Annotated in this window: 52 protein-coding genes and 1 pseudogene (2 of these 53 running past the window's edge); 30 read left to right on the plus strand and 23 right to left on the minus strand. The window is 72.6% G+C overall.

From position 1 onward, the window contains the following. The 3 genes in view from G9272_RS39705 to G9272_RS39715 are tightly spaced (at most 28 nt apart) and all read left to right on the plus strand, a layout consistent with a single transcriptional unit that may run on beyond the window. Positions 1–207: the end of an alpha/beta fold hydrolase gene (locus G9272_RS39705; protein WP_171401050.1), read on the plus strand. The gene continues 1,095 nt to the left of window position 1, outside the view; only the last 207 of its 1,302 coding nucleotides appear in the window; its start codon lies beyond the left edge, outside the window; it ends in the stop codon at positions 205–207. A 28-nt stretch (positions 208–235) separates the two neighbouring features. Beyond that, positions 236–979, plus strand: coding sequence for a PIG-L deacetylase family protein (locus G9272_RS39710; RefSeq protein WP_171401051.1), 744 nt, complete (start codon positions 236–238; stop codon positions 977–979). Between the two features lie 26 nt (positions 980–1,005). Continuing rightward, positions 1,006–1,836 carry a pentapeptide repeat-containing protein gene (locus tag G9272_RS39715; protein ID WP_171401052.1) on the plus strand — a complete coding sequence of 277 codons (831 nt, stop codon included), beginning with the start codon at positions 1,006–1,008 and terminating at the stop codon, positions 1,834–1,836. Here the strand turns inward: G9272_RS39715 and G9272_RS39720 are convergent. After that, positions 1,798–3,363 (minus strand): cytochrome P450, encoded by a 1,566-nt coding sequence (locus G9272_RS39720; RefSeq protein ID WP_171401053.1) that lies wholly within the window; start codon positions 3,361–3,363, stop codon positions 1,798–1,800. The two genes, G9272_RS39715 and G9272_RS39720, sit on opposite strands and share 39 nt — an antisense overlap. A 107-nt stretch (positions 3,364–3,470) precedes the next feature. On the opposite strand from G9272_RS39720, the gene G9272_RS39725 reads away from it, so the two are divergent. Further along, positions 3,471–4,085, plus strand: a complete 615-nt coding sequence (locus tag G9272_RS39725) for a TetR/AcrR family transcriptional regulator (protein WP_171401054.1) — start codon at positions 3,471–3,473, stop codon at positions 4,083–4,085. A gap of 134 nt (positions 4,086–4,219) precedes the next feature. Further along, positions 4,220–4,945, plus strand: coding sequence for a DUF2470 domain-containing protein (locus G9272_RS39730; protein WP_171401055.1), 726 nt, complete (start codon positions 4,220–4,222; stop codon positions 4,943–4,945). On the opposite strand, the gene G9272_RS39735 is transcribed toward G9272_RS39730, so the two are convergent. After that, on the minus strand, positions 4,913–6,100 hold the full coding sequence (locus G9272_RS39735; RefSeq protein ID WP_171402370.1) for a lactonase family protein: 1,188 nt from the start codon (positions 6,098–6,100) through the stop codon (positions 4,913–4,915). The two genes, G9272_RS39730 and G9272_RS39735, sit on opposite strands and share 33 nt — an antisense overlap. Positions 6,101–6,384: 284 nt before the next feature. Beyond that, positions 6,385–7,641, minus strand: coding sequence for an FUSC family protein (locus tag G9272_RS39740; protein WP_171401056.1), 1,257 nt, complete (start codon positions 7,639–7,641; stop codon positions 6,385–6,387). 181 nt (positions 7,642–7,822) lie between these two features. Between G9272_RS39740 and G9272_RS39745 the strand changes: the two genes are divergently transcribed. Next, positions 7,823–8,470, plus strand: coding sequence for a TIGR03086 family metal-binding protein (locus G9272_RS39745; RefSeq protein WP_171401057.1), 648 nt, complete (start codon positions 7,823–7,825; stop codon positions 8,468–8,470). Positions 8,471–8,511: 41 nt separating this feature from the next. Here the strand turns inward: G9272_RS39745 and G9272_RS39750 are convergent, their stop codons facing one another. Next, positions 8,512–9,153, minus strand: coding sequence for a PAS domain-containing protein (locus tag G9272_RS39750; protein WP_171401058.1), 642 nt, complete (start codon positions 9,151–9,153; stop codon positions 8,512–8,514). Next, complete coding sequence (locus G9272_RS39755) at positions 9,146–9,745, minus strand: HD domain-containing protein (RefSeq protein WP_171401059.1); 600 nt, start codon at positions 9,743–9,745, stop codon at positions 9,146–9,148. Before G9272_RS39755 ends, G9272_RS39750 begins: the two co-directional genes overlap by 8 nt. Positions 9,746–9,899: 154 nt before the next feature. Between G9272_RS39755 and G9272_RS39760 the strand changes: the two genes are divergently transcribed. The 5 genes from G9272_RS39760 to G9272_RS39780 all read left to right on the plus strand — a co-directional run bounded on the left by G9272_RS39760 (position 9,900) and on the right by G9272_RS39780 (position 16,899). Next, positions 9,900–13,094, plus strand: coding sequence for a cytochrome P450 (locus G9272_RS39760; RefSeq protein WP_171401060.1), 3,195 nt, complete (start codon positions 9,900–9,902; stop codon positions 13,092–13,094). Positions 13,095–13,116: 22 nt separating this feature from the next. Continuing rightward, a complete protein-coding gene (locus G9272_RS39765; protein ID WP_171401061.1) occupies positions 13,117–14,079 on the plus strand; it encodes a phosphotransferase family protein in 963 nt (320 codons plus the stop codon). Between the two features lie 91 nt (positions 14,080–14,170). Continuing rightward, the gene (locus G9272_RS39770; RefSeq protein WP_171401062.1) at positions 14,171–15,463 is read left to right on the plus strand and encodes an ROK family transcriptional regulator; all 1,293 of its coding nucleotides are present in this window, start codon (positions 14,171–14,173) and stop codon (positions 15,461–15,463) included. Positions 15,464–15,663: 200 nt separating this feature from the next. Further along, on the plus strand, positions 15,664–15,930 hold the full coding sequence (locus G9272_RS39775) for a hypothetical protein (RefSeq protein WP_171401063.1): 267 nt from the start codon (positions 15,664–15,666) through the stop codon (positions 15,928–15,930). A 135-nt stretch (positions 15,931–16,065) separates the two neighbouring features. Then, positions 16,066–16,899, plus strand: coding sequence for an alpha/beta fold hydrolase (locus tag G9272_RS39780; RefSeq protein WP_171401064.1), 834 nt, complete (start codon positions 16,066–16,068; stop codon positions 16,897–16,899). Between the two features lie 12 nt (positions 16,900–16,911). On the opposite strand, the gene G9272_RS39785 is transcribed toward G9272_RS39780, so the two are convergent. From G9272_RS39785 to G9272_RS39795, 3 genes are all read right to left on the minus strand, one after another. Then, positions 16,912–17,874 carry an SDR family NAD(P)-dependent oxidoreductase gene (locus G9272_RS39785; protein ID WP_171401065.1) on the minus strand — a complete coding sequence of 321 codons (963 nt, stop codon included), beginning with the start codon at positions 17,872–17,874 and terminating at the stop codon, positions 16,912–16,914. Positions 17,875–18,241: 367 nt separating this feature from the next. After that, positions 18,242–18,898 carry an HAD family hydrolase gene (locus G9272_RS39790; RefSeq protein WP_171401066.1) on the minus strand — a complete coding sequence of 219 codons (657 nt, stop codon included), beginning with the start codon at positions 18,896–18,898 and terminating at the stop codon, positions 18,242–18,244. A 36-nt stretch (positions 18,899–18,934) separates the two neighbouring features. Next, entirely contained in the window at positions 18,935–19,975 is a 1,041-nt protein-coding gene (locus tag G9272_RS39795) for a PHP domain-containing protein (RefSeq protein ID WP_171401067.1), read from the minus strand. 96 nt (positions 19,976–20,071) lie between these two features. Between G9272_RS39795 and G9272_RS39800 the strand changes: the two genes are divergently transcribed. Then, complete coding sequence (locus G9272_RS39800) at positions 20,072–20,308, plus strand: hypothetical protein (RefSeq protein ID WP_171401068.1); 237 nt, start codon at positions 20,072–20,074, stop codon at positions 20,306–20,308. Between the two features lie 6 nt (positions 20,309–20,314). On the opposite strand, the gene G9272_RS39805 is transcribed toward G9272_RS39800, so the two are convergent. Further along, entirely contained in the window at positions 20,315–20,791 is a 477-nt protein-coding gene (locus G9272_RS39805; protein ID WP_057604057.1) for a VanZ family protein, read from the minus strand. 394 nt (positions 20,792–21,185) lie between these two features. Further along, positions 21,186–21,866, minus strand: coding sequence for a DUF4230 domain-containing protein (locus G9272_RS39810; RefSeq protein ID WP_171401069.1), 681 nt, complete (start codon positions 21,864–21,866; stop codon positions 21,186–21,188). Positions 21,867–22,294: 428 nt separating this feature from the next. Here G9272_RS39810 and G9272_RS39815 point away from each other — a divergent pair, with 428 nt between their 5' ends. Continuing rightward, positions 22,295–23,248, plus strand: coding sequence for a ribose-phosphate diphosphokinase (locus tag G9272_RS39815; protein WP_171401070.1), 954 nt, complete (start codon positions 22,295–22,297; stop codon positions 23,246–23,248). An 85-nt stretch (positions 23,249–23,333) separates the two neighbouring features. On the opposite strand, the gene G9272_RS39820 is transcribed toward G9272_RS39815, so the two are convergent. Continuing rightward, entirely contained in the window at positions 23,334–23,741 is a 408-nt protein-coding gene (locus G9272_RS39820) for an anti-sigma factor antagonist (protein WP_171401071.1), read from the minus strand. A 187-nt stretch (positions 23,742–23,928) separates the two neighbouring features. Next, positions 23,929–24,393: a MarR family winged helix-turn-helix transcriptional regulator gene (locus tag G9272_RS39825; RefSeq protein ID WP_171401072.1), complete on the minus strand. Its 465-nt coding sequence runs from the start codon at positions 24,391–24,393 to the stop codon at positions 23,929–23,931. A gap of 104 nt (positions 24,394–24,497) precedes the next feature. Here G9272_RS39825 and G9272_RS39830 point away from each other — a divergent pair, with 104 nt between their 5' ends. Next, positions 24,498–25,952, plus strand: coding sequence for an aldehyde dehydrogenase family protein (locus G9272_RS39830; protein WP_171401073.1), 1,455 nt, complete (start codon positions 24,498–24,500; stop codon positions 25,950–25,952). Between the two features lie 30 nt (positions 25,953–25,982). After that, a complete protein-coding gene (locus G9272_RS39835) occupies positions 25,983–27,089 on the plus strand; it encodes an NAD(P)-dependent alcohol dehydrogenase (RefSeq protein WP_171401074.1) in 1,107 nt (368 codons plus the stop codon). 7 nt (positions 27,090–27,096) lie between these two features. Here G9272_RS39835 and G9272_RS39840 read toward each other — a convergent pair whose 3' ends face one another. Continuing rightward, a complete protein-coding gene (locus tag G9272_RS39840; protein WP_171401075.1) occupies positions 27,097–28,065 on the minus strand; it encodes an NADP-dependent oxidoreductase in 969 nt (322 codons plus the stop codon). A 71-nt stretch (positions 28,066–28,136) separates the two neighbouring features. Between G9272_RS39840 and G9272_RS39845 the strand changes: the two genes are divergently transcribed. After that, positions 28,137–29,093 (plus strand): GlxA family transcriptional regulator, encoded by a 957-nt coding sequence (locus G9272_RS39845; protein WP_171401076.1) that lies wholly within the window; start codon positions 28,137–28,139, stop codon positions 29,091–29,093. 72 nt (positions 29,094–29,165) lie between these two features. Then, on the plus strand, positions 29,166–30,020 hold the full coding sequence (locus G9272_RS39850; protein ID WP_171401077.1) for a hypothetical protein: 855 nt from the start codon (positions 29,166–29,168) through the stop codon (positions 30,018–30,020). 7 nt (positions 30,021–30,027) lie between these two features. Here G9272_RS39850 and G9272_RS39855 read toward each other — a convergent pair whose 3' ends face one another. Continuing rightward, positions 30,028–30,591: a TetR/AcrR family transcriptional regulator gene (locus G9272_RS39855; protein WP_171401078.1), complete on the minus strand. Its 564-nt coding sequence runs from the start codon at positions 30,589–30,591 to the stop codon at positions 30,028–30,030. Next, positions 30,588–30,950: a DUF1304 domain-containing protein gene (locus tag G9272_RS39860; protein ID WP_171401079.1), complete on the minus strand. Its 363-nt coding sequence runs from the start codon at positions 30,948–30,950 to the stop codon at positions 30,588–30,590. Before G9272_RS39860 ends, G9272_RS39855 begins: the two co-directional genes overlap by 4 nt. A 135-nt stretch (positions 30,951–31,085) precedes the next feature. Between G9272_RS39860 and G9272_RS39865 the strand changes: the two genes are divergently transcribed. Next, a complete protein-coding gene (locus G9272_RS39865) occupies positions 31,086–31,550 on the plus strand; it encodes a pyridoxamine 5'-phosphate oxidase family protein (protein ID WP_171401080.1) in 465 nt (154 codons plus the stop codon). 75 nt (positions 31,551–31,625) lie between these two features. Further along, positions 31,626–32,018, plus strand: coding sequence for a VOC family protein (locus tag G9272_RS39870; protein ID WP_054241084.1), 393 nt, complete (start codon positions 31,626–31,628; stop codon positions 32,016–32,018). Positions 32,019–32,165: 147 nt separating this feature from the next. Here G9272_RS39870 and G9272_RS39875 read toward each other — a convergent pair whose 3' ends face one another. Further along, the gene (locus tag G9272_RS39875) at positions 32,166–32,462 is read right to left on the minus strand and encodes a DUF4235 domain-containing protein (RefSeq protein ID WP_171401081.1); all 297 of its coding nucleotides are present in this window, start codon (positions 32,460–32,462) and stop codon (positions 32,166–32,168) included. A gap of 58 nt (positions 32,463–32,520) precedes the next feature. Then, positions 32,521–33,540 carry a glutathione S-transferase family protein gene (locus G9272_RS39880; RefSeq protein WP_171401082.1) on the minus strand — a complete coding sequence of 340 codons (1,020 nt, stop codon included), beginning with the start codon at positions 33,538–33,540 and terminating at the stop codon, positions 32,521–32,523. A 276-nt stretch (positions 33,541–33,816) separates the two neighbouring features. Between G9272_RS39880 and G9272_RS39885 the strand changes: the two genes are divergently transcribed. Then, positions 33,817–34,734, plus strand: a complete 918-nt coding sequence (locus G9272_RS39885) for a cation diffusion facilitator family transporter (RefSeq protein ID WP_253268276.1) — start codon at positions 33,817–33,819, stop codon at positions 34,732–34,734. A 142-nt stretch (positions 34,735–34,876) separates the two neighbouring features. On the opposite strand, the gene G9272_RS39890 is transcribed toward G9272_RS39885, so the two are convergent. Beyond that, on the minus strand, positions 34,877–35,326 hold the full coding sequence (locus G9272_RS39890) for a nitroreductase family deazaflavin-dependent oxidoreductase (RefSeq protein WP_171401084.1): 450 nt from the start codon (positions 35,324–35,326) through the stop codon (positions 34,877–34,879). Positions 35,327–35,434: 108 nt separating this feature from the next. Further along, positions 35,435–36,058: a LysE family transporter gene (locus tag G9272_RS39895; protein WP_171401085.1), complete on the minus strand. Its 624-nt coding sequence runs from the start codon at positions 36,056–36,058 to the stop codon at positions 35,435–35,437. A gap of 330 nt (positions 36,059–36,388) precedes the next feature. Here G9272_RS39895 and G9272_RS39900 point away from each other — a divergent pair. The 4 genes and pseudogenes from G9272_RS39900 to G9272_RS39915 all read left to right on the plus strand — a co-directional run bounded on the left by G9272_RS39900 (position 36,389) and on the right by G9272_RS39915 (position 41,882). Continuing rightward, positions 36,389–37,341, plus strand: a pseudogene (locus G9272_RS39900) (cytochrome P450). A gap of 10 nt (positions 37,342–37,351) precedes the next feature. Next, the gene (locus G9272_RS39905; RefSeq protein ID WP_171401086.1) at positions 37,352–37,555 is read left to right on the plus strand and encodes a ferredoxin; all 204 of its coding nucleotides are present in this window, start codon (positions 37,352–37,354) and stop codon (positions 37,553–37,555) included. A 286-nt stretch (positions 37,556–37,841) separates the two neighbouring features. Continuing rightward, the gene (locus G9272_RS39910; protein WP_171401087.1) at positions 37,842–39,815 is read left to right on the plus strand and encodes a M20/M25/M40 family metallo-hydrolase; all 1,974 of its coding nucleotides are present in this window, start codon (positions 37,842–37,844) and stop codon (positions 39,813–39,815) included. A gap of 51 nt (positions 39,816–39,866) precedes the next feature. Continuing rightward, positions 39,867–41,882 carry a M36 family metallopeptidase gene (locus G9272_RS39915; RefSeq protein WP_171401088.1) on the plus strand — a complete coding sequence of 672 codons (2,016 nt, stop codon included), beginning with the start codon at positions 39,867–39,869 and terminating at the stop codon, positions 41,880–41,882. 2 nt (positions 41,883–41,884) lie between these two features. Here G9272_RS39915 and G9272_RS39920 read toward each other — a convergent pair whose 3' ends face one another. Further along, positions 41,885–42,430, minus strand: a complete 546-nt coding sequence (locus G9272_RS39920; RefSeq protein WP_171401089.1) for a TetR/AcrR family transcriptional regulator — start codon at positions 42,428–42,430, stop codon at positions 41,885–41,887. A 110-nt stretch (positions 42,431–42,540) separates the two neighbouring features. Here G9272_RS39920 and G9272_RS39925 point away from each other — a divergent pair, with 110 nt between their 5' ends. The 3 genes from G9272_RS39925 to G9272_RS39935 all read left to right on the plus strand — a co-directional run bounded on the left by G9272_RS39925 (position 42,541) and on the right by G9272_RS39935 (position 44,568). Continuing rightward, positions 42,541–43,002, plus strand: a complete 462-nt coding sequence (locus G9272_RS39925; RefSeq protein ID WP_171401090.1) for a nuclear transport factor 2 family protein — start codon at positions 42,541–42,543, stop codon at positions 43,000–43,002. Between the two features lie 9 nt (positions 43,003–43,011). Next, positions 43,012–43,527, plus strand: coding sequence for a flavoprotein (locus G9272_RS39930; protein ID WP_171401091.1), 516 nt, complete (start codon positions 43,012–43,014; stop codon positions 43,525–43,527). Between the two features lie 72 nt (positions 43,528–43,599). Continuing rightward, positions 43,600–44,568, plus strand: coding sequence for an aldo/keto reductase (locus tag G9272_RS39935; protein ID WP_171401092.1), 969 nt, complete (start codon positions 43,600–43,602; stop codon positions 44,566–44,568). Between the two features lie 82 nt (positions 44,569–44,650). Here the strand turns inward: G9272_RS39935 and G9272_RS39940 are convergent, their stop codons facing one another. After that, the gene (locus tag G9272_RS39940) at positions 44,651–45,475 is read right to left on the minus strand and encodes a phytanoyl-CoA dioxygenase family protein (RefSeq protein ID WP_171401093.1); all 825 of its coding nucleotides are present in this window, start codon (positions 45,473–45,475) and stop codon (positions 44,651–44,653) included. Positions 45,476–45,544: 69 nt separating this feature from the next. Here G9272_RS39940 and G9272_RS39945 point away from each other — a divergent pair, with 69 nt between their 5' ends. Together G9272_RS39945 and G9272_RS39950 are read left to right on the plus strand one after the other, a co-directional pair. Then, positions 45,545–46,504 carry a helix-turn-helix domain-containing protein gene (locus tag G9272_RS39945; protein WP_253268079.1) on the plus strand — a complete coding sequence of 320 codons (960 nt, stop codon included), beginning with the start codon at positions 45,545–45,547 and terminating at the stop codon, positions 46,502–46,504. 303 nt (positions 46,505–46,807) lie between these two features. Beyond that, complete coding sequence (locus G9272_RS39950) at positions 46,808–48,781, plus strand: RICIN domain-containing protein (RefSeq protein ID WP_171401094.1); 1,974 nt, start codon at positions 46,808–46,810, stop codon at positions 48,779–48,781. A gap of 9 nt (positions 48,782–48,790) precedes the next feature. On the opposite strand, the gene G9272_RS39955 is transcribed toward G9272_RS39950, so the two are convergent. Next, complete coding sequence (locus tag G9272_RS39955) at positions 48,791–50,086, minus strand: SLC13 family permease (RefSeq protein WP_171402373.1); 1,296 nt, start codon at positions 50,084–50,086, stop codon at positions 48,791–48,793. Positions 50,087–50,157: 71 nt separating this feature from the next. After that, positions 50,158–52,527, minus strand: coding sequence for a SpoIIE family protein phosphatase (locus tag G9272_RS39960; protein WP_171401095.1), 2,370 nt, complete (start codon positions 52,525–52,527; stop codon positions 50,158–50,160). A 300-nt stretch (positions 52,528–52,827) separates the two neighbouring features. Here G9272_RS39960 and G9272_RS39965 point away from each other — a divergent pair, with 300 nt between their 5' ends. After that, positions 52,828–55,767, plus strand: partial view of a glycoside hydrolase family 2 TIM barrel-domain containing protein gene (locus G9272_RS39965; protein ID WP_171401096.1) — the 5' portion only. 147 nt of this gene lie beyond the right edge of the window; only the first 2,940 of its 3,087 coding nucleotides appear in the window; it begins with the start codon at positions 52,828–52,830; its stop codon lies beyond the right edge, outside the window.

Raw genomic sequence — 55,767 nt, forward strand, 5'->3', positions numbered from 1 at the left:
GCGCGTCTCGCCGCCAACGAGGTCCCGGTCGCGGCGGCGATCTACCACGACGACCTGTACGTCGACACCGCCCACTCCCTGCGCACCGCCCGCGCCATCCGCGGCCTGCGCACCTGGGTCACCGACGAGTTCGAACACGACGGCGTCCGGGCCGGCGGCCCCCGCGTCCTGGACCGGCTGCTCGCCCTCGCCCGTGACGAGGCGTGACCCCTTCGTCACCGGTTAGTCTGCGGGCATGACCGAGCCGACGATCACCCAGCTCCAGCCCATGCCCGAGGACTGGCGGCGCGCCCTGGCCGTGGTGGCGCACCCGGACGACCTCGAGTACGGGTGCTCCGCGGCCGTCGCCGCCTGGACCGACGGCGGCCGCGAGGTCGCCTATGTGCTGGCGACGCGGGGCGAGGCGGGCATCGACACCATCGCGCCCGCCGAGTGCGGTCCGCTGCGCGAGCGGGAGCAGCGGGCCAGTGCCGCCGTGGTGGGCGTGTCGACGGTCGAGTTCCTGGACCACCGGGACGGCGTCGTCGAGTACGGTCCCGGCCTGCGCCGGGACATCGCCGCCGCGATCCGCCGGCACCGCCCCGAACTGGTGATCACCCTCAACCACCGCGACACCTGGGGCGGGGTCGCCTGGAACACCCCCGACCATGTCGCGGTCGGCCGCGCCACCCTCGACGCGGCCGGGGACGCGGGGAACCGCTGGATCTTCCCGGAACTTCGAGACCAGGGCCTGGAGCCCTGGAACGGCGTGCGCTGGGTCGCGGTGGCCGGCTCCGCGACGCCCACCCACGCCGTGGACGCGTCGGCGGGACTGGAGCGGGCGGTGGGCTCGCTGCTCGAACACCGCGCCTACATCGAGGCGCTGACCGACGAGGAGCCGGAGAGCTATGTACGGGGATTCCTGACCGGGGTGGCGAAGTCGGTGGGCGAACGGTTCGGCGGCCGGCCGGCCGTGGCGTTCGAGCTGTTCAACCGCTAGTGCGGCAGGTCAGTAGGCTGAACGGCATGCAAGACAAGACGGTGGACCGGACCGGACTGCGCGGCGACTGCGAGAACTGTTTCGGCCTGTGCTGCGTGGCGCTGCCCTTCGCCCGCTCCGCGGACTTCGCGATCGACAAGCCCGCGGGCAGGGAGTGCCCCAACCTCGGTGAGGACCATCGCTGCGGGATCCACGCGCGACTGCGGCAGAGCGGCTTCACCGGCTGCACGGTCTACGACTGTTTCGGCGCCGGACAGAAGGTCTCGCAGCTCACCTTCGGCGGCCGGGACCGGCGTACGGCCGCGCCCGAGGAAGCCCGCCGGATGTCCGAGGTGTTCCCGGTCGTCCGGCAGCTCCACGAACTCCTCTGGTATCTCACCGAGGCGCTCGGCCTCCCCGCCGCCCGCCCGATCCACGGCGAGCTGCGCCGGAGCCTGGCGAAGACCGAGGAACTCACCCGGCTGTCCCCGGACGAGCTGATCGCCCTCGACGTCCCGGCGCACCGTCAGGACGTCAACGCGCTGCTGCTGAAGACCAGCGAGCTGGCCCGGGCGGGTATCCCCGGGCGCAAGAAGGAACGCCGGGGCGCCGACCTGATGGGCGCCCGTCTCCGGGGCGCCGACCTGCGGGGCGCGAACCTGCGCGGCGCCTGTCTGATCGCCGCCGACCTCACCGGCGCGGATCTGCGCGGGGCGGATCTGATCGGCGCGGATCTGCGCGACACCGGCCTCGCCGACGCCGATCTGACCGGCGCGTTCTTCCTGACCCAACCGCAGCTGAACGCGGCCCGGGGGAGCGCGGGCACCAGGCTGCCGGAGTCAGTCACCCGCCCCGCGCACTGGACAGCGCGGCTCTGAGGGCGCCGTCGCCGCGCGCTCCTCGCCGACCGGCCCACCGGACGGCGTCGGCGCCTGCGCCGGTGTGCGGCGGACCAGGTGCATCCGCAGTCCCTCCGGCATCAGCGTCAGCCGTTCCGTGACCCGCAGCCGGTACGCCGGGTCCGGCCGCAGCTCGTAGCGGCGCAGCAGCAGCCCGAGCACCAGCGTCGCCTCGTGCAGCGCGAACTGCCGTCCGATGCAGGCCCGCGCCCCGGTACCGAACGGTTTGAAGGTGTGCGGGGCACGCGCGCGTACGGCCGCCGCGTCGAAGCGGTCCGGGTCGAACCGGTCGGCGTCCGGCCCCCACGCCTCGGGGTCCCGGTGCAGCATGGCCGTCAGGATCAGCGCCCACGCGCCCCGCCGCATCGGGTGTTCCCCGCCCAGCACGGTGTCCGCCCGGGCCTCGCGCGCGAACGCGGGCGCAGTCGGCCACAGCCGCAGCGCCTCGTCGAGGACCCGGCGGACGTATCGCAGCTTCGCGACCTGCTCGTACCCCGGCACGGCGGCGTCCCCCCACACCCGGTCCACCTCGGCGCGGGCGCGGGCCGCGATCTCGGGATGGCGGGACAGATAGTGCAGGGCGAAGGAGAGCGCGCCCGAGGTGGTCTCGTGGCCGGCGACCAGGAAGGTGACGACCTGACGGCGTACGTTCTGCGCCGACAGCCGTTCGCCCGTCGTGGGATGGGCGGTGTCGAGCATCCGGTCCAGCAGGTCGCCGTCCCCGCCGCCGCCGTCGCGGCGGGCCCGCACCAGCTCGTCGACCGTGCGGTTCAGATAGGCGATGTCGGCCTCGTTGCGGCGCGTGGCCCGCCGCAGCAGGGCGGGGGAGGGCACGGTGTTGAGGCGCTGCGCGTAGCTGAGGGTGCCCACCATCGCCGTCACGAAGGGGTGCGGCCGGGCGCGTTCGAAGGACGCGAAGTCGTGCCCGAAGCCGGTGCGGGCGATCGTCTCCAGGGTCAGCTTGGTCATGTCACCGGGCACGTCCACCGCCCGGCCCGCGGCCAGTTCCCGGTCCCAGTGGCCGGTGAGCCGGTCCGCCACGTCCAGCATCATCGGGTGGTAGGCCGCCATCGCCTCCCGGCTGAACCCCGGGGCCAGGACGTCGTGGGCCAGCTGCCAGTTCGGCTCGTGGTTGTACGCCGTGAACAGGGCGTCCCCGACGACGGGCCGCAGATTGGCGATGCCCAGCCCCACATGCTTGGCGAACCGTGTCTCGTCCGCCATGTCGGCGGCCAGTCCGGAGCCCCAGACGAACACGAACTCCCGGCCGAACGCCTTTCGGCGGAAGATCGGCCCCAGCTGCCCGGCGTACCGCAGGGAGTCCTGGAGGGGCGTGCGCCGGCTCGCGCCCAGAACGTCGCCGAGCAGGGGGAGCCGGCGCGGCGGATGCGGTATGCGCTCGAGCTCGGGCCACCCGAGCTCCGCGCTGCGGAACCCCTTCGGCAGGGGGTCCCCCGTCGTTTCCGTCGAGGCCGGTCCACCCGTCGTCCCCGTCGTCTCCGCCATGACGCGATCTCCCTTGATGCAGCGGCAGGTTGAGCATGTTGTACGTGGGTTCAATAGCGGGCTCAGTCTGGTGCCGCTGTTGAACCGGCGTCAAGTAAAGTGCGGGGATGGCCGCGAACCAGGGTGAGCGCACCCGGCGCCGACTCAGCACCGAGGAGCGCAGGGAGCAGCTCCTGTCGGTCGGCGCGCGGCTGTTCTCGGAGAGCCCGTACGACGACGTGTGGATCGAGCAGGTCGCCGAGATCGCCGGGGTCTCCCGTGGGCTGCTGTACCACTACTTCCCCACCAAGCGGGACTTCTTCGCGGCGGTCGTGGAGCGCGAGAGCGAGCGGATGCTGCGTATGACGGCGGCGGTTCCCGGCATCCCGGTCCGCGAACAGCTGGCGTCCGGCCTCGACACCTACCTGGCGTACGTGGCGGCCCACGCCCACGGCTATCGGGCGTTCCACCGTGCCGACGCCTCCGGCGACCAGGCCGTGCGCCGGGTCTACCGGCGGGCGCTCGCGGCACAGGAGCGGCAGATCCTGGCGGCGCTCGGCGCCGACCCGGAGTTCGGCCCGGTCTTCGAGGGACGCCCCGACGTCCGGCTGGCGGTGCGCGGCTGGCTGGCGTTCACGACGGCGGTCTGCCTGGAGTGGCTGCGGGGGTCGGACCTGTCACGGGAACAGGTGGGGGAGTTGTGCGCGCGGGCGCTGCTGGGGGTCATCGCAGGCCCGGCGTGATCATGGACGTGACGGCCGCGTCCTCGCTCCCGAGGTCCGGCGGCCGACGCCCGGGTCCGGCATGGTGCGGTCGTGGTTGGCGAACACCCGGATCTCCGATAGGTTAGGCAAGGCTTACCTAAGGAGGATTTGGGATGGGTGACAGCCTGAGCTGGGCGGCCGTGCCTGCCGCTGCCGAACGGGCCCGTTCGGTACTCGCGGCCTCATGGTCCTGCGCGGTGACCGCGGACGGCGGGCGCGAGGAGTTCGTCGGTGCGCACACCGTCGACGAAGACGGCCGGGTGATCCTGCACGTGCCCGAGGACAGCGCCCTGCTCACGGCCGCGATCTGCGCGCCGCGCGGCGAGCCGTCCGCCGTGCTGGAGTTCGCGGACGTGGCGCCCGTTCCGGTACGAGGCCGTATCCGTGCCCGGCTCTGGCTGGCCGGCTGGTTCACCCCCGAGGAGGGCCACCTCGCCTTCCACGCCACCCGCGTCGTGCTCAAAGAGTCCACCGGCGCGGTCGTCGTCGACCTCGAGGAGTTCGCCGGCGCCGAGCCCGACCCGCTCGCCACAGCCGAGGCGCAGCTGCTCACGCATCTCGCCGACGCCCACCCGGACGCGGTGGAGCGGCTCACCCGGCTCGTCCGGCGGGACAGCCTGCACGGCGCCGTCCGGGTCCAGCCGCTCGCCGTCGACCGGCACGGACTGACGCTGCGCGTCGAGCGCGCCCGCGCCCACGGCGACGTACGCCTGCCCTTCCACGCGCCCGCCGACGACGTCGGCCAGCTCACCGAGCGCATGCACGTCCTGCTCACCCAGGCGGCCGCCGCCGCCTGTCCCCGAGCCCTACAGCGGCAGCGCACAGACGGCGACGGGTGACGCGAACGGCTCGCCCGCGAGGCGCAGTTCACCGTCGGTGCCGTCCACCCGGAAGACGCTGACCGTGCCGGAGCGCTGGTTGGCCGCGAACAGCAGGCCGCCGTCGGGCGAGAGGGCGATCTGCCGGGGGAAGTCGCCTTCCACCGGCACCGTGCCGAGCAGCCGCAGCCGGGACCCGTCCGCCTCCACCGCGTAGCGGGCGAGGGTGTTGTCGCCGCGGTTGGCGAGGAAGGCGTACGCGCCGTCCGGTGTAACCGCCAGCTGCGCCGGGTAGTTGGTGTCCGCCTTCGAACCCGTGGACTGCGGCCTCCCGATCGTCAGCCGGCCGCTCGACGGCTCGTACGCGCAGACCGCGACCGTGTCGTCCGCCTCGTCGGCGAGATAGGCGTACCGGCCACCGGGATGGAACGTGAGGTGGCGCGGACCGGCGCCCGCCCGGGTGTGCGCCTGCGCGACCTCCGTGAGCGTCCCGGCCTGCTGGTCCAGGCGGTAGCTGTACACCGTGTCCGTGCCGAAGTCGACGGCGAGGACATGGCCGCCGTCCGGAGCCGTGATGAACTGGTGCGCGTGCGGCCCCTGTTGGCCCGACCGGGGCGCCGGACGGCTGTGCGTCACCCGGTCGGTGCGCTCGCCGAGCGCCCCCGAGGCGTCGATCGGGTGCACGGCCACGCTGCCCGAGCCGTAGTCGGCGCTCAGCAGCCACCGCCCGCCCGGATGGACCGACAGGTGGCAGGTGTGCGCCCCGCCCGTCGGCCGGCTGCCCAGCACCTTCCCGTCGGACAGCCGCACGGCGGTCACCGCGCCCCGCTCGCGTTCGTTGACCGCGTACAGCGTTCCGCCGTCCGGGTGCACCGCGAGATACGAGGGGTCCTGGACACCGGTGATCGTCTCCCGGCCGGTGATCCGCCCCGAGGCGGGGTCGTACGAGGCGACCCCGATGCCCTTCCCGCCGCCCTGGGCGGAGGTGTAGGTGCCCAGGTAGAGGGGGCGGGGACCGGAGGAACTCCGCGAGGGCTCCGGGGCGGCGGACGTCGACGACGAGGGCTGCCCGGGCGGCGCGGCCTGCGGTGCTTCCCGGGACTCCGCCGGGCCACCGTTGTCGCCGTCGCTGCCGCACCCGGCGAGGGCCGACGCGGCGGCCGCGCCGCCGAGCATCCCGACGAAGCGGCGCCTGCTCCAGCCTCCGCCGAGCTCTCGGCTTCGCCCGGGCCGGGAGGAACCCCAGCGCGCCGCTTCCGTCCCACTGCCCATGCCCGCACCTCAGGTCGTCGTACGCCTCCGCCGTGACAGCCACCTTGACCCGGACGGGCCGTCGAACGCAAAAGCGGACCCCTCGGCGCAGCGGACGGACGGGTGCGCCGAGGATCGGGCGGGCGGCCAGGCGGTTGCCACGGGTCCAGGTCACCGGACGGCGCCCCACGACCCCGTCCGGGGTCGACTCACGAAGAACGCCGGCCGAACCCCGTACGGTTCCGCCACAGCTCGTCCTGCACGCCCAGGCGCTCGCGCAGCCGGTTCAGCCGTGGCATCCGGTCCCGCTGCTCACGGCTGTTGCGGTCCAGTTCCTCCAGGAGACGGCGGGAGCGGTGCTCGGTGTCGAGCTCGTCGATGATGCGGGTGGCCTCGGTCAGCACCGCGCCGTGCAGCTGCCACTGGCGGGCGTCGTGCTGGAGCTGCTCCAGCAGCAGCTGGGCGAGCTTGTCGCGGGTGGCCGCGGCCTGCCGCAGCTCGGCGGTGAGCCGCTCCTCGGCGGCGTCCGCGTTGGGGCTGACACTCGTGGTCACCAGCACCGCGAAGCTGACCACCGCGTCGGCGATCTCGGACAGCAGCCGCTCCACGACCTCGCCGATCCCGGCCGGGAACAGCGGCTCCGGCTCACGCACCTTGGCGAGATCGGTGAGGGTCCGGGCGAGCACCCGCAGCACGACCGTGCAGATCTCCAGCGTGTCCAGACCGGTGCGCAGCACCACCCGGTGCAGCAGCCCCTCGCGTACGCGTGGATTGAACCGCAGGCTGTCCTCGGCCTGCCGCAGGGCCGCGTCCACCCGGACGATGTCGTGGTCCAGGCGGCGCGCCTCGTGCAGCCGGGCGGCCGCCTGCTCCACCGGGGTGCGGTCCGAGGCCTCCTCGCCGATGCGCAGCATCAGCTGGCGCAGCCGACGGGCCAGCCCCTCGATCGACTCGCCCGCCTCCTCCACCCACACCGGTGGCGGCAGCAGCAGATTGCAGCCGAGCCCGACGAACGCGCCGATCAGCGTCTCCACCACACGCGCCCACGCCGTGTCCCCGACGGTGGTCACGCCCAGCACCAGCATGGCGCTGATCGCCACTTCGGGGACGTACTCGTCCACCCGCACCAGATGCCCCACCCCCAGCGAGGCCACGATCAGCAGCGCGAGGCTCCACCAGGTCAGGCCCACCAGAAGGCTGAAGGCGATGGCCACGAGCACACCGGCCACCACGGCGTTCACCCGGCGGATCCCGTTGGTGAGCGTCGCGTACAGGGTGACCTGGACGACGAGCAGCGCGGTCAGCGGCGCGGTGAGGGGCAGCGCCTCGGGGCTCAGGCGCAGCGCGATGACATAGGCGATCGTCGCCGCTGTGGCGGCCCGCAGTGCCTGGACGACGACGGGTTCCCGGTGGCGCTGCACCAATCGCACGAGCGGTGCCGCTCGCTCACGTACTTCTTCTTGCATCGACAGTCCAGTTCCCCTTCCCCCGCGGCCTCGAACGTTTCTTCACCACCTCGCGACACGCGACGGGCGACCGGCTGCCTCGATCGGCCGTATTGAGGACCGTAACTGTCCGCAAGCGAGCCTAGATTGTTCTCATCAGCCGGGGAAGACGCCGGCTACGTGAAACGGAGGGGGAAGCTCCATGGTGGACAAGGCAGCCGGGGCGGAAGAGGCGGTCACGGCCGACCGGGCCGACGGGGTGGGCACGCCGGGCATCGAGGTCCTCACGGGGGCGCACGCCTACCTGCGGGAGGTGGTCGCGGCGGTCGGCGACGAGCAGTGGGGCGCGGCGACGCCGTGCGACGCGTGGACGGTACGCCAGGTGCTCAACCACGCCCGCATCGACCAGCAGGGCTACGGCCTCGCGCTCACCGGCGGCCGGCCCGACAGCGACCCGTTCCACCCGGCCGACGCGCTCGACGGCGACCCGGCGGCCGAGCTGGCGAAGGTGCTGGACGCGGTGGCCGAGGCGTACGCCGGGCTGCCCGCGGACACCGAGCAGGTGCCGACCCCGCTGGGCCCGCTGCCGCTGCCCCTCGCCATCGGCGCCGCCGCGATGGACGCGGCCGTGCACGCCTGGGACATCGCCGTGGCCACCGGCCAGGACCGCCCCCTGCCGGCCGGGACGGCCGAAGGGATCGGGCCGACGGCGGAACACCTCGTGGACCATCTGCGCGACTCGTTCAAGGTCTTCGCCCCGGCGCGGGAGACCCCGGACGGCCACGACCGGTCGGCGACCCTGCTGGCCTTCCTCGGCCGCGACCCGCGCTGGTCCCCGCGCGCGTCCTGAGGGGGACGACGCGACGGGCGGCCTTGCGCCTGCGCGTCGGCCTACGTGTCGCCGGCCGGCGCGGGCGGCCACGCCTCTGCCGCCAGCACTCCCAGCGCATAGGCGCGGGCGACCAGTTCCGTACGGTTGGCCGCGCCCCAGCGTGTGGACAGGCGCCGCAGGTGATAGGTCACGCCGTCCCGGGTGAGGCCGGTCTCGCGGGCGGCGCGGGCCGTCGTGGCGCCCCCGGCGAGCAGTGCGAGGATCCGCGCCTCGACCGGCGTGACGCGGACCGGGGGCGCCTCGGGGCGCGGTGCGCGTTCGCCGAGGACGCGCAGCATCACCAGCAGCGCGGGAGTCGCCTCGACGCTGTCGCTCACCGGGTCCGCCGTCAGCTCCCCGTACCGCTCCACGGCTCCGGACGGCTGCCAGCACACCGACACCTGGTAGCGCGAGCGGTGCCGCAGCCGCAGCGCCTCGGCGATCCGCTCCACCTGGGTCGCCTCCTGCGGCCGGAACAGCTCCAGCACCTCCCGCCCGCGCAGCCGCCCCGGACTCGTCCCGCACTCCGCCGCCATGGCCGGATTGGCCAGCAGGACGGCGCCGTACACATCGCACACCGCGACCGGCACCGACACCCGGTCGAAGAGCAGCAGTGCGCGATTGCGCCACACCACGGCGTCCCGCTCGGCCCGCTCACCCATGGACGGGATGCGCCGCCTGCCAGGCCAGCCGCAGGTCCGCGCCCTCACCGAGGCCGGTGAGGAACTCGTCGAGGTCCAGGAACTCCTGCCAGACGGGCCGTCCGCCCGCTCGCGACAGCTCGGCCACCACCAGGTCCTCCAGGTCGGCCACCCGCTTGTTCTTCCACACCTTGTCGGCCAGGCTCACCAGCAGATCCTCCACGGCCACGCCCGGCGTCCCCCAGGAGGCGTGCGTCCCGGCGAACCGCGCCGCCTCGGGGCGCACCCCGTGGGCCAGCAGCAGCTCCCGTCCGGCCGCCTCGTGCCGGGCGCCGGGGCCGGACAGCTCATCGGGGTGCAGGGTCTTGCCGATGTCGTGCGTGGCCGCACCGAACAGCACCGCCTCCCGGTCCACGGCCAGCGCCGGGCAGTGCCGTCCGACCCAGTCGACGAGCCGGGCCGCGACGTCGTGGACGGCCCGCAGATGAGCGACCAGCCGGGGCGGCGCACCGACCTCGTCGAGGAGCGCCGCCACCTCCCTGGGCAGCGGTCGCAGCGCAGGGTCCGAGGTCTCGTCCAGGGCGATGGACAGCACGGTCGGGATGAAGGTCATCGGCCCAGCCTAATAACCGTCGCAGGGCACCTCCGCAACCCCTCACGTGCCCTTTCCGCTGCACGAACATGTAGTCCGGCGGCACGGCCCCGGCAACCGGGTGGACCACGCTGGAGTGCGGTACGTCCGTTCAGCGAAAGGCAGTTGTCGCGCCATGCCCCCCACCGCGCTGCGCCCGCACACCACCGACACCCCTACCGACCTCCCCCTCGTCGACATCACCGCCACCGGCCCAGGCCGGACCCCCATCCAGCAGGCCATGGAACTGATGCGGGAGCACGGGCCGCTGTTCGTGCGGCGGTTGCACGGGCGGGACACGCTCTTCGTCGCCGACCTCGACCTGGTCACCGACCTCGCCGACGAGCGGCGCTTCGGCAAGCACGTCGGGCCCGCCCTGGAGAACGTCCGCGAGTTCGCCTCCGACGGTCTGTTCACCGCCTACGACGACGAGCCCAACTGGGCGAAGGCGCACGACATCCTCATGCCGGCCTTCGCGCTCGGCTCGATGCGCTCCTACCACCCGGCGATGCTGAAGGTGGCCCGCAGGCTCATCGACACCTGGGACCGCGCCGCCCGCGCCGGGCAGCCCGTGAACGTGCCCGACGACATGACCCGGATGACCCTCGACACCATCGGACTCGCCGGATTCGGCTACGACTTCGGGTCCTTCGAACGGGACGAGCCGCACCCGTTCGTCGAGTCGATGGTCCGCTGCCTGGAATGGAGCATGACCCGGCTCGCCCGCGTCCCGGGCGAGGACCACACCGCCGCCGACGCGGCCTTCAAGGCCGACGCCGACCACCTCGCCCAGGTCGTCGACGACGTCATCGCCGCCCGCACCTCCGGCACCGGCGGGGGTGCCGGCGACGACGACCTCCTCGGGCTGATGCTCACCGCCCGGCATCCCGCCGACGGCACCACGCTCGACACCACCAACATCCGCAACCAGGTCATCACCTTCCTGATCGCGGGCCACGAGACCACCTCGGGCGCGATGTCGTTCGCGCTGTACCACCTCGCCAAACACCCCACCGCGCTCCGGCTCGTCCAGCGCGAGGCCGACGCCCTGTGGGGCGACACGCCGGACCCCGAGCCGACGTACGACGAGGTCGGCCGGCTGACCTACACCCGGCAGGTGCTCAACGAGGCGCTGCGGCTGTGGCCCACGGCGGCCGCGTTCAGCCGGCAGGCGCTGGCGGACACCCTGCTCGGCGGACGCGTTCCGCTGAAGGCGGGACAGTCCGTGGTCGTCCTCGCGCCGATGCTGCACCGGCAGCCCGTCTGGGGCGACAACCCCGAGCTGTTCGACCCCTCCCGCTTCACTCCCGAGGCGGAGGCGGCCCGTTCCGTGCACGCCTTCAAGCCGTTCGGAACCGGTGAACGCGCCTGTATCGGACGGCAGTTCGCCCTCCACGAGGCGACCATGCTGCTGGCGATGCTCGTCCACCGCTACCGGCCGCACGACCACGCCGACTACCGGCTCGCGGTGAAGGAGACCCTCACGCTCAAGCCCGAGGGCCTCACCCTCACCCTCTCTCCGCGCACCCCCGCCGACCGGGTCCACCCGGATCTGCCGGGCGCCGTCCGGACCGAAACCGCGCCGACGGTCGACGCGAGCGCCCTTCCCGCTCGCGTCCGACCCGGCACCTCCGCCCTCTTCCTGCACGGCAGCAACTACGGCACCTGCCGCGAGTTCGCCGACCGACTCGCCGACGAGGCGGCGGAGATCGGCTGCACCACCCGGGTGGCGCCACTGGACGCCTACGCGGACGGCCTGCCCACCGACCGCCCCGTCGTCATCACCGCCGCCTCCTACAACGGCCGCCCCACCGACGACGCCACCGCGTTCGCCGCCCGGCTCGAGGAGACCCACGACCTCTCCGGCGTGACGTACGCCGTCCTCGGCGTCGGTGACCGCAACTGGGCCGCCACCTACCAGCACGTCCCGACCCGCGTCGACGAGCGCCTCGCCGACCTCGGCGCCACCCGGCTCACCGACCGCACGGCCGCCGACGCCTCCGGTGATCTGACCGGCGCCGTACGGGGGTTCACCGACCGGCTGCGCACCGCACTGCTGGAGCGGTACGGCGACCCCGACGGCGTCGAGTCCGCCGCCGCGCCCGCCGACCGGTCCCCGGCCGCCTACGAGGTCCGTACCCTGACCGGCGGTCCGCTCGACGCCCTCGCCGCACGGCACGGGCTGGTGCCGATGAAGGTCACCGAGGCGTACGACCTCACCGCTCCCGGCCACCCCCGCCGCAAGCGGTTCCTCCGCCTCGCCCTGCCCGAGGGGACCACCTACCGCACGGCCGACCACCTCACCGTGCTCCCGGCGAACTACGGCGCGCTCGTCGAACGCGCCGCCACGGCACTCGGCGTCGACCTCGACACCGTCCTGGACATCCGTGCCACCCGCCCGAGCCGCGCCGGACTCGCCGTGGATCGGCCCATGACGGTGCGTCAACTGCTCACCCACCACGTCGAGGTGCAGGAGCGCCCGAGCGCGTCCCAGCTCTCCCTCCTGGCCGCCGCCAACCCCTGCCCGCCCGAACGCGCGGCCCTCGCCGCCCTCCCCGACGGGGACCCGCGCACCCTCGTCGAGGTGATCGAGGACCATCCGGCACTGCGCGGCGCCCTGGACTGGCCGCGGCTCCTCGACCTCCTCACCCCGCTGCGCCCCCGCCACTACTCGATCTCCTCCTCGCCCGCGGTCGACCCGGGACACGCGGACCTGATGGTCTCGCTGCTGGAGGCGCCCGCGCGCTCGGGCCGGGGTCGCTACCGGGGCACCGGCTCCGGGTATCTCGCCGGTCTCACGGCGGGCGACACGGTGTACGCCCGTGTCCAGTCGTGCCGTGAGGCCTTCCGTATCGACGACACGGCACCCGTGGTGATGGTGGCGGCCGGCACCGGTCTCGCCCCGTTCCGGGGCGCCGTCGCCGACCGCACGGCAGCCCTCGCCTCGGGGGCCCGACTCCCGCCCGCGCTCTGCTACTTCGGCTGCGACGCCGCCGACGCGGACTTCCTGCACGCACGGGAGCTGGGCGCCGCCGAGGCCGCCGGAGCGGTCTCGCTGCGCCCCGCCTTCAGCGCGGCTCCCGAGAACGGGGCGATGTTCGTCCAGCACCGCATCGCCGCCGAGTCCGACGAGGTGTGGCGGCTGCTGGCCGCCGGAGCCCGCGTGTACGTGTGCGGTGACGGTTCACGGATGGCGCCGGGAGTCCGGGAGGCGTTCCGTACCCTGTACCGGGACCGCACACCCGGCGCCGGTGACACGGCCGCCGAGGCGTGGCTCGACGGGCTGATCGCGGACGGCCGCTATGTGGAGGACGTCTACGCGGCCGGGTGACCGGCAGGAGGGAGCGGGCGGGGTGACGGATTCCTGGGAGCGTGCCCGGAGCGTCCTGGAGGCGGCGGGCATCCCGCCCGACCGGCTGGCCCACGTGGGGCCGCTCGGCGGCGGCACGTACAACACCGTCGAGGAGCTGCGCCTGACGGACGGCGGCCACTACGTACTGAAGGTCGCGCCCACGGCGCCGGGCCTGAGCCACGAGATCCGACTGCTGTCCGCAGAGGCGGAGTTCTGTCGCGGGGCGGCCCGGGCCGAAGTGCCGGCACCGCGGGTGGTGGCCCTCGACGGGCAGTGGCTGCTGATGACGGTGTGCCCGGGCGACCCCTGGAACGGATCCCTGGAGCCCGCCGAACAGGCCGAGCTGCGCAGGGAGTTGGGCGGTCAGGTCGCCCGGCTGCACCGGGTGACCGGGCCGGGCTTCGGCTACCCTTCCGGCGTCTTCGGCCCGCTCGCCCCCGACTGGCGCACGGCGTTCACGGCGATGTTCGACGCCCTCCTCGCCGACGCCCGCAGCCACGGCGCCTGGCTGCCCCGCCCCGTCGACGAGGTGGCCGCCGTCGCGCGGGCCGCGTACGACGCCCTCGACGAGGTGACCGTCGCCCGCCTCGTCCACTTCGACCTGTGGCCGGGCAACATCCTGGTCGACCGCGCCGGCGCAAAGCCCGGGATCGGGGGCCTCATCGACGGCGAGCGCATGTTCTGGGGCGACCCCCTCGCGGACTTCGTCTCGTTGGCGCTGCTCGGGGACATCAAGAAGGACGAGCCGTTCCTGGAGGGCTATCGCGGGGCCGGAGGGCACGCCGCGTTCGACCCGTCCGCCCGGCTGCGTCTGGCCCTGTACCGGGCCTACCTCTACCTGATCATGCTCATCGAGACGATCCCGCGGGCGTACGGCGCGGATCACGACCGCTGGCTGCGCGAGACGGTCGCCCCGGAGCTCCTCGCGGCACTGGACGAGATCGAGTCCGCGGGCGTCTCTTAGCTCACATCGTGAACTAAGGGTTGGAGGAATGTCGCGTGCCGCCGCCCGCAGGGGTATGTTGCAGGTCGGGCAGGGTGCGAAGGGGAGCGACATGACGGGGCGGAACGGGCGCACGGTACGCGATCTGAGGCGGGCCAACCGTACGGCTGTGCTTCAGCGGCTCTACTTCGACGGACCCCTCAGCCGCTTCGAGCTCGGCCCGACCACCGGCCTGAGCTCCGGCTCGGTCAGCAATGTCGTCGCCGACCTGGTCGCCGACGGGCTGGTCGAGGAGGCCGGCAGCGTCGACTCCGACGGCGGCCGCCCCCGCATCCTGCTGCGCGTCGTCCCGGCCAGCGGTCACCTGATCGGCGTGGACGTCGGCGAGACCCGGGTGCGGATCGAGCTGTTCGACCTGACCCTCACCGAACTCGCGCGGGTGGAAAGGCCGTTGGAGCAGCGGCGGTACGAGGTCGACGGGATCGTCGGGCACATCCGGGACGGCGTCGCCGAGGTGCTGGGCGCCGCCGGCATCGTCCCGGAACAACTCCTCGGGGTCGGCATCGGCGTCCCCGGCATCATCGAGCACACCCCAGAACAGGGCGCCGTCGTGCACGGCCAGACGATCGGCTGGGACGCCGTCCCGCTGGAGGCGCTGCTGCGCGAGGGATCCCTCCTCCCCGAGACCGTGCCGTACTTCATCGACAACGGCGCCAAGACCCTCGGCCAGGCCGAGATGTGGTTCGGCGGCGGACGCGGTGCGCACAACGCGGTCGTCGTCCTCTTCGGCTCGGGTGTCGGCGCCTGTCTCGTCACGCCCGAGGTGGAGCACGGCCGGGCCGTCGAGTGGGGGCATCTGACCGTAAGGGTGCGGGGCCGCCGCTGCCGGTGCGGCGCCCTCGGCTGTCTGGAGGCGTATGCCGGCGCCGAGGCGCTGCTGGAACGCTGGCGGGAGCAGGGGGGTCGGCCGCCGGAGGGCATGGACGAGGAGACCGCGCTGACGGCGATGCTCAGCGCCGCCTACCCCCTGGGGGACGCGGAGGCCCCCGACCCCGTGGCGCTCGAGGTCCTGGAGGAGACGGCCGAGTACCTGGGCGCCGGCCTCTCCGACCTGATCAATCTCTTCCAGCCCGAGCGCATCCTCATCGGCGGCTGGGCCGGACTCCAGCTCGGCGCCCGCTTCCTGCCCGCCGTACGCCGCCACGCGACCGCGTACGCGTTGCGTCACCCCGCGCAGAAGGTCACCGTCGAGCTCGGGCGGCTCGGCCCCGACGCGGTCACCGTCGGCGCGGCGATCCTCCCGCTCGCCGACTTCTTCGCCCGTGGCGGCCGACGCCCCGAGCCCACCCCCGCCGGCCCGGCTCCCGCCTGGCGCACGGTGCTGGAGGATCGCGCCCCGCGCTGAGTCCGCGCCGGCCGGGCCTCGCGTCGAGTCCGCGCCGCTGCCCGGACCGGTCTCCGCACGACCGCCTCCGCCCCCGCACACCCGACCGTGCCGTCACGTTTCGCTGATCACCGTGGAGGTACTCGCCTCCTCGCCCGGACGATCGCCGCCCGGGAAAGTCGCCCGCGCCCGGCGCGGCGCGACGGTGAAGGGAGGACGTCGTGGCCGCACAGCGCCCCGAAGGCCCCGGCGAGAACGGCACGCCGATCCCGCGCGACCCGCCGGACCAGCAGGCCGACGGGCGAGCGGACCCCTGGGACCTCGACGACCCCGAGCCGCCCGGCCGGTCCGACCGGTCCGGCGGGCCCGCGGAGAACACCCCGGACGACGTTCCCGACACCGACGAGGCGGGCACCGGTCGACAGGACGCCCCCCGCGCGGGCAGCGGTCAGTCCGACCACCCCGTACCCGACGAGCCGTCCGACTGAGGAACCCGCGGCGACGACTTGACGAGCGGCGGACGCGGTCATGACCCGGGAGGTAATCGACGCCCCCGGTTCGGGCCGCAAGCATGGACGACGCACCCGGCCACCGCGTCCCCCAGCACGTCAGGAGAACGATCCATGCCGTACTTCACGAGTCCCGTCGACGGCACACGGCTGCACTACGTCGACTACGGGCCCGCCGACGGGCCCGTGATCGTCTTCGTGAACAGCCTGTACTTCGGGACCGAGATGTGGGAGTACCAGATGCTGCCGCTGGCCCAGGAGGGCCATCGCTGCGTGAGCTTCGACCGGCGCGGCCACGGGCGCTCCGACGACGTGTGGGGCGGCTTCGACCTGGACAGCCTCGCAGACGACGTGCAGGGCCTGCTCGACCATCTCGACCTGAGCGAGGTCACGCTCGTGGGGCACTCCCTCGGCACCGCCGAGATCGTCCGCTGCCTGGCCCGGCACGGCGTCGACCGCGTGACCCGGGTGGCGTTGATCGCGGGCATGGCGCCCGGTCCGGCCCGCTCGGCGAACCACCCCGAGGGAGTCGACCCGGAGCTCATACGGGCGGGCACCGAGGCCTTCCGGCGCGACCGCTCCGCCTTCTTCGCCGACGGCGCGCACGCCTTCTTCGCCCTGGACCGGCCGGGCAACGACCTGTCCGAGGCGTACGTCGAGGCCATGATCCGGCGCTGCCATGGCTCCACGGCACGGGCCGCCGTCGCCCTCGGCGAGCTGATCGCCGAACTCGACGTCGCCCCCGAACTGGCCGCGCTCGACCTGCCGGTGCTCGTCGTCCACGGCACCCACGACACCTCCGGGCCCATCGAGCTGACCGGCCGCCGCGCCGCGCGCCTCGCCCCGAACGCCACCCTCGAGGTGTACGAGAACGCCGGCCACGGCCTCTTCGCCACCCACGCCGACCGTCTCACCGCGGATCTGCGGAAGTTCGCGGCCGGGGGCTGACCCGGCGTCCGGCTACGCGAACGCGTTCACCCCGGTCAGCCGCGCCGACAGCTCCCACAGCCGAGCCGCCTGCTCGGGGTCCGTCGCCCAGTCCTTGACGCCGACCCGCTCGCCGTCCGCCGGGGCGGGCTCGGCGATGTCGCAGTCCTCGAGGTAGACGCCGCCCATACCGGCCAGCTGCGGCGAGGTCGCCGCCCACACCTGGGTGGCCGCGCCCTGCTCCGGGGTCTTGAAGCCCTCCGGGTCGAGCACGTTGCCGTCCTCGTCGATCCAGCCGCGGTCCACCATCTCCTGCTTCGGCAGATGCCGCTGGAGGGGCGTGATGATGCCACCGGGGTGCAGGGAGAAGGCGCGGACGCCCCGGTCCCGGGCCAGCCTGTCGAGGTGGCCGGCGAACAGCACGTTCGCGGTCTTGGCCTGTCCGTACGCCTCCCACTTGTCGTAGCCGTCGCGCCAGTGGACGTCGTCCCAGCGCATCCCCGAGAAGTGGTGGCCGCGCGAGGACACGGAGACGATCCGGGCGCCGCCGGGCTCGATCGCCGGCCAGAGCCGGTTGACGAGGGCGAAGTGGCCGAGGTGGTTCGTGGCGAACTGGGCCTCCCAGCCCGGGCCGACCCGGGTCTCCGGGCAGGCCATGATCCCGGCGCTGTCGATGAGCAGGTCGATGGTCCGGCCGGAGGCGAGGAACCGGTCGGCGAAGGCGCGCACGCTCTCCAGGTCGCCGAGGTCGAGGGCGTCCGTCTCGACGCTGTCGAGGCCGGCGAGGTTCTCGCGGGCGGTGTCGGGGCGGCGCGCGGGCACGACGACATGGGCGCCGGCCTTGGCCAACGCGCGGGTGGTCTCCAGTCCGAGGCCCGAGTATCCGCCGGTGACGACGGCCAGCTTCCCGGACAGGTCGATGCCCCGCAGGACGTCGTCGGCGGTGCTCGTGGCGCCGAAGCCCGAGCCGATCTTGTGCTGTGCGGTGTCGCTCATGTCTGGAACGCTACGGATTGGAGTGCACTCGAAGTCAAGTGCTCAGGTGCGAGCGCCTGAGCCGTGCGCGTCCGGGCCGTGCGGGTCCGGGCCGTGCGGACAGAGGAAAGCCCCGACCGGACGGGGGAATCACGGTCGGGGCGGTCTGAGTGTGGGCGCGGATGGCGGTCGCCTCTCGGCGAAAGGCTCCACAGGGCTTCAGCCGAACGATCGTCCCTGTGGGCAGAAGGTGAGGCCCGGGGACACTGTCCCATCCGCACCCACGAATGATTCAACGGAGAACTTCCTATGGGTGTTCCCGGGTCCGCGGCCACGCGCGGTGATGCGTGTCACCCGCCCCGAGGGGGCCCGCGCGGATCACCGGCCCTCAGGCCAGCGGGCTGTCCGACAGGGACGCCAGGAGCTCGGCGGGGTCGGCGTACACCGCTTCCGCGCCCGCCTCCAGCAGGTCGGCGCGGGGGATGCCGCCGCACAGGACACCCACGCAGCGCACCCCGGCCCGGCGGCCGGCCCGCATGTCCCACACGGTGTCCCCGACGAACACCGCCCCTTCGGCGGGCGCCCCGGCCAGCTCCAGCGCGTGTTCCACGGGTTCCGGAGCGGGCTTGCCCTCCTCGACGTCGTCCGCGCTCGCGGTCGCGGCGATGACGTCGTCGGCGTCGATGGCGCGCCGCAGGGCGGACAGCTCGGCCCCGCTCGCGGAGGTGGCGAGCACGACCGTCCAGCCGTCGTCGTGCAGCCTCCGCAGCAGCGGACCGGCGTCCCGCAGCGCCGGCAGCCGGTCGAAGTACTGCCCGTAGAGAGCCTTGTGGGCGGCGCCGATCCGGGCGTCCTCGTCCTCGTCCCGGTCGTCGCCGAGCAGATGGGCGATGAGATCGTCGGATCCCAGCCCGACCGCCCGGTGCACGGCGTGCATCGGGACCCGGTGGCCCGCCTGCCGGAAGGCCTCCCACCAGGTGGTGACGTGCAGGTGGTTGGTGTCGACCAGGGTGCCGTCGACGTCGAACACGGCGGCGCGTGTCATCACGGGTCCTTTCTCTCGAGCCCCCCGGGTACCACCTCAGGCACTCGTCACGCCCGCCGGCACCCGCCCCTCCCGCGTCCAGGCCAGCAGGTCCGCCACCGGCCAGGCGGTCACGATCCGTTCTTCCGGCACCCCGCACTCCTCGGCCCGCGCACAGCCGAGGATCTGCCAGTCCAGCTGGCCGGGCGCGTGCGCGTCGGTGTCGACCGAGAACAGCGCGCCCGCCTCCACGGCCCGGCGCAGCAGCGGGCGCGGCGGGTCGAGCCGCTCGGGCCGGCTGTTGATCTCGACGGCCGTACCGGACTCGGCGCACGCGGCGAACACCGCGTCCGCGTCGAACTCCGACTCCGGCCGTCCCCGCCCGGTCACCAGCCGCCCGGTGCAGTGGCCGAGGATGTCGGCATGCGGGTCGCGCACGGCGTTCACCATCCGGCGCGTCATCGCACGGGACTCCATGCGCAGCTTGGAGTGCACGGACACGACCACCACGTCGAGCCGCTCCAGCAGCTCCGGTTCCTGGTCCAGCGACCCGTCGTCGAGGATGTCGCACTCGATGCCGGTCAGCAGCCGGAACGGTGCCCAGGTCGCGTTGAGCTCCTCGACCACCTCCAGCTGCCGGCGCAGCCGCTCGGGCGAGAGCCCGCGGGCCACCGTCAGACGGGGTGAGTGGTCGGTCAGCACGGCCCACTCGTGGCCGAGCGCGGCCGCCGCCCGGCCCATCTCGTCGATGGGGCTGCCGCCGTCCGACCAGTCGGAGTGGACATGGCAGTCGCCGCGCAACAGTGCCCGCAGCCGGGCCCCCGCCCCGTCCGTGAGCGGCCGGCCGGCCTCGCCCTCCAGCTTCTCCAGATAGGACGGCACCTGCCCGGCGAGCGCCTCACGCACCACCTGGGCGGTCTTGGGGCCCACGCCCTTCAGCGACTCCAGCGTCCCGTCGGCCGCCCGCTGCGCGACCTCCGCCGCGGGCAGCGGGGTCAGCACACGGGCCGCGGTGCGGAAGGCGCGGACCCGGTAGGTCGGCGCCAGGGACCGCTCCAGCAGGAAGGCGATCCGGTCCAGGGCTTCGACGGGATCCATCGCCACCTCCTGGCTCCAGAGTTCCCCACCCGCGCGCGGACCGCACCAGGAAATCGGAGGATCCGTACCGGCAGGTTCCGTTTTATCCTCTATGTCATGACCGAAATCGCGAGCCTCCGCATCTCCCACCCTCGGATCATGGTGCTCGGGGTACAGCCGGGCCTGTCACCGTTCCGCATCGTGGAAATAGACTCCGAAGTGGTCGGTGAGGCGAGGGACGTGACCGACGTCCTCGAGATCGCCGCCGCGTACGGCATCACGGTTCACGACCTCGACGACCCCGATGTCGTGCGATGGGTGGGCGGGGGCAAATACACCTGGACTCCGCGCTGACGGCGGTCAGGCTCCCTCGCGGGCGCCCCGTCGCAGGTGCCGTTCCCGTGCGTGCACCGCGCGGCTCATCCGGCGGCCCACGAGCAGGTAACCGATCAGGGCGCCCGTGGTGTTGAGGATGACGTCGTCGATGTCGAAGGCGCGTCCGGTCACCACCGCGCCCTGGGCGAACTCCACCATCAGCATGACGGTCGCGGTGAGCAGCAGTACGCGCAGCAGCCCGCGCGCCCTGGGCGCGACCACCGGTACCAGCACGCCGAAGGGCACGCCGAGCAGTATGTTCCCGCCGATCTGCTTCACCGCGTCACGGAGTTCGGGCTGGTCCAGGTAGGCGCGCAGGGAGTCGCCCGGACGCAGGTTGGAGTGCACCAGTGCCGCCGAGGCGGGTGACGGCTCCAGTGTGAGCCGGGCGAGCACGACGGCGAACGCCACCATGAACGCGAAGGCGAACAGCATCGCCAGCAGCCGGAGCGGGAGCGGCAACGGCCGTCGCTCGGCGCGCGCCGCCTTCTTCGACGAACCAGGCTTGGGGCGGGACTTCGGGCGGGACTTCGGGCCGGATTCCGGGCGGGATTCCGGGCGGGATTCCGGGCCGGATTTCGAGCGGAACCTGAAGGGGGAACTGCGCTTCGGGCCCGACTTCCCGGCCCCGTTCTTCGACGGGGCGGGCTCCTCCGTCCTGGTGGCGCGTGGGCGGAACACGGCAAGCGGACGTAGAGCTGCACGGGCCATTCGGTCCTCCAGTCTTCAACTTCCCTGCGTGGTAGCGCGATTACCCCCGAACGGCCGAGGGATGCGGTCCGTCGAGCGGGAGCGGCCGGCCGGGGGCCGTGGGCAAGGCCGCGCCGCCCCCGGTCCGGGCACCCTGCGTAGCTGGTCAGGTGTGGTACGTCACCTTCACCTCCGTGAAGCCGAGAGAGCGCAGCAGTCCCTGGAGCATGTCGGTGGTGTTGGTCTCGGCGCGCGCGATCAGTTCGCTCTCCTTCGCCGCCTCGCCGATGTGTTTGACGGCCAGTTTCTGCACGGCCTGCTCACCGCTCGGGTTGTCCGAGAAGAGGTCACCGAGGCGGTCGAACAGTCCGCGCTGCTTGGAGACCGCGTAGGAGCGGTCGGGGTCGAGCGCCGGTTTGCCGAGCAGGGCGTGCGGCAGCCGGAGCGTGGCCGAGGTGCGGTCGTCGTCGACGGTCACGTCCTTGTCGCCGACCTTGCCGAGGTCGACATAGGCGTCCACGGTGCCCGCCCCGACGTACAGGGTGCGGGTGCCGCGGATCGCGTCGGGGAGGTACTTGGCGTCCTTCTCCAGGTCGACGACGACCTGGAAGTTGCCGGAGGCGGCGTCGTACCGGCTCATGTCCTGGATGGATTCCAGCAGGGCGGGGCCCGAGCGGTCATGGGTCTCGGTGCCGAAGAAGTCGCGCAGTCCCGGCAGCAGGCTCAGCCGGATCCCGGCGAACATCACGACGAGTACGACCACGACGGCGGTGAGCACCTTGGCCCAGCCGGGCATGCGCCGGGGGAGGCGTGTGGTGGGCTTCTCGGGCTTGGTGTCAGTCGTCATGCGACGGCCCTCCTTCCTGCTGTCCGGATGCCCGTCAATTGCCCTGTCAGACCGCGCTGTTGACAACCTGTGACAGTGGCGGCACGGATGACCGGCCGCCCGGGTGAGCGGGCCGGAGCCTGCCGCGAGGTCGCCCCGGGACGCCGGGTGACGGCCCCGACCTGCCGACTCGGTGGCCGGTCGGCCGTGGCGACGACGTCCGCCGCCGCGACCGGCGCGGTTCCGGCCGCTCCACCCGGTTGGCCGCTCGGAGCGGTCCGAGGCCCAGCGGCGGACGGTGACCTGTTTCCCCGGGGTCCGGGGGGCTCCTGGTGACTTCGAGTGACGCGGGGGGACTCCCGCGCACTCCTGAGGGTGGGCAGAACGGACCCGGTCCGTAGCATGAGAGCTCCCCGCCCCAGCCGGACATGATCAGCGAGGAGCCGATCGTGCGAGACATCTCCGTGTTCAGCGGCAGTGCCCACCCCGAGCTGGCCGCCGAGGTCTGTGCCCACCTCGGCGTGCCCCTGAGCCCCACCCGACTCAGCAGGTTCGCCAACGACTGCCTGGAGGTCCAGCTTCAGGCGAACTGCCGGGAACGGGATGTCTTCCTGGTCCAGCCCCTGGTCCGGCCCGTGCAGGAGCACCTCGTCGAGCTGCTGCTGATGTGCGACGCGGCCCGCGGGGCGTCGGCGGGCCGGATCACCGTCGTCATGCCGCACTATTCCTACGCCCGCTCCGACAAGAAGGACGCGCCCCGCATCTCCCTGGGCGGACGCCTGGTCGCGGACCTGATGGCGGCGGCCGGCGTCCACCGGGTCCTCACCATGACCCTGCACTCTCCCCAGGTGCACGGCTTCTTCTCGATGCCCGTGGACCATCTGCACGCCCACCGGGAACTGGCCGCCCACTTCCGCCGCTACGACCTCACCCGCACCACCGTGGTCTCGCCCGACCTCGGCAACGCCAAGGAGGCCGCCGCCTTCGCCCGGATGATCGGCGCCCAGGTGGCGGCCGGCGCCAAGCAGCGGTACGCCGACGACCGGGTCAGTATCAGCGCCGTGATCGGCGAGGTGGCCGGGCGGGACGTCATCGTCCTCGACGACGAGATCGCCAAGGGCAGCACGGTCCTGGAACTACTCGACCGGCTGAGGGAGTTGGAGCCGAGGTCGATACGGGTGGCGTGCACGCACGGCCTGTTCGCGGACGGTGCCCTCAAGCGGCTCAGCGAGCAGAGCGACGTGCTGGAGATCGTGTGCACCAACACCGTGCCGGTGCCCGCAGAGGAGCACACCGACAAGCTGCGGATCCTGTCCATCGCGCCCGCCCTCGCGGAGGCCGTGCGCCGTATTCACAACGGTGAGTCCGTCAGCGCCCTGTTCGACGCGGCGCGCGGCCAGTAGCCAGGAACCGGGACCGGGGCTGGGGCCGGGGCTGAGAGTGGGACTGGGGACTGCGGTGGCACTGGGAGGAGCGCTTCGAGCGCCGTCATAACGTGCCGGAGGTGGCCTCGGGCTGTTCCAGGGCCGCGTCCAGCGTCGTGGCGGGCGGCAGCAGCCGGTACAGCCCCGTGGCCCGCAGGATCCGCAGGGTGAGCCGATGGGTGCAGACGAGGTGCAGATGCCCGCCCTGGTCGAGGACGCGGCCGCGGGCCCGATACAGCAGGCGCAGCCCGGAGCAGTCGAAGAACTCGATCCGGCTCAGGTCGATCACGATCCGGGGCGCCGGGCCACCGGTCGCGTCGTCGAGGTGCGGGGTGATCTCGGTCGCGGCGACGATGTCGATCTCGCCGCGGAACTCCAGCACCGTGTACCCCCGGTCCTCGCGGACGCGCAGATGCGGGGTGTCCGCTGCGGGTTTCTCCAGCACGACGACATCGCCTCCAACCCGCTCCACCGGTCGGGAGCCTCCAACGGCCGGGGAGCAGACAGCAGTTCCCCGCCCCAGCAAGTTACCCCCGATCGAGTGAATTCCAGCATGTTCGATTGACATATGTCTTCGAAATGCAACCGACTCTGCGGGAGTTTTTTCGCGCCGTGAGCGAAGGGGGTGCGCCGAGTCCTGCGACAGGGTGCGCCGAGTCCTACGACAGTGCGTGCCATGCCTTGGAGAGCGCGATGCGCAACTGCTCCGCCTGGTGTGCGGTGAGCTCCCGCACCATGCGCTCCTCCAGCTCCCGCACCGGCCCGGCGTGCCGGTCGAGCAGCTCGCGCCCCTCCGCGGTGAGCAGGATCAGCAGCTCGCGCCGGTTGCGCGGATTGCGTTCGCGGCGGATGAGGCCGCGCGTCTCCAGGGAGCGCACCAGGTCGGCGATGGACTGGGCCGTCACGAAGGAGTCCCTGGCCAGCTGGGCGGCGGACAGGCCGTCGTGCCGCTCCAGCACGGTGAGCGCCGTGTACTGGAGGGCCGTGATCCCCGACGGCTTGACCAGCTCGTCCAGGTGGGATCGCACGACCAGCTCCACCTGCTTCACCATGTAGAGCAGGGACGGGGGTGCCTTGTGGGGCTGAGGTGCGGAAGCTGCCTTGGTTGTCTGGGTGCCGGCCATGAGTCCGAGCGTAGACCATTGACAGGAAACCTGTCTGTAATGAGACTGCGGACCAACAGGAATCCTGTTTGTTGAAATCTTGGCGACGATGCTGAGGAGTGGTGATGACCACCTTCGAGATCGACCCCGGTCGGCTGTTCATCGGGGGGCAGTGGCGCGAGGCCGCGGACGGAGCGCGGACCGAGGTGGTCGACCCGTCCCGGGGCACGGTCGTCACCACCGTCGCGGAGGCGGGCGCCGCCGACGTCGACGCAGCCGTACGGGCCGCGCGCGCGGCCTTCGACGCCGGGCAGTGGTCCGGACTGAGCGGCCGGGAGCGCGGCCGCGTCCTGCTCCGGGTGGCGGAGCTGATCCGGGCGGAGGCCGACGAGATCGCCCGGCTGGAGAGCCTGGACGTCGGCAAGCCGATCACCCTGGCGCACGCGGTCGACGTCACGAACGCGGCCAACGACTACGAGTACTTCGCCTCCCTCGCCTTCTCCCTGGACGGGGCGACCCGCGACACCCCGATGAACGCCCTCGCCTACACCAAGCGGGGCCCGGTCGGTGTGGTCGCCGCGATCACCCCGTTCAACTTCCCGCTGATCCTGGCCGGTTCGAAGATCGCCCCGGCGCTCGCCGCAGGCAACACGGTCGTCCACAAGCCCGCCGACGAGACCCCGCTCAGCGCCCTGTACATGGCGGGACTGTTCCAGCGGGCCGGCGTCCCCGACGGGGTGGTCAACGTCGTCACCGGCGCCGGCCCGGTCGCCGGCGAGGCGCTGCTGCGGCACCCCGGCGTGGACAAGATCGCGTTCACCGGCTCCACCGCGATCGGCCGGCACGCCGCGAGCGTCGCCGGCGAGAACCTCAAGCCGGTCACCATGGAACTCGGCGGCAACGCGGCGCACATCGTCTTCGAGGACGCCGACCTGGAGAAGGCCGTCGGCGCGGTCATCAAGGGCTTCGTCTTCAACACCGGCCAGTTCTGCATGGGCGGCCCGCGTCTGCTGGTGGCCCGCCCGGTCTACAGCACCCTGCTGAACATCCTCGCCGAGGCGGTCCCCGGGGTGCCGGTCGGTGACCCCCGGCAGGTGGAGACCGTCGTCGGCCCGATGGCCGGGGAGAAGCACCTGCGCAAGGTCGAGGAGTACGTCGAGCTGGCCCGCAAGGAGGGTGCCCGCATCGTCTGCGGCGGCGAGCGGCTCGACCTCGACGGCGGCTACTACTACAAGCCCACCGTGATCGCCGACCTCGCGAACGACTCCCGGGTCGTCCAGGAGGAGATCTTCGGACCGGTCCTCACCGTCCAGCCCTTCGACGACGAGGACGAGGCCGTCACGCTGGCCAACTCCACGCCGTACGGCCTGGCTTCGGGCGTCCAGACCGGCAACCTGGCCCGCGCCCACCGCGTCGCCGACCGCCTCCAGGCCGGCATCGTCTGGGTCAACGACTGGGCGATGCTCGACCCGGCCGTCCCCTTCGGCGGCGTCAAGGACTCCGGCTTCGGCCGCGAGTACGGCCCCGAGGCGCTCAACGCGTACACCAAGGTCAAGTCCGTCGTCGTCTCGCTCGACTGAACGCGCCGCGAAACACAGGGAGTTCAACCGATGTCCATCACCACACGCGCCGCCGTCGTCGAGTCCGGCGGAGCCCCCTTCACCCTGTCCGACGTCGTCCTCGACGACCCCGCCCCGCACGAGGCGGTCGTCCGTCTGGTGGCGGCCGGGCTGTGTCACACCGACCTCGGTGTGGCGAGCGGCGGGCTGCCCTTCCCGCTGCCCGGAGTCCTCGGCCACGAGGGCGCGGGCGTCGTGGAGTCGGTCGGCTCGGCCGTCACCGGGGTGGCACCCGGCGACCATGTCGTGCTGTCCTTCACCTCCTGCGGCGACTGCCGCAACTGTCACGGCGGCCATCCCGCCTACTGCGCCACCTGGCTGCCGCTGAACCTCATCGGCGGCCGCCGCGCCGACGGCACCAGCACCATCAGCCGGGACGGCGAGCCCCTCGGCGGCCACTTCTTCGGCCAGTCCTCCTTCGTCGAGCGGGCCCTGGTCGACGAGCGCAGCCTCGTCAAGGTCGACCCCGCCGTGCCCCTGGCGTCGATCGCCCCGCTGGGCTGTGGCGTCCAGACCGGTGTCGGCGCCGTCTGGAACGTGCTGAAGCCGGCGACCGGCAGCACGATCGTCGTCCTCGGCGCGGGCGCCGTCGGCCTGTCGGCGGTCATGGCGGCCGCCCTCACCCCGGCCACCACGATCATCGCGGTCGACCGGGTCGCCGAACGCCTTCAGCTGGCCAAGGAGTTGGGCGCCACGCACACCGTCGACGCGAGCGGGACCCCGCTGGGCGAGGCGGTCGCGGAGATCACCGGCGGACAGGGTGCCGACGGCATCGTGGAGACCACGGGCAACACGGCCGTGCTGCGCCAGGGCGTCGACGCGCTCGCCGCCCGCGGCACCCTCGTCGTCGTGGGCGCACCGCCCTTCGGCAGTGAGGTCGCCCTGGACGTCAACGGGCTGCTGGGCGGCAAGCGGGTCGTCGGCCTCACCCTCGGCGACAGCGAGACGCAGTCCTTCATCCCCGCCCTGGTCGAACTGGTCAAGGCGGGGCGGCTCCCGCTGGACCGCCTGATCGCCACCTATCCGTTCGCGGACATCGACCAGGCGGTGCAGGACATGACCGCGGGCAGGACCATCAAGCCCGTGCTGCTGTTCTGACGGCTCGTCAGGCTCGTCCGGTTCGTCGGTCGACCGTCAGGACCAGCTTCCCGGTGGTCCGGCCGGTGTCGCCGAGCGTGTGAGCCTCGGCGGCATCGGCCAGCGGGAAGGTCCCCGCGATCGTGGCGCGCAGCTTGCCCGTCTCGACCAGTTCGGCGATCGTCCGCATCCCGGCCCGGTCGGCGTCCACGAGCATCCGCACCGCCCGGACGCCGAGCCGCTCCGCCTCCTCGTGGAACTCGATCGACCCCACCGGCAGGATCGACACCACGATCCCGCCCGGTCGCAGCACGCGCAGGGACCGCACGGAGGTGTCCCCACCCAGCGTGTCGAGGACCACGTCGACGTCCTTCACGGCCTCCGTGACGTCGTTCTCCCGGTAGTCGATCACCTCGTCGACGCCCAGCTCCCGCAGGAAGTCGTGCTTGCCCGCGCTGGCCGTACCGATCACATACGCGCCGCGCGCCTTGGCGATCTGCACGGCGACATGGCCCACGCCGCCCGCGGCCGCGTGGATCAGTACCCGCTGCCCGGCCTCGAGGCCGGCGTTCTCCACCAGGGCCTGCCAGGCGGTCAGCGAGACCAGCGGCAGCGCGGCCGCCTGGACGTGGTCGATCCCGGCCGGCTTGTGCCACAGGGCACGGACCGGGGCGACGGCGTACTCGGCGTGCGAGCCGTGGCCGAAGGGGTACGGCAGCATGCCGAAGACCTCGTCGCCCGGCGCGAAGGCGGCCACGCCGATGCCGACCGCCTCGACGGTCCCGGAGAGGTCCCAGCCCAGGACGAAGGGCGGCTCGCCCAGGAGCCCGCCCGTCGCGCGGTGCTTCCAGTCGGTCGGGTTGACGCCGGCGGCGCGCACCCGGACCAGTACCTCGTTCGGACGCGGCGCGGGCCGCTCCACTTCCACTTCCTTCAAGACCTCGGGGCCTCCGAGGATGTCCTGGCCGACGACGCGCATGGTGTTCACAGTGCTCATGGTGAACCAGCCTGCCGGGCCGCGCCCGACCGGGAAATGGCAAGATTGCCAAGCTTCGATAGGATCGTGCCATGCAGGCACAGCAGCGCAGGCACCGGGTGGTCGTCCTCGCCCTCGACGGCGTCTATCCCTTCGAGCTCGGCATCCCCAGCCGGATCCTCGGCGCGGCCGACGGCCACTACGAGACCCTGACCTGCTCGGTCGACGGCCGTCCTGTCCTGACCAACGCCGACTTCACGATCGGCGTGCAGCACGGTCCTGAGGTGCTGGCCACGGCCGACACCGTCGTCGTCGCCCCCGTGGCCTCCGACTGGATCACCGCCGAACTGCCGGACGGGGTCGCCGAGGCGCTCGCCCGGATCCGCCCCGACGCGCGCATCGTCTCCATCTGCACCGCCGCGTTCGTCCTCGCCGCCGCCGGTCTCCTCGACGGCCGCCGGGCCACCACCCACTGGCAGGTCGCCGAGGCGTTCAGCCGGATGTACCCGCAGGTCGACCTCGACCCGGACGTCCTCTTCGTCGACGACGGCCGGGTGCTGACCTCGGCGGGCGCCGCCTCCGGCGTCGACATCTGTCTGCACCTCGTCCGCAAGGACCACGGCAGCGAACTCGCCAACAAGGTGGCCCGCCGCTGCGTGGTCCCGCCGTTCCGCGACGGCGGCCAGGCGCAGTACATCGAACGGCCCGTTCCCGAGACCGGCCCGGCGAGCACGGCGGCCACCCGCGCCTGGGCCCTGGGGCGCCTCGGCGAGCCCCTCGCCCTCGCCGACCTCGCCGCGCACGCCCGGATGAGCCCGCGCACCTTCGCCCGCCGCTTCCACGACGAGGCGGGCATCAGCCCCGGCCGGTGGCTGATCCAGCAGCGCGTGGTGCACGCCCGGCACCTGCTGGAGGCCAGTGACCTCTCCGTCGACCAGATCGCCGGCCGGGTCGGCTTCGGCACCGGCGCCTCACTGCGCCAGCACCTGCACGCGGCCATCGGGGTCTCCCCCCAGGCGTACCGCAGGACGTTCCAGACGGCCCGCTGAACGTTCCGGGTCGCCGCCGCGTCACAGGAGCGGGCGCGACAGGGCGACCGTGGGACGGGAACGGGGGCGGTTATGCGTGCACGGTTCGTGGCGTCGGGGCTGCTGGTGGTACTGGCGGCCGTGGGATGCGGTGCCGGGGACGAGAAGGACGTGGTCGTCGAGGGAACGCCCCCGGCGACGCCGTACGCCGGTCCGCTGGACATCGTCACGAAGGAGCTGGACGAGAGCACGCCGGAGGCCTTGCGCAGCGCGTCCGGCGCCGCGGGCCGGGCGCTGGAGTGCGAGGGGGAGATCTCCTGGGGCGGCGGGCCGGACGGATGGAGCGAGCGCGACGGCGGTGACACGCCGGAGGAGGGGCTGCGGCTCTACTTCGACATGTTCGAGCCGACGGGCCCGCACTCCGGCTTCCGGGTGGAGCGCGAGGAGGCGGACCGTGTGCTGTTCTCGTACGACGTGGCCGGGCGGACGAAGGTCGCGGTCGTCGTCGCCCGGGACCAGAAGGACCGGCCGGGCTGGGGTCCGGAGACCAACGCCTCCTGTGATCCGGCCGAACTTCCCGCGAGCGTCACCGACTCCGGCGATCCGGAGATCTGGACCGACCGGCAGGGTGAGCGGGTCGCGACCACGACACTGAGCAGCTACCCCGGTGCCGAGCACTGTGGCTGGCAGTCGGCGCACTTCCTGGAGATGGGCCGGGGCGAGGACCACCGGCAGTACGTCCGCGACCCCGACGGCGTGATCGAGGAGGACCTGCTGACCTCGCCGTACGACGGCGACGCCGCTCTGCCGGCCGACGCCCACGACACCGGATACCGCTACGGCGACCGGTGGTTGTGGCTGACGGACGACGCCTCGACGGCGTACGTCCGCACCTCCGACGGCGTCGAGGCCTGGCCCCTGGCGAAGGACACGGTGGCGTGCATGTGACCGCCGGTCAGCGGCTGGCGTGCAGCGCGACCAGCAGCTGCCACACCTGGTCGGCGATCTCACCGGGCGTACCCGCGAGGTCGCCGTGCAGCCAGTCCGCCAGCACCCCCGCGAAGGTCGCGGCGACGGCCGAGGCGACCAGGGGCGCGTCGGCGGCACCCGCCCGTTCCCGTTCCCGCAGGCTGTAGGCCCGCAGGTCCCGGTGCAGCACGCGGCCGAGCGGTCCGCCGCCGCCCGGCGCGAGCAGGGTGCGGTACAGCGCGGCGTGCGGCGTCAGGGAGCCGAAGAACTCCGGCAGCGCGGCCGGCGCCCGTACCGGGTCGGGCCGCCCCTGCCAGGCGTGCAGCGCTTCCACGGCCTCGCGTACGACGTCCGCGCAGGCGTCGACCGCGAGCGCCTCCAGGTCGGGATAGTGCACGTAGAAGGTGGCCCGGCCGACCCCCGCCCGCCGCACCAGCGCGGCGACGCCGACCTCCTCCAGCGGCCGCTCGGCGCATTCCTCGAGCAACGCCGAGCGCAGCCTCGCCCGGGTGCGGGCCGCGCGCGGGTCCTCGGGCTCGCCGCGGGTCACTGCGCGATCAGGGCGGCGGCCAGGGCGAGCGCGCCGGGCAGGGCCTGCGCGACCAGGATCCGGCGGTTCGCCGTGGCCGCGCCGTACACGCCGGCCACGATCACGCAGGACAGGAAGAACACCTGCGCCCGGAAGCCGGTCGGGTCGGCCGCGATCAGCCCCCACACCAGGCCCGCCGCGAGGAAACCGTTGTAGAGCCCCTGATTGGCGGCCAGCGCGGCGGTCCGCTTCGCCATCTCCGCGTCCAGGCCGTGGAACGACATCCCCGGCTTCTTCTGCCACAGGAACATCTCCATCACCAGGATGTAGAGATGCAGTGCGGCCACCAGAACGACCAGCACGTTCGCCAGGATCTCCATGGTCTCCCTCAATTTCTTGGACAGGTGTCCACTATAACGGGACACCTGTCCAGGAAGTCCAGTCGCCGGTGGGACTCGTGGCCCCCAGGGCGGAACTCCTCGTGCGAAGCGGGCGGCGACGGCCACACTGAAACCATGACGCCAGCACCCGCACGCCCCGCGAAGCAGCGCAAGCTCGACACCCTCCACCGGCTGGAACACGACGTCGACGCGTGGGTCGCCACGGCCGCCGAAAGCGGTGCGGCCCCCTATCTGGTCCCTCTCTCCTTCGTCTGGGACGGCGCGACCCTGCTCTTCGCCACACCCGCCACCAGCCCCACCGGCCGCAACCTGCTGGCCACCGGTGTCGCGCGCATCGCCGTCGGCCCGACCCAGGACGTCGTGATGATCGAGGGCACCGCCGCGGCCGTGCCGCCGGTCGAACTGCCGGAGGAGGACGCCGAGATCTTCGCGGGCAAGACCGGCTTCGACCCGCGCGAACTGGCCGCGCCCTACCTGTACTTCAGGGTCCTCCCCGACCGGATCCAGGCCTGGCGGGCGGCCGACGAGATCCAGGGGCGGGAGCTGATGCGGGACGGGACCTGGCTGGTGGCCGACTGAAACCGGGGTATCCGCAAGGTCCGGGGGGCGGGAGTCGCCCGCCCCGGTTCCGGACCTCGCGGAGGAGACGACGACATGGCATTGGTGAAAGCGGGCGTTGTGGTGCTCGACTGTGCCGAGCCCGAGAAGCTCGCCGAGTTCTACAAGGGGCTGCTGGACGCCGAGGAGATCGTCGCGTCCGCCAACCGCGTGGAGATCAGGGGCGCCGACGGGACCCGCCTGGCCTTCCGGCGTGACGTGAACGCGACCCCGCCGAGCTGGCCCCGCCCCGAGAACTCCTTTCAGGCCCACCTGGACTTCCTCGTCGACGACCTCGACGAGGTGGAACGCAGGGTCGTGGGTCTGGGGGGCCGCCCCCTGGAGACCAAGGGGGCCCCCGGCCCGCACGAGGAGCGCGGCTACTCCGACCCCTCAGGCCACTCCTTCACCATCCGCCTCGAGCCCCCCACGGCACCGAAGCAGGGCTGAAGCCGGGTACCGGAGCGGCCCGGCCCTCACCCGGACGACGCCGGGGAGGGCCGGGCCGCGGTCAGGGTCGGGCCGGCGGCGCCCCGACGGAGCCCGGAGGGACGCCGCGGGGTCACCGCCGACCGCGGCAGGTCCCGGGCGGGGCGCTCAGTCCCGGCCGCCCTTGTCCTGGGCCGGCCACACTCCCGTGGACCGTTCGATCGCCTTGGCGCCGGTGCGGTCGGCGGCGCTGCGGACCGCCGCGAAGATCGCGCCCTGGACCGCCGCGGCCAGCAGGATCTCGCCCCAGCCGCGGTCCCGGTCCAGGGCGTCCGGAGCGTTGTCCTCGTGTCGTATCGCCTTCCACGCCTTGCGGAACGCGACTCCCGCCAGGGCGCCGCTCGCCCAGCCGAGCACGAATCCGACGGGCTTGTAGGCAAGGGGGAGTTTCCTCTTCTTGGCCACGTGTGTCTCACTCCTTCTTCCGGTGTTGCGTGGATGGGGGGTCTGGTGGATGGGGGGCTCAGGGGCGTCCCCGCGCCGGAACCTCTTCGTCGACACGGACCGGACCGGGAGGTGTCCCGGTGCCGAAAGGACGGCCGCCGAGTTCCTCGCGGTGGTGGGAGGCGCGCCAGCCGGCCAGGTCCGGGCCGAGGGGGACGATCCGGGTCGGGTTGATGCCGGTGTGCACCCGGTAGTAGTGCCGCTTGATGTGATCGAAGTCGACGGTGTCCCCGAAGCCGGGCGTCTGGAAGAGATCCCGGACGTACGCCCACAGGACCGGATTCTCCGTCAGCTTCCAGCGGTTGCACTTGAAGTGGCCGTGATAGACGGCGTCGAAACGCACCAGTGTGGTGAACAGCCGGATGTCCGCCTCGGTGATCGTGTCACCCACCAGGTAGCGCTGCCGGGCCAGTCGGGACGTCAGCAGCTCCAGCCGCCGGAACACACGCGCGCACGCCTGCTCGTACTCGCCCTGCTCACTGGCGAAACCCGCCCGGTACACCCCGTTGTTGACGTCCTCGTACACGTCGGCCATGACCGTGTCGATCTCGTCTCGCAGCCGGTCGGGGTAGAGGTCGGGGGCGCCGGGGCGGTGCAGGGCCGTCCACTCGGTGGCGAGGTCCAGGGTGAGCTGCTGGTAGTCGTTCGTCACCAGCTCGCCGCTGGGCACGTCCACGATCGCGGGCACGCTGACGCCGGTCCCGTGGTCGCGCTCCCGGCGGTCGTACGCCTCGCTGAGATAGCGGATGCCGAGGACGGGATCGCGGCCGTCCGGGTCGAGGGTGAAGCGCCAGCTGCGGTCGTCCTGGATGGGGTCGGCGATCGCCATCGACAGCGCGTCCTCCAGGCCGAGGAGGCGCCGGGAGATCACCGCTCGGCTCGCCCACGGGCAGGCACGGCTGACCACCAGACGGTAGCGGCCCGCCGTCACGGGCCGGCCGTCCCGGCCGTCCGCGGTGATGCGGTCGGTGAAGTGACTCTTGGACCGCTGGAACGCCTTGTGGCCGTACGCGCTGTTGCCGTCGCCCCCGCCGCTCATGGTTCCTCCCGCTGGCGTCGCGTGTTCTCGTGCGTGTCCCGTTCTCGTGCATGTCCTGCTGAACGCGTTCCCCGATTTCCGCCGACGGCACGGTATGAGCTCGACCCGCCTGGGCAGTCGGCGAAGGTGACAGGGACACCTTCAGAGCGCCACACCACACGGACCGCCGAACGGAACGCCGGATCGAACAACGAAAGGGCCGCTGAGGAGAAGGCGCGGGGGAGTGGAGATCGCCCCACCGAGTCGAACGCCGACCGCAGGACCCGCGTCACCGTCCTGGTGGCGCTCGCCGCCAACCTGGTGATCGCCGTCGCCAAGGCCGCGGGCGGTCTGTTCGCGGGCTCGCCCGCGCTGCTGTCGGAGGCGGCGCACTCCGTGGCCGACAGTCTGAACGAGGTCTTCCTCCTCGCCGCACTGCGCCGCAGCCGACGCCCGGCCGACGCACGGCATCCCTTCGGCTACGGCAAGGAACGCTTCTTCTGGTCGCTGCTGGCCGCCGTGGGGATCTTCGTCATGGGCGGCTGTTTCTCCTTCTTCCAGGGGGTCGAGGCTCTCCGGTCGGACGTCGACGAGAAGCTCAGCGGCTATGTGGCGGGCCTGATCGTGCTCGGCGTCGCCTTCCTCGCCGAGGGAGCCTCACTGCTGCGGGCCCTGCACCAGGTACGCAAGCAGGGCGGCGGTGTCGCGGGCCTGCGCGACCCGGCCCTGCGCACGGTCGTCGCCGAGGACGGCACCGCCGTGCTCGGCGTCACCCTGGCCGCGATCGGCATGGTCCTGCACATGGTGACCGGGCAGGTCGTGTGGGAGGCCTCCGCCTCGCTGGCGATCGGCGCGCTGCTCGTCTACGTCGCCTACCGGCTCGGGCGTGAGGCCCGCGACCAGCTCATCGGCGAGGCCGCCGACCCGGAGACCGGCGCGCGGATCCGCGCGCTGCTCGACGCCCAGCCCGAGATCGACAGTGTGGAAGCGCTGTTCACGATGAAGATGGGCCTCGACGCGGCCCTGGTGGCGGCCCGCGTCGACCTCATGCCGGGCCTGGACAGCGAGCGGGTCGAGGAGATCGCCGTGCGCATCAAGCGCTCGATCGCGGCGACGGTGCCCGAGGCCGACCAGATCTTCCTCGATGTGACCGACCGCGGCGCGCGCGAGGCAGCGGAAAGCCCCGCCGCGACGGGGGAACGCGGCGGGGCCTGACTGTCGGGTGCCCGGTGGGGGCACCGTCATGCGTATCCGGGACAGATTTTTCTACGAGGCACTCGAGGACCCCTCGAGTGCCGCTCGAACGGTGCCCGGAGTGACAGCTTCCGGCACCTTCCGTGCCCGGGCGGAGGCCGTCTCAGCTGCCGTGGGCGGGCTCCACGACGAACACCGGGATCTCCCGGTCCGTCTTCTTCTGGTAGTCGGCGTACTGCGGAAACGCGGCGACGGCGCGCTCCCACCACTCGGCCTTCTCCGCGCCGGTGACCTCACGGGCCGTCATGTCCTGCTTCAGGGGCCCGTCCTGGAGCTCCACCTGAGTGTCGGCCTTGACGTTGTGGTACCAGACCGGGTGCTTGGGTGCGCCGCCCAGCGAGGCGACCAGGGCGTACCGGCCCTCGTGCTCGACCCGCATCAGCGGCGTCTTGCGGAGCTTCCCGCTCTTCGCGCCCCGGGTCGTCAGCAGGATGACGGGCAGTCCCGTGTCCTCCAGCGTCGTCCCCTCGGTGCCGCCGGAGCGCTCGTACTGCTCCACCTGTTCGCGCACCCACTGCGCCGGGCTGGCTTCGTACTCGCCTTCGAGAGGCATGGCATCCGTCCCCTTCGTCATCGCGCCACGTCGTTCGCGTCACGTACGTTCCGACTCGCACCCTGCTTCAACACCGGTGGCCGCGAGATTCATCCGCCCGGGGGCCTCCTAGGTCACCATCCGCACGGCCAGCACCGTGATCACTCCGCTCGACACGAGCGCCGTCACCAGCCGTCCTCGGTGGCCGGTCAGCACGCGGCCCAGCAGTGCGCCGCCGCCGGCGAGCGAGACCTGCCAGCTCGCGGAGGCGAGGAAGGCCGCCAGTACGAACACGCCCTGTTCCAGGGGGCCTGCGGACTCGGTGGTGCCGGTGCCGAGAACAAGCGCGGCGAAGTAGATCACGGTCGTCGGGTTGAGGAGGGTGATGCCGAACAGGCTCAGACAGGCCCGGGCCGGGCTCGGCGGAGGGGGTGCGGACCGGGTGTTGAGCCGCCGGGCCCGGTACTGGCGTACGGCCGCCACCGCGCCGCGTGCCGCCAGCGCCAGCAGGACCAGCGCCGAGGCCCAGCGCAGCGGTGCCAGTACCGGCCGCAGCACGGCCGCGACGGCGGAGCCCCCGACGGTGGCGATCAGGGCGTAGAGGCCGTCCGCGAGGGCGACGCCGAGCGCGGCGCACACACCGGTGCGCAGGGAGGTGCGGGCGGTGAGGGAGACGAGGTAGGTCGCGACCGCGCCGACGGGTACGGCGATGCCGTAGCCCGCGACCAGGCCCGCGACGAGCGCGGCCGTCACGGTCGCGCGGTATCGCGCCTCCGGGGACGGCCGGGCTGCTGCTGGCCGCGCGCCGGAAGAGCGGTGGCGGACGTCAGCGGCAGGAGGGCGTCGAATGTGGGCATGGCCGGATCCTGCGGGTGAAGGTGGGGCGGCGGCAACCGGTTTTTCCGCCGCCGTCCCAGGAGTGACGCTTCGGGGCGAATGGTTCCGGCCGAATCGCCCCATTGGTCGATCTGGCCGAACTGTGCGTCGCCCTATAGGTGCCCGGGGCATCCGCTGAAGATCGGCATGACGCACTCTTCGTCTGCGAGGTCACCCATGACGGACAGGACGGACACGACGGACCTGATGAATGGGACGGACCTGACGGATGCGACGGACCTGACGGATGTGAGGCGCGGTCCGGCTCCCGTCGCCTTCCCCCAGGACCGCACCTGCCCCTACCAGCCGCCCGCCGCCCACGCCCCCTGCGCGACTCCCGTCCGCTGGCCCACGTCACCCTCTAAGACGGCCGGGTCGCCTGGCTGGTCACCGGGCACGAGGCGGCCCGCGACCTGCTCGCCGACCCCCGCCTGTCGACCGACCGCACCCACCCCGGCCACCCGGCGACTCGCCCCGCTTCGAGGCGCTGCGCGACCGCCGGTCGGCCCTGCTCAACGTCGACGACCCCGAGCACCACGTCCAGCGCCGGCTGCTGGTCGCGAGCTTCACCCTGAAACGCGCCACCGCCCTGCGCCCGGCCGTCCAGCGGATCGTCGACGAGCGCATCGACGCGATGCTCGCGCAGGGTCCGCCCGCGGAACTCGTGAACGCCTTCGCGCTGCCCGTGCCGTCCACGGTGATCTGCGAACTGCTCGGCGTCCCGTACGCCGACCACGAGTTCTTCGAGGAGCAGTCGCGACGGCTGCTGCGCAGCCGGGTGCCGGAGGAGGTGCGTGCGGCTGCTGTCCGTCGCGGACGGGCTGCTGAGGCAGGCCACCGAGGACATCGAGGTGGCCGGGACGACGATCCGGGCGGGGGAGGGCGTGGTCTTCGCGACCTCGGTCATCAACCGCGACGAGCGCGCCTACCCCGAACCGGACCCCCTCGACTGGCACCGCTCCGCCCGCCACCATGTGGCGTTCGGCTTCGGCCTCCACCAGTGTCTCGGCCAGAACCTGGCCCGCGCGGAGCTGGAGATCGCCCTGGGCACCCTCTTGGAGCGGCTCCCCGGCCTGCGGTTGGCCGTGCCCGCCGACGAGGTCCGCCGGAAGCCGGACGACACCATCCAGGGGATGCTGGCACTCCCCGTGACCTGGTAAGGGGCTCCCCGTGACGGACATTCACATCGGCACGGACGTCCGTATCGGCGCCGGCCAGTGCGCGCTGGCCGCCCCCGGGATCTTCACCCAGGACGACGACGGCTTCAGCGCCCTCCTGCCCGGCCGGGAGGGCGGCGGGGGTGACCCGATGGTCCGGGAGGCCGCGCGGGCCGGCCCGGTCGGCGCGATCAAGGTGTCCGATACGGCGGGGTGAGGCCCCGTCGGCCACCCGAGCGCCGGAGCGCAGCGGCCGGCAGGCGGTCCGGGCACCGTGTCCCCTTCAACTGTCCTACGTTGAACGGCATTCGTGTACATCCTGGGATGCGAGAAGGCAACCCGAGGCGGACGATGGAAGGGGCGGGGTCTCTTCCCGGAGCGGCGAGTGTCGCCGGGGGAGACGGTGAGGGGCCGTCAGCCCCGGGGCCCTTCATCCGCGCGCGGCACCCGCTCCGCCCTGTCACCTGTCGATCCGGGGCCGGTTCACCTCGCGGAGGCACACCATGCCCGTGCTCTTCTTCGATATCGGGGCGACCTTGGCGGACGCCCGTCTGGAGGCCGACGGTTCGCTGACGCTCGTGCCCCGACCGCGTGTCCTCGCTGTGCTCGACGCCTTCCGCGACGTACGCAAGGGCATCATCTCCAACCCGGGCCCGGATGCGGCCGACGCGGAGCGGGCCGCGTCGGCCCTGCGGGAGGCGTTCCCGGACCGTTTCACGGACGACGCCCTCGTGCACTGGGGCGCCAAGGACAGCCGGGAGATCTTCGACGGGGCGGTCGCCGGCACGGCGGGTGAGGGGACCCCCGTCTCGGCGGCCGACGAGTGCGTCTTCGTGGGGGAGGACGCCCGGGAGCGCGCCTTCGCCAGGGAAGCCGGGCTGCGCACGGCGGCCCACCCCGTGTTCACCGCCGCCTCCGTGGAGAACCGTCCCGTCCTCTGGGCGCGGATCGGGCTGCCCGAGGGCCTGGGGCTGTCTGCGCTGGAGGGGGTCGCGAACCAGACCGAAGTCGTCCCCGTGCATGTCGCGTCGGCGCGGCTCGTGCTGGCCATGGCGAGCACGCGCGGCGCCGCGGTACTCGAACAGGCAGGGTTCACGGTCGACTTGCGGGGACCGGTGGAGGACACGGCGGCCTTCCTGATCCGCGACGACCGTCCGCTCACCCCCGCCGCGAGCGCCGCGGACGACCGGGACGGGGCGACGACGCGCGCCACGGCCGCCTTCGGCCTGGTCGCCGACGAACTCGCCGCAGCCGCCACCCCGCCGCTCATTCCCCTGGGGCCCGCGCCGGGCGGCGTCTACCTCGCGGCGCCGGCCGGTGCTCCGGTGGAGGCCGTGCACCTGCCGGGTGCGAAGCCGGGGCACACCGAACGGCTGCTGCCGGACCCGGCGCTGCTCTCCCGCCCCGGCGAGGCATGGGCGGCAGGACTCGCCGCCGGTCCGGCGGCGGGCGGCGCGGAGCCGGACCCTGCCGCGGCGGCCATGGACGGTCACCCCTCCCCGGAGACGATCGCGGCGGTGCGCGCGGCCGTGACCCCCGAGGTACTGCGCGGCCATGTCGCGCGCATCTCCGGTGTCGAGCCGCTGAGAGACGGCGACGGGCTGCTGGTGCGCAGCCGGGATGTGTCCGCCGACGACAACCCCCGGGTCGTCGAGGCGCTGGCGGACCGTTTCCAGGACCTCGATCTGAGCGTCCGACTGCACCGGTTCCGGTGGCGGGGGCACCAGCTGTTCAACGTGGAGGCCGAGCACCGCGCCGCAGGGGCGGACTCCACGGTGCTCATCACCGCGCACCTGGATTCCACCGCTTCCAGCGGCGACTTCGTCGATGCGAACGGCGACCCCCGCCCCTACGACCCCGCCGTGGACCCCGCACCCGGCGCCGACGACGACGGGAGCGGAACCGCAGCCGTCATGGCCGCCGCCGAGTGCCTGCACGCGCTGCTCGCGGACGGCAGGGCGCCCACCCGGAACGTGCGCTTCGTGCTCTTCAACGCCGAGGAACAGGGCCTGGTCGGCAGCAAGTTCTACGCCAGGGCCGCCGCCGCGGCGGGGGAGCGGATCGCCGGCGTCTTTCAGATGGACATGATCGCGGGCCGTCAGCAGGGCAGTACGCCGACCGTGGAGATCCACGCCGGTTCCTCGGTGTCGGGCCCGGTCGTGGGCGCGTCCGACGCGCTGGGCGCACTCGTCGCGGACACCGTGCCGGCCATCGACACCGGGGTGACGGTTCAGCAGCTCACGGGCCCCGACGATCCGGCGATCGGGCGCAGCGACCACGCGAGCTTCCACGAGCGGGGCTGGGCGGCGGTCGCCGTCTCCGAGGACATCTTCGCCCTCGACGGCGGGCCCGGCACGGGCACCCGGCAGTACCACACCCCGGGAGACACCCTTCTCGACCAGGACCACAGCACGCAGTTCGCCGCCACGGTCGCCCGCTCCGTCACGGCGACCGCCCTGACCCTTGCGGGCCTTTGACCCGTCGGTCCGCCCAGACCGGGCCTCGCGCCCGCGGGAGGAGCATCCGTCATGACGCAGTTGATCGACAAGCGAGACCTGGGTTACGACCGGCTCGCCCGGCTCCCGGGCGCCGAGGCGTTCCTGGCCGACACCGATCGTGTGGCGGAGTCGGTGCGCCACACCCTCATCGCCGAGGAAGGCAAGGTGAACCGCTTCACCGGCCACCTGACCGAACTACGGGTGGAGGGCGCACCGGCCGGCCTCGCCGAGCGGGCAGGCGCCGAGTCCACCGACGGCGACTACATCGCCAGGGCGAAGGAGTACCTCTCCTCGGTCTCGGCGGCGATCGGCTTCGCCGCCGGAGAACCCGCCGAGTTCGAAGCCGATCCGAAGGTGACGGTCACGAGCGGCGGCATGCACGTGGTCAGCCTCCAGCAGACACTCAACGGCATCGATGTGTGGGGCATGGCCCCCAAGGTGTGGCTGCGCGAGGACGGCACGGTCGACCGGGTCGTCGGCGACACGGTGAGTGTGCCGGGCAACGTCCCCACGATGCCGACGGTGCCGGTCGAGACGGCCCTGGCCGCCGGCGCCGCGAAGGCCGCCGAGTCGGTCACGCTCGAAGGCCTGCTCGGTACCGACGAGCTGCCGGCCCTGGACGTCTCGGACGGCTTCCGCCGGCTGAGCTCCCAGGCGCGCAACGACCAGCCGATGACGTTCGACAAGGGCGCCTTCGACGAGGCGATCCCCGGTCGGCTGGTGTACTTCTACATGGGCGACACCGTCCGTCTCGCCTGGTCGTTCAGGTTCTCCCGGGCGCAGGGGGCGGTGCAGTACCACGCGCTGGTGGAGGCCGACGGGATGACGGCGGACCGGGCGGCGCCACAGGTCCTGTACCTCCAGGACCTGACGAACCATGTCGTCGGAGGACTGGTGTTCCGGCAGAACCCGGTCGAGACCGGGTTCGCCCTGGCCTCCTTCCCGCTGCCGCTGAGCGACTATCCGGTCGCACCGCCGTCGACGCCGATGCCCGGGTTCCCCGGCCCGTGGGTGGAGCGGCAGAACGGAAGTGTGGCCACCGTCGGGAACAATGTGCAGGCCGTCGACGGGGACACCGGCGAAAGCTTCAAGGTCGACGTCGACGCGGCGGGCAACGGGGTGTTCGCCCCGAACCCCGACACGCCGGAGCAACTCGTCACCAACATCTTCTTCTTCTGCAACTACATGCACGACTTCTTCGTGATGCTCGGCTTCAACGAGGAGCACGGCAACTTCCAGACCGTCAACTTCTCGGGCCTGGGCGTAGGTGCCGACCCGGTCGTCGCCCAAGCCCATCCCAGGCCGGTCTTCGGCACGGCCAACATGCTCACGCGCGCCGACGGTCTGGCAGCGGAGATGAACATGGGTCTGGTCGCCGACACCGGAAGGCACACGGCCAACGACGCGCACGTGGTGCGCCACGAGTTCGCGCACGGCGTGACCAACCGGCTGGTCGGCGGTCTGCACGATGCCAACGGTCTGCGCGAGGAGCAGTCCAGGGCGATGGGCGAGGGCTGGTCGGACTTCTTCGCGCTCACCATCCCCAACTTCTCCCAGGAGCGGGAGCACACCGTGGTCGGCGACTGGGTGGTCGACGACCCGGCCGGCATCCGCCAGCGGCCCTACGACGACCGGTACCCCGGTGGCTTCGGGGACATCGGGCAGGTCAAGGGCGGGCTCGACTACACGAGGATCCACAACGTCGGCGAGATCTGGTGCGCCGCGCTCCTGGAGATGACCCGCCGGATCAGCGCGGAGCTCGGCAGCAAGGAGCGCGGCTACCGGGTCGCCTGGCAGGCCGTCGTCGACGGGCTGAAGCTCACGCCCAAGAACCCGTCCCTGCTCACCGCCCGCGACGCGATCCTGCGGGCCCTGAAGGACCTCAAGGGCACGTCGTTCACCGCGGCCGAGTACACCGAGGTCCGGACGGCGGCCTGGGGATCGTTCGCCCGGTACGGCATGGGCTTCGACGCCTTCTGTCCCAACGCGTCCTTCGTCGGCTGCCGGGCCGGCAGTCAGCCGCCCCCGGCCGGACACGAGGACTGAGCTCAGCCCAGCAGCAGCCGCGCCGCCTCGCGTGCCTCCGTCGCCGGGGCGGTGCCGCCGCTGATCCCGGCGGTCACCATCGCGCCCTCCGCCAGCAGGAACAGCGGCCCGGTGAGCGCGTCGGGCAGCCCCGCGTCGGCCACGAGCCCGCCGAGGTACTCGCGGAACGCCCGCTTGTGCTCCCGTACTTGGCGGGCGACCCGCTCCGAGGTCGCGCCCAGCTCACCGTACGCGTTGATCCAGGCGCAGCCGCGGAAGTCAGGCTCGCCGAACCACTCCGCCAGCCAGTCGAACACGGCCGGGATCCGCTCCCGGGGGTCCTCCCGCCGGGCGACGGACTCGGCGAGCTGCCCGCGCCAGCGCACGTCCCGCCGCTCCAGGTAGGCCTCCACCAACTGCTCCTTGGCCGGGAACAGCTGGTACAGGCGCTTGAGCGACACCCCCGAGGCGCCGCGGAGGTCGTCCATCCCGACGGACTGCACGCCGCGCCCGTAGAACAGTTTCTCCGCGGCGTCGAGCGCCTGCTCACGGGCCGTTGCGCTGTCCATGGACCGCTCCTCGGGGTTCCTGGTTCCTTGACGGGAGAACGTGCGTTCTCTACGTTAGCAGCCAAGCCGGAGAACGCACGTTCTCCGTATGTCGGAAGCCAGGAGACGCCATGTCGGACGCCCGTCCACCCCTGCCGCCCTTCACCCGGGAAACCGCGGCCCGGAAGGTCCAGGCCGCCGAGGACGCCTGGAACACCCGTGACCCGCACAAGGTCGCCCTCGCCTACTCCGAGGACTCGGTCTGGCGCAACCGCGACACCTTCCTCACCGGCCGTGCCGCGATCGTCGAGTTCCTCACCGCCAAGTGGGCCCGCGAGCACGAGTACGCGCTCCGCAAGGACCTCTGGGCCCACGACGGCCACCGCATCGCCGTCCGCTTCCAGTACGAGTCGCGCGACGCCGCCGGGCAGTGCTGGCGCAGCTACGGCAACGAACTGTGGGAGTTCGACGAGCGCGGGCTGATGACCCGCCGCGAGGCGAGCATCGACGACGTGCCGATCGAGGAGGCGGACCGCCGGATCCACGGGCCGCGCCCCGAGGCCGAACGAGGGCTGTCCTTCCCGCTTGAGTAGGGTGCGCGGGTGACCGAACAGGACGAACAGCCGCCCTTCCTCTACGTCGTCGTCTGCGCCGCCGGTATCGCCGCGGACGTCGGCAGGCTGATCGCCGCCGCCCAGGAGCGGGGGTGGCACGTGGGCGTCATCGCGACGCCCCACGCCATGAACGGCTTCTTCGACACCGCCGCCGTCGAGGCGCAGACCGGGCGCCCGATCCGCTCCGCCTGGCGGCGCCCCGGCGACCCGCGGCCGTTCCCCGAGCCCGACGCGGTCGTCGTCGCCCCGGCCACCTTCAACACCATCAACAAATGGGCGGCGGGCATCGCCGACACCCTCGCCCTGGGCACCCTGTGCGAGGTCTCCGGGCTGGGCGTCCCCCTCGGGGTCCTGCCCTGTGTGAACGAGACCCTCGCGGGCCACCCCGCCTACCAGGACAGTCTGATACGGCTGCGCGGCATGGGCGTCCGGTTCGGGTACCCGTACGACCGCGCCCAGGGCGAGGAGTTCGACTGGGAGCGGGCGCTGGACCTGATCGAATGAGGCATACGGTGACCGGCCGGGCCGACGTACGCTCCACTCCTGTACCCCACACCGATGTCAGGAGCGGCCGCGATGCAGTACGTGAAGCTCGGTTCGACGGGTCTGGACGTGTCCAGGATCTGTCTGGGCTGCATGACCTACGGACTCCCCGACCGGGGCGCGCACGAGTGGACCCTCGACGAGGCGGCGTCGCGCCCGCTCATCAGGCAGGCCCTGGACGCGGGCGTCACCTTCTTCGACACCGCGAACGTCTACTCCGACGGCACCAGCGAGGAGATCGTCGGCAGGGCCCTGCGCGACTTCGCCCGCCGTGACGAGATCGTGCTCGCGACGAAGGTCAACGGCCGGATGCGGCCCGGGCCCAACGGCGCCGGACTGTCCCGCAAGGCGATCCTGTCCGAGATCGACCACAGTCTGCGCCGCCTCGGCACCGACCACGTCGACCTGTACCAGATCCACCGCTTCGACCCGCACACCCCGGTCGAGGAGACGATGGAGGCGCTGCACGACCTGGTGAAGGCGGGCAAGGTCCGCTACATCGGGGCGAGTTCGATGTACGCCTGGCAGTTCTCCAAGATGCAGTACACGGCCGAGCGGCACGGCTGGACCAGGTTCGTGTCGATGCAGAACCACTACAACCTCCTCTACCGCGAGGAGGAGCGCGAGATGCTGCCGCTCTGCGCGGACCAGGGCGTCGGGGTACTGCCCTGGAGCCCGCTGGCCCGCGGCCGCCTCACCCGTGACTGGGGCACCGAGACCGGCCGCAGTTCCACGGACGGCTTCGGCGGCTCCCTCTACCCGGAGGGCGATCGCGGCACCGTCGAGGCGGTCACCCGCATCGCGGCCGACCGGGGCGTCCCCCGCGCCCGGGTCGCCCTGGCCTGGCTCCTCCACCAGCCCACGGTGACCGCCCCGATCATCGGAGCCGCGAAGCCCCACCACCTCGAGGATGCGGTGGCTGCCACCGAACTGGCCCTGACGGAAAAGGAGTTGGCGGAACTGGAGGAGCCCTACACCCCCCACCCGATCGCCGGCCACTGAAAGCGCCCCGTCAGGGGCGCGGGGAACTGCGCAACCAACCCCGACGGACCCGCAGCCGAAGAACGACCCGTCGCGCGGAGCGCTAATGCGGGCCTTGCGGTGCGAACTCGGTACCGCAGGGCCCCGCCCCCTCGCTGACCGCCAACGGCACCCGCTCCCCACCCATCGACACCGTCAGGTAGTACTGCCCGATGCGCTGCGCCGACTGTCCGGCGTAGTGCCCGATGAACGACCGCCGGAACCGGTCCCCGCTGCGGTTGGGCCCCGACCCGTGCACCAGGCTGCCGTTGAAGAACAGCACGTCACCCGGCGCCATGTCGACCGGCATCGAGGCGAGGCCGGGCGGCGGCGGCACGTACTCGCGCGCGAACGACACCTCCGCGTCGGCCTCCTCGGGGCAGAACAGCCCCATCCGGTGGGTGCCGGGCACGACCTCCAGCCCGCCGTTGTCCCGGTCGATCACGTCACAGGCCAACCAGGCCGCCACGCACGTGCCCGGCTCGACCCGCAGATAGAAGTTGTCCTGGTGCAGCGCCTGACCCCGGGCGCCCGGCGGCTTGAAATAGAACATGCTCTGCGCGGCCAGCACCTCCTCGCCGAGCAGTTCCTCCAGCACGCCCCGCAGCCGCGCGTCCAGCAGCACCTGCCGGGCGAGGGGACTGATCTCGTGCGGGTGCATCACCCTCGGGTACGCGTGCAGCGGGTCGGCGGCGCCGGGGCGCGGCTCGAAGTGCCCGGGCACCGGCCGCCCGGCCGCGTGCAACTCCGTGAACTCGGCGCACAGCCGGTCGACCTCGTCGTACCCGAACAGCCCGCGTACGACGGTGAAGCCGTCCTCCCGGTACTGCCGCAGCCCCGCCCGGGTCAGGACGGGTGTCCCGGCGGCGCCGGTCTCCGTGACGGTCATACTTGCCCTCCTCGGTCCACTGGTCTCGACCCGCCACGCTAGGCCGACGCACCCCCCGGGAGGATGCCCATGCGTGCTGACGACCTGCCCAGGACTGCCGGGCCCGCGGATCCGTCCCCGCCGCCCGGCCTGGTGGTGGTCGGTCACTTCGACGAGGACGCCGGGTACGGCGTCAACCGGCCCCAGGGGTCGGACAGTTGGCTCTTCACCTGGACGACGGGCGGGCGCGGCCGGCTGCGGCAGGGCGGGAGCGAGGCACGGGCGGGCGCCGGAGAACTGGTGGTACTCGCGCCGGGCGTCCCGCACGCCTACGCCGTCGAACCCGGCGCCCGGCACTGGCGGTTCTGGTGGGCGCACTGCCAGGCCCGGCCCTCCTGGACACCCTGGCTTCGCCCGTACGCCACCGGCGACGGTCCGGACGGTCTGTACACCGTCGGCCCCGTCCCGGCCGCTCTGCACGACCGGATGGAGGGAGCCTGGCGGCGGATGCACGCCGACGCCCGGTGGGCCGGTGCCGACATACCGGCCGGTGACCTGGGGATCGTGGTGGCCCAGGGCTCCGCGGCCCGGGAACTCGCCCTGTGCGGGCTGGAAGAGGCCGTCCTGCTGGCGGCCGCCTCGGCCCGGCCTCCCACGTCCCCGCCCGGCCTCGACGACCGCGTCCGCCGGGCACAGGCGCGGATGGCGGCGGATCCCGGCGCCCCGCACACCGTCCGTTCGCTCGCCGCGGAGGTCGCGCTGTCGCCCTCGCGCTTCGCCCATCTCTTCACGGAGCAGGTCGGCCACTCCCCGATGCGGTCCCTGCTCGAGACGCGACTGCGCCATGCCGCCCGGCTGTTGGAGGGCACCGACCTGTCCGTGGAACGCGTGGCATCGGCCTCGGGCTTCGCGAGCGCGTTCCACTTCAGCCGCGTCTTCCGCGCCCGACACGGCACACCGCCGGGCGCCTACCGGGACGGAATGCGCCCGGCAATTACCGTCCTGAAAGGCACGTCAAAAGGGGCACCAAAAGGGACACCGATACAGTGACCACCCCACAGGGGTTGCGCGGTTGACGTTTCGTCAAAATTATTCGTCCCACACACAATGCACGAAACCGCGAGATCTCTTGTTCCGCCTGGTCCGGCTGTGCAAAGGTGAGCCCTGTCGGCGCACGGACAACGATTTCCCCGGTGCGCGCGAGACACCTCCCGTTCACACCCCCCACGCTTCAAAAGAGCGGTACCCCCCGCGGACGTCAGAGGTGCCGAACCCTGTGCGAGTCGACCCCGCTTCGTGGGCGGGGCCGCATACCCGATGGTATGGACTTTATGCCGCATGCCCCCGGAAGGAATGCAGACCGTGAATGACGCAGGCCTGTCGAATTCCCCTTCGGCGCGCCGCTTCGACGCGACGGACGAACAGCTGAGCTCCGAGCTGAAGAAGTGGACGGGGGCGTCACCCGCACTGCATCCCGTCGGTGAGCTGCTGGACCGCCACTGGGCGGCCGCCTTCGCCTACGCACGACTGTGCACCGACGGCGAGCGCGCGGCGGGCATGCTCACCACGGCCGCCTTCACCCGGCTGTTCGGTGAGAGCCTGCGGCAGAACGGGCCGACCGCCGCGTGGCGCCCCCATCTACTGGTGACCGTGCGCCGCATCGCCGGTGAATGGGACGCCGACGGCCGCCGTGATCTGCTGCACCCGGCGCTGCGCTCCGAGGGCGAGGACGGCGACCGCGCCGCCGCCCGGCTGCTGCCGCCGCTGAACCGGCGCATCCTGTCCCGGGCGTTCCAGCGGCTGCCCCAGTCCGCGCGCTGCCTGCTCTGGCACATCGAGGTCGAGGCCGAGCCCCTGGCGGTCCCGGCCGGACTGCTGGGCCTCGAGGAGGAGGGCGCCCGGGTCGAACTGCGCCGGGCCCGCGAGCGGCTGCGCGAGGAGTGCCTCCAGGTGCACCGCGAACTCGCCACCGACGACGAGTGCCACCGCTACGACCGGCTGCTGGACGTCACCTGCCGCCGCGGCGGCGCCGACCTCGACCCCGATCTGCGCGGCCACCTGGAGCGGTGCCGGCACTGCCTGCACACCGCCGACCAGCTGCGGCAGTTCGAGGGTCTGCTGGGCGCCGCCCTGGCCGAGGGCATCCTGGGCTGGGCCGCCGCGTCCTACGTGGAGGTCAGGGTGGCCGGCGACGGCGAATCCGTCGAGACCCCCGCGGAGCAGCCCCGGAGTTACTCGGGTGAGGCCTTCACCGACGGGACCCCCGCTCTCGCGGCGCCCGGCACCGGAGCCGACACGAACTCCCGCGCCGGGCTGCGCGCCGGGGTGATCGCCCGCATCGGATCGCGGGCCGGCGCCGACTCCCGCCCCGGAGCGAGCCGTTCGGCCCAGAAGGCGGCCCGCCGCGCCCGCCGCCGCAACCTCGCCGCCGCCGTGCTGACCGTGAGCGGGCTGGTCGTGCTGCCGCTCGGCGTGTGGGCCGCCGTCGGCTCCGGGGACGGAGCCGCGCCCACCGCCGGCAACGAGTCGGCGAAGTCCCCGGCCCCCGGGACGGACACGGCCACCTCCGACCCGTCCTGGGTCGACGTCGGGGAGGACGCCCAGGGCACCCTGCGCGGTCGTCTGCACAACGTGGCCTCCGGGCTGTGCATCGGCATCGTCGGCACCAAGCCCGTCAGCGGCGCCGAGACCGAACTCGCCGCCTGCTCCTCCGCGGCCGGCCAGCAGTGGTCGTACGAACCGGACGGGCTGGTGCGCAGCGCCGCCAACGCCGATCTGTGCCTCGACTCCCACCTGGGCTTCTCGGTGCGGCTGGCACCGTGCGCGGGCGCCTCCCAGCCCGACCCCAAGAACGTCCGGTACGACTTCACACTCCAGGGCACGCTCGTCCCGCGCTCGGGTCAGAACCTCGCGCTGGCGCCCGCCGCCACCGACGGATCGGGCGCTCTCGTCCTGAAGAACCGGGTGGACAGCGCCGCCCAGCGCTGGGTGATCGACACCTCGCAGCCCGACCCGCAGATGCAGTTCGTCAACTGGGGCGCCGACAGCACCTCCTCGGACGCCCCGGCGGCGACCCCGACGCCGAAGGCCGCGAAGCCCCCGACGCCCACGCCGACGCCGTCCGCCACCCCGACCACCACGAGCCCGACGGGCTCCTCCTCGGGCTCGAACACCACATCCTGCTCGTACTACACCTATTACTACTGCTCGTGGGGCGGCCAGTCGGGCTCGTCCGGCGGCTCGGGATACGGCTACGGCGGCTCCGGGTACGGCAACGGATACGGGGGATACGGCTCGGGCTCCGGGTCCGGCGGCGGGCGCAACTGACCCGAGCGGTCAGACGCCGACCACCTGGAGCGAGGCCCACAGCGCCACGACGGCCGGGACCAGCGCGGCAGGCACCGTGAGCAGTCCCAGCCGGGTGAACTCCCCGAGCCCGACACGTTCCTCACGCGCCTGCACCACGCGCCGCCACAGCAGCGTCGCCAGCGATCCGGCGTAGGTGAGGTTCGGGCCGATGTTCACCCCGAGCAGCACCGCGAGCATCGCCCCGGCCCCGGCCGGGGCGGCGAGCGGCACCAGGACCAGCACCGCGGGCAGGTTGTTGATCAGGTTGGCCAGGACGGCGGCCAGCGCGGCGACCGCGAGCAGGGCGAGCAGGCCCGAGCCGTCCGGCAGGACGTGCCGCAGCGCGTCGGCGAGCCCGTTGTCGACGACCGCGCGCACCACGATGCCGAGCGCCAGCACGAACGCCAGGAACCCCGGCGCGGCGGCCCGCACCACGGCGACCGGTGTCACCCGACGCCGCACCAGCGCGCGTCCGGCCATGACCAGGGCGCCGGCGAACGCGGCCCACGCGGGCTCGATCCCGACGGCGGACGCCACCACGAACCCGACGAGTGTGCAGGCGACGGTGACCAGCGCGAACAGCGGCAGCTCGGGCGCCGGGCCGTCGTCGGCGGCGGGCTCGGCGGCGGGCAGGTCGTCGGCGAAGAACCGCCGGAAGACCAGGTACTCGGCGCCGATCGCGACCACCCAGGGCAACGCCATCAGAGCGGCGAACCGGGTGAAGCTCAGCCCGCTCGCCTCGAACGCCAGCAGGTTGGTGAGGTTGGAGACCGGCAGCAGCAGCGAAGCGGTGTTCGACAGATGCGCGCAGGCGTAGACGTGCGGCCTGGCGCGCACGCCCATCCGGGCGGCCGTGGCGAACACCACCGGCGTCAGCAGCACCACGGTCGCGTCCAGACTGAGCACGGCGGTGATCACCGAGGCCAGCACGAACACCGCGACCAGCAGGCGCCGGGGGCTGCCCGCCGACTTCCGGGCCATCCACGCACCGCACGCCGTGAAGAGGCCCTCGACGTCGCACAGGTGGGCCAGCACCAGCACCGCCGCGAGAAAGCCGACGACCGGTCCGAGCCGCTCGGCCTCCGCCAGCGCGTGCTCCGGCGAGACCGCCCCCAGGGCGATCACCAGTGCGGCGGCGGGGACGGCGACGAGGGCCTCGGACCGCCCGGCGGGGCGCAGCACGGCCCATCCGAGGGCGGCGGCGAGCAGGACGACGGACAGCGTTTCGGCGAGCGGGGCGTTGATGTGGTCTCCGGGAGCGGGGTGCGGTGGGGCCCGCCCCATTGACTGGTCCGGGTGTCCGTCCATGAAAACACGCGTGGGTAAAGCGCTCGCCAAGGGACCGGAAGGCCGCCTCACTCCTCGTCGAGCAGGCTCAGCTCCGCCCAGATCGTCTTGCCCTCGGGGGTGTGCCGGCTGCCCCAGCGCTGGGTGAGCTGGGCGACCAGCAGAAGGCCGCGGCCGCCCTCGTCCCAGGTCTTCGCCCGGCGCAGGTGCGGGGCGGTGTGACTGGTGTCGGACACCTCACAGATCAGCGTGGTCGCGTCATGGATCAGCCGGAGCCGGATCGGGTGGGCGCCGTAGCGGATGGCGTTGGTGACCAGTTCGCTCACCACCAGCTCGGTGGTGAAGGACGCCTCGCTCAGTCCCCAGCGGGAGAGCTGGTCGACCGCTTGTTTGCGGATCGGCGCGACCAGCGAGGGGTCGGCGGGGATGTCCCAGGTCGCGACCTGGGAGGCGGGCAGGCCCCGGGTGCGCGCGAGCAGCAGGGCCACGTCGTCGGCGGCGCCGCCGGGCGGGAGCAGGGCGTGCAGGATCCGGTCGCAGGTCTCGTCCAGGGAGTCCGAGTACGCCGCCAGCGTCTCGTTCAGCAGCCGGAGACCGGAGTCCACCTCCCGCTCGCGGGACTCGATCAGACCGTCGGTGTAGAAGGCGAGCACACTGCCCTCGGCCAGCTCCAGCTCGGCCGACTCGAACGGCAGCCCGCCCACACCCAGCGCGGGACCGGCCGGCAGCTCGACCCGCCGGGCCGGGCCGTTCGGCCGCAGCACGACGGGCGGGGGGTGCCCGGCCCGGGCCAGCGTGCAGCGTCGCGACACGGGGTCGTACACCGCGTACAGACAGCTGGCGCCGACCTCGCCGGGGTTGCCCTCGGCGCCGGCCTCCTCCGACAGCCGGACGACCAGGTCGTCCAGGTGGGTGAGCAGCTCGTCGGGGGCCAGGTCGATGTCGGCGAGGGTGCGCACGGCGGTGCGCAGCCTTCCCATGGTGGCCGAGGCCTGGATGCCGTGCCCGATGACATCCCCGACGACCATGGCGACGCGCATCCCGGACAGCGGGATCACGTCGAACCAGTCGCCGCCGACCCCGGCGCGGGCGGCCGGCAGATAGCGGGAGGCGGCGTCGACGGCGGCGGTACGGGGCAGGGTGCGCGGCAGCAGACTGCGCTGGAGGGCGAGGGCCGTCTCGCGCTCGCGGGAGAACCGGCGGGCGTTGTCGATGCAGACGGCGGCGCGGGCCGTGATCTCCTCGGCCAGCAGCACGTCGTCCGGAGTGAAGGGGTCTGGCCGGCGGAACCGGGTGAGGACGGCGACGCCGAGCGTCATACCGCGCGCCTGGATCGGCACGGACATCGTCGAGTGGATGCCGAGCTCCCGCACCCGGGCGCCGCGTGCCGGGTCCCAGGCGAGCCACGCGTCCAGACCGCCCCCCGCCAGGGAGCCGATGATGGTGTGCCCCGCGACCAGTGAGTCGGCCTGCGGCGACCCGGTCGGGTACTGCTGTACCTCGCCGGGCTTGGCCACCGCCTCCGGGTTGCCGCGGTTCACCGAGTGGTGCGCGGCGCGCCGCAGCCCCACCGGCGGGCTGAACCGGCTCGGCAGCTCCCCGCCGTCCCGCGGGTCGAGCAGGTCGACGCTGACGAAGTCGGCGAGCGCCGGCACGCAGACCTCCGCCAGCTCCTGAGCCGTCCGGATGACGTCGAGGGTGCTGCCGATGCGCACGCTGGCCTCGTTGACCAGCTGGAGCCGCTCGCGTGCGAGGTAGTTCTCGGTGAAGTCGTGGGCGGACAGGCACACGCCCCGTATCCGGCCGTCGGCGTCGGTGACGGGCGCCATCCGGGCCAGCCAGGCGTGGGCCTGTGACTCGCCGCCGGAGCGGATGTACGTCTGCACGTCCTGCGGCCGGCCGCTGGTGAGCACCCGCAGCATGTGCTGTTCGAGCTCCGTGCTCTGCGGCCCGCCGCCGATCTCGGCGAGCCGCAGCCCCCGGATGCGTTCCTCGGGCAGTCCGATGACCTCACGCATCGCGTCGTTGATCCGGCGCAGCCGCAGCCGTTCGTCGTAGACGGCCACGGCGCAGGGGGACTGGACGAGGCCGGCCGCGGCGAGAAGGGCGTCCGAGGAGCCGGGGTCGGCTCCGGCGAGCGGGGTGACGACGAGCCAGTGTCCCGGGTCGTCGGCCCGGGCGGGGAAGCGGTGGGCGAGCAGCCAGACCCGGACCGCGCGGCCGTCGCGATGGCGCAAAGTCACCGTTCCGTCCCAGCGCGTACCGGTGAAGTCGGGTGTCCCGTCGGCCAGCAGTTCGGTGGCGGGCCGACCCAGGACATCGGCCGGGGTCCAACCCAGCAGGGTCCGGGCGCCCTCGTTCCACCCGATCAGCGCGCCGGAGTCGTCGACGACCGCCCGGGCCGTCGCGGCCTCGTCGAACGGATACTCCGGGCTCATCTCGGCACTCCATCGCGGACACTCACAGTGAACAGGCACGTCACTTCCGTTCCAGCCTAGTGTGTCCCGCTCTCACGCGGACGGGAACCCCCACAGCTCGACTGAACAGCGAGTTCCCGCCGGGGTCAAGGGCTAAAACCGGCCGATCCCGCGCGATCCCCGCGTGAGGGAGCCCTCGTGCGCCGCCGGAACGGGCGGCCGCCTCCGGCCCCTTGACGGGCAGGAGCGCCCCGTCGTCAGATTCTGTTTGTTAACGATCAGTTGTGAGTACTTCTGGTTCCTGATGAGGGAGAGCCGACCATGACGGTCACTCGCAGATCGGTCCTTCTCGCGTCCGCGGCCGCACCGGCCGCCGGAGCGCTCCTCGGCACACCGGCGGCACAGGCCGCCGCGGACGCCGTGCGCGCATCCGGCCGCCGCACGGTCGCGCTGCGTGACGGCTGGCGCTTCGCGCTGGCCAACCCGGGCGGGATCACCGACCCGACCGGGCAGTACGCGGACGCCGCCGCCCCCGGCTACGACGACTCGACCTGGCGCGCGGTGGCGGTCCCGCACGACTGGAGCATCGAGCAGACGCCCACCACACAGAACGGCACGACCAGCGGCACCGGCTTCTTCCCCGGTGGCCTGGGCTGGTACCGCCTCGCCTTCACCCTGCCGCCCGGCCATGCGGGCCGGCGGATCTCGGTCGAGTTCGACGGCGTCTACATGGACTCGTACGTGTACTGCAACGGCACCGAGGTCGGCCGCCACCCCTACGGCTACACCGGCTTCGCCTTCGACCTCACCGACCTGCTGCACACCGACGGCACCACCGAGAACGTGATCGCGGTCAAGGTGCAGAACCGGCTCCCGAGCAGCCGCTGGTACTCCGGCAGCGGCATCTACCGCGAGGCCCGCCTGGTCGTCACCGATCCGGTGCACGTGGACCGCTGGGGCACGTACGTCACCACCCCCGAGGTCACCGACGAACGGGCCGTCGTCCGGGTCGCGACCACCGTGGCGAACGCGTCCGGCGCGAGCACGGACGTCGAGGTCGTCTCCCGCGTCCTCGCCCCGAACGGCCGCACCGTCGCCCGTACTTCCTCCACGGTCGCCGTCGCCGACCGGGTCACGGAGACCCACGAACTCACCGTGGCCCATCCGCAGCGATGGGACTTCGAGACCCCGCGCCGCTACACCCTGGAGACCGAGCTGCGCGTCGCCGGCCGGGTCACCGACACCTACCGCACCCCGTTCGGCATCCGCACCTTCCGCTTCGACCCGGACGAGGGCTTCCACCTCAACGGCAGGCACGCCAAGATCAAGGGCGTCGACCTGCACCACGACCTGGGCGCGCTCGGCGCCGCGATCAGCGTCGACGCCGTCCGCAGACAGATGACGATCATGAAGTCGATGGGCGTCAACGCCTTCCGCACCTCCCACAACCCGCCGTCGCCCGAGATGATCCGGGTCTGTGAGGAACTGGGCATCGTGATGCTGGTGGAGGCCTTCGACTGCTGGAAGACCGGCAAGACGCGGTACGACTACGGGCGGTTCTTCGACGAGTGGTGCGAGCGGGACGCCACCGAGATGGTGCTCGCGGCCCGCAACTCGCCCGCCGTTCTCCTGTGGTCCATCGGCAACGAGATCACCGACTCCACCTCCACCGCCGGTCTCGCCATGGCCGACCGCATCATCACCGCGATCAGGGCGGCGGACGACACCCGTCCGCTCATCATCGGCTCGGACAAGTACCGCACCCCGCCCGCCAAGGGCTCCGCCGCCGACCTGATGCTCGCCAAGCTGGACGGCCTCGGCCTGAACTACAACACCGCCAAGTCGGTGGACGTCCTGCACACGACCTACCCGCACCTGTTCCTCTTCGAGTCCGAGTCGTCCTCGGAGACCTCGACCCGCGGCACCTACCAGGAACCCGAGCACCTCAACACCGGCGAGAACCACACACCCGGCAGGCGGGCGACCTCGTCCTACGACAACAACCTCGCCTCCTGGACGATGAGCGGCGAGTACGGGCACAAGAAGGACCGCGACCGGAAGTGGTTCACCGGGCAGTTCCTGTGGTCCGGCATCGACTACATCGGCGAGCCCACCCCGTACAACGTCTTCCCGGTGAAGGCGTCCTTCTTCGGCGCGGTCGACACGGCCGGGTTCCCGAAGGACATGTACCACCTCTTCCGGAGCCAGTGGGTCGACGAGCCGATGGTCCATCTGCTGCCGACGACCTGGAACCACGAGGCGGGCGACACGGTCGAGGTGTGGGCCTACTCCAACGTCGACACCGTGGAGCTGTATCTCAACGGAAAGTCCCTGGGCGTACGGAAGTTCGACACCAAGAAGACCGTCGACGGCCGTGCCTACCTGGAGACCACCGAGGCCACCGGCGACGACAAGACCTTCACCACCGGCCCCTATCCCGGCAGTTACACCAGCCCGAACGGCAGCGCGGGCAAGCTGCACCTGGTGTGGCAGGTGCCCTACCGGCCGGGCGAGTTGAAGGCGGTGGCCCGCCGGGGCGGCAGGACGGTCGCCACCGATGTGCTGCGCACGGCCGGCGCCCCGCACGCCGTACGCCTCACCCCGGACCGCAAGTCCCTTCCCGCGGACGGGCGTTCACTGGTCTTCGTCACCGCCGACGTGGTCGACGCGCACGGGACCGTGGTGCCCGACGCCGAACACCTCATCTCCTTCGAGGTGAGCGGCGGCTCTCTCGCCGGCCTCGACAACGGGCGGGAGGAGAGCGCCGAGCGCTACCAGGCCAGTACGCGCACCGCCTTCCACGGCAAGGCCCTCGCCATCGTGCGCTCCGGCACCGGGGCCGGGGCCCTGAAGGTGACCGCGCGTGTGGACGGCCTGCGCAAGGGCACCGCCACCGTGCGCACCACGCCCGCCCGCGCGAAGGCGACCACCCCGCCCGCCGCCTTCGCTCCCGACCTGCCGGCGCCCGTGAACCACCCCTACGCGGACGCCAGCTACTCCGGTCGCCCGGACACCCTGCCCGCCGCCCTGCTGGACGGTGACCCGGCCACCGGCTGGTCCAACGCCTTCGCCAAGGCGGCCACCGCCCTGCTGCCCGCCTTCGGCGGGGCCCGGCCGAAGGACTGGGTCTCGGTGGACTACGGGCGCGTCCGGGACTTCGACCGGGTGGAGGTGTCCTTCACCGTCGACGCGACGCACAGCCTGCCCGCGGCGGTCGAGGCGGAGGTCTGGGACGGCGAGCGCTATGTGCCGGTCACCGGG

Source organism: Streptomyces asoensis (genome assembly GCF_013085465.1).
GTDB classification, from domain to species: Bacteria; Actinomycetota; Actinomycetes; order Streptomycetales; family Streptomycetaceae; genus Streptomyces; species Streptomyces cacaoi_A.

Excerpts from the sequence above, each read along its gene's own strand:
- G9272_RS39710 (WP_171401051.1), top strand. The coding sequence starts at position 236 with ATGACCGAGCCGACGATCACCCAGCTCCAGCCCATGCCCGAGGACTGG.
- G9272_RS39715 (WP_171401052.1), top strand. The coding sequence starts at position 1,006 with ATGCAAGACAAGACGGTGGACCGGACCGGACTGCGCGGCGACTGCGAG.
- G9272_RS39720 (WP_171401053.1), bottom strand. The coding sequence starts at position 3,363 with ATGGCGGAGACGACGGGGACGACGGGTGGACCGGCCTCGACGGAAACG.
- G9272_RS39725 (WP_171401054.1), top strand. The coding sequence starts at position 3,471 with ATGGCCGCGAACCAGGGTGAGCGCACCCGGCGCCGACTCAGCACCGAG.
- G9272_RS39730 (WP_171401055.1), top strand. The coding sequence starts at position 4,220 with ATGGGTGACAGCCTGAGCTGGGCGGCCGTGCCTGCCGCTGCCGAACGG.
- G9272_RS39735 (WP_171402370.1), bottom strand. The coding sequence starts at position 6,100 with ATGCTCGGCGGCGCGGCCGCCGCGTCGGCCCTCGCCGGGTGCGGCAGC.
- G9272_RS39740 (WP_171401056.1), bottom strand. The coding sequence starts at position 7,641 with ATGCAAGAAGAAGTACGTGAGCGAGCGGCACCGCTCGTGCGATTGGTG.
- G9272_RS39745 (WP_171401057.1), top strand. The coding sequence starts at position 7,823 with ATGGTGGACAAGGCAGCCGGGGCGGAAGAGGCGGTCACGGCCGACCGG.
- G9272_RS39750 (WP_171401058.1), bottom strand. The coding sequence starts at position 9,153 with ATGGGTGAGCGGGCCGAGCGGGACGCCGTGGTGTGGCGCAATCGCGCA.
- G9272_RS39755 (WP_171401059.1), bottom strand. The coding sequence starts at position 9,745 with ATGACCTTCATCCCGACCGTGCTGTCCATCGCCCTGGACGAGACCTCG.
- G9272_RS39760 (WP_171401060.1), top strand. The coding sequence starts at position 9,900 with ATGCCCCCCACCGCGCTGCGCCCGCACACCACCGACACCCCTACCGAC.
- G9272_RS39770 (WP_171401062.1), top strand. The coding sequence starts at position 14,171 with ATGACGGGGCGGAACGGGCGCACGGTACGCGATCTGAGGCGGGCCAAC.
- G9272_RS39780 (WP_171401064.1), top strand. The coding sequence starts at position 16,066 with ATGCCGTACTTCACGAGTCCCGTCGACGGCACACGGCTGCACTACGTC.
- G9272_RS39785 (WP_171401065.1), bottom strand. The coding sequence starts at position 17,874 with ATGAGCGACACCGCACAGCACAAGATCGGCTCGGGCTTCGGCGCCACG.
- G9272_RS39790 (WP_171401066.1), bottom strand. The coding sequence starts at position 18,898 with ATGACACGCGCCGCCGTGTTCGACGTCGACGGCACCCTGGTCGACACC.
- G9272_RS39795 (WP_171401067.1), bottom strand. The coding sequence starts at position 19,975 with ATGGATCCCGTCGAAGCCCTGGACCGGATCGCCTTCCTGCTGGAGCGG.
- G9272_RS39800 (WP_171401068.1), top strand. The coding sequence starts at position 20,072 with ATGACCGAAATCGCGAGCCTCCGCATCTCCCACCCTCGGATCATGGTG.
- G9272_RS39810 (WP_171401069.1), bottom strand. The coding sequence starts at position 21,866 with ATGACGACTGACACCAAGCCCGAGAAGCCCACCACACGCCTCCCCCGG.
- G9272_RS39825 (WP_171401072.1), bottom strand. The coding sequence starts at position 24,393 with ATGGCCGGCACCCAGACAACCAAGGCAGCTTCCGCACCTCAGCCCCAC.
- G9272_RS39830 (WP_171401073.1), top strand. The coding sequence starts at position 24,498 with ATGACCACCTTCGAGATCGACCCCGGTCGGCTGTTCATCGGGGGGCAG.
- G9272_RS39835 (WP_171401074.1), top strand. The coding sequence starts at position 25,983 with ATGTCCATCACCACACGCGCCGCCGTCGTCGAGTCCGGCGGAGCCCCC.
- G9272_RS39840 (WP_171401075.1), bottom strand. The coding sequence starts at position 28,065 with ATGAGCACTGTGAACACCATGCGCGTCGTCGGCCAGGACATCCTCGGA.
- G9272_RS39845 (WP_171401076.1), top strand. The coding sequence starts at position 28,137 with ATGCAGGCACAGCAGCGCAGGCACCGGGTGGTCGTCCTCGCCCTCGAC.
- G9272_RS39850 (WP_171401077.1), top strand. The coding sequence starts at position 29,166 with ATGCGTGCACGGTTCGTGGCGTCGGGGCTGCTGGTGGTACTGGCGGCC.
- G9272_RS39860 (WP_171401079.1), bottom strand. The coding sequence starts at position 30,950 with ATGGAGATCCTGGCGAACGTGCTGGTCGTTCTGGTGGCCGCACTGCAT.
- G9272_RS39865 (WP_171401080.1), top strand. The coding sequence starts at position 31,086 with ATGACGCCAGCACCCGCACGCCCCGCGAAGCAGCGCAAGCTCGACACC.
- G9272_RS39870 (WP_054241084.1), top strand. The coding sequence starts at position 31,626 with ATGGCATTGGTGAAAGCGGGCGTTGTGGTGCTCGACTGTGCCGAGCCC.
- G9272_RS39880 (WP_171401082.1), bottom strand. The coding sequence starts at position 33,540 with ATGAGCGGCGGGGGCGACGGCAACAGCGCGTACGGCCACAAGGCGTTC.
- G9272_RS39890 (WP_171401084.1), bottom strand. The coding sequence starts at position 35,326 with ATGCCTCTCGAAGGCGAGTACGAAGCCAGCCCGGCGCAGTGGGTGCGC.
- G9272_RS39910 (WP_171401087.1), top strand. The coding sequence starts at position 37,842 with ATGCCCGTGCTCTTCTTCGATATCGGGGCGACCTTGGCGGACGCCCGT.
- G9272_RS39915 (WP_171401088.1), top strand. The coding sequence starts at position 39,867 with ATGACGCAGTTGATCGACAAGCGAGACCTGGGTTACGACCGGCTCGCC.
- G9272_RS39920 (WP_171401089.1), bottom strand. The coding sequence starts at position 42,430 with ATGGACAGCGCAACGGCCCGTGAGCAGGCGCTCGACGCCGCGGAGAAA.
- G9272_RS39925 (WP_171401090.1), top strand. The coding sequence starts at position 42,541 with ATGTCGGACGCCCGTCCACCCCTGCCGCCCTTCACCCGGGAAACCGCG.
- G9272_RS39935 (WP_171401092.1), top strand. The coding sequence starts at position 43,600 with ATGCAGTACGTGAAGCTCGGTTCGACGGGTCTGGACGTGTCCAGGATC.
- G9272_RS39940 (WP_171401093.1), bottom strand. The coding sequence starts at position 45,475 with ATGACCGTCACGGAGACCGGCGCCGCCGGGACACCCGTCCTGACCCGG.
- G9272_RS39945 (WP_253268079.1), top strand. The coding sequence starts at position 45,545 with ATGCGTGCTGACGACCTGCCCAGGACTGCCGGGCCCGCGGATCCGTCC.
- G9272_RS39950 (WP_171401094.1), top strand. The coding sequence starts at position 46,808 with ATGCAGACCGTGAATGACGCAGGCCTGTCGAATTCCCCTTCGGCGCGC.
- G9272_RS39955 (WP_171402373.1), bottom strand. The coding sequence starts at position 50,086 with ATGGGGCGGGCCCCACCGCACCCCGCTCCCGGAGACCACATCAACGCC.
- G9272_RS39960 (WP_171401095.1), bottom strand. The coding sequence starts at position 52,527 with ATGAGCCCGGAGTATCCGTTCGACGAGGCCGCGACGGCCCGGGCGGTC.